The sequence below is a fragment of the uncultured Planococcus sp. genome (assembly GCF_947501725.1).
GTDB lineage: Bacteria > Bacillota > Bacilli > Bacillales_A > Planococcaceae > Planococcus > Planococcus donghaensis_C.
In genome coordinates this window covers 1-57,671 of record NZ_CANMXD010000008.1, presented here as the reverse complement: position 1 = coordinate 57,671, position 57,671 = coordinate 1, and the positions used below count along the sequence as shown (strand labels likewise).

Below are 57,671 nucleotides of genomic sequence, written 5' to 3'. Positions count from 1 at the left end.
TCGTCGATCGACATCTTTATCATTTCACATCCGGATGCAGACCACGCTGAAGGGGCGGAAGAAATTTTCCGGCTTTTTCCGGTCGATGAGCTGCATCTGACTCCGGGTTCCGCATCGAACGCATTGATGGTGCAGCTGGCACCGGATACGGCAGAAGCGGAAGTGGTGTTTCCGGGTGCGGGATCGGATTGGACAGTGGGTGAGACTCAATTCAGCTATTTATCGCCAAAGGATGCCGAGTACGAAGGCAACAACGATTCGTTGGTCTTGTTGATGAAGACCGGGGAGTACCGGGTTTTATTTACCGGAGATCTGGAAGCGGGAGGCGAGAAGGACCTATTGGAGTCTTATGGAAACGAACTCGCCGGATTGACCGTATTGAAAGTAGGCCATCACGGCAGCAAAACGTCCAGCAGCGAGGAATTTCTGGCAGCGCTCAAACCGGCACTGTCGATCTTTTCAACGGGTGCAGACAATCGCTACGGCCATCCGAGCCCCGAAGTGGTGGAACGCTTTACTGAATTGGAGCTCGATAAGCTGAACACTGCAGAAAACGGCACCATCCGAGTGCTTTACGAAAACGGGGAGCTGGAGCTGGAGATGATGCGTTAGCTAACGAAAAGCGCAGGCTGCCATGTAGCTCTGACGGGCATAAGACAGACCAACGAAGCGGCGTTCTTTGCCGCATAGTTGGGTTGGCTTATGACCCAAGGAGCTGGCAGCCGGAGTCTGGACAATGAGAAAAGCGCAGGCTGCCATGTAGCTCTGACGGGCATAAGACAGGCCAACGAAGCGGCGTTCTTTGCCGTATAGTTGGATTGGCTTATGACCCAAGGAGCTGGCCGACAAAAAAAGGTTCCGGGTCAGATGACCTGGAACCTTTTTTGATTTAATTACCGTGCTGCAAACTGTACAAGTCCAGCGATGATAAAGATAAGGGCGAAAAATCCAAAGGATACGACGAAGCCCATACCCGCGTCGATTGCATCGTTACGTTTGGACTGTACATTCTGTTCAAATTCATTCATTGAAATCCCTCCTAATTCCTTCTAATTATAAGCGAAGACAACGCAAAAATCTAGATTGAAGTGGACATAAAGAGATGAAATTGTGCGTTGACACATAACTGTCAAATACCCAAAGCGGCAAAAATCCGATATAGTAGAGAGAGGGGAGGCTGATAAGATGATTACTTCCGTGTGGAAATCCATACGCAGCGGACAAATAGACCCTGTTTATCTCATTGTAGGAACAGAAAGCTATTTTATCGAAAAAACTTTGGATTTATTAAAAGATAAATTAACGGATGGCGGCGAATTGGAGCTGACTTTTTTCGATTTGGATGAAGTGCCTGTCGAACATGTCATCGATGAGGCGGATACCATTCCTTTCTTCAGTGACCGCAAACTGATCATTGCGCGGAACGCATCGTTCCTGAAAGCGGCGGAACGCGGCAAAGAAAAAATCAATCATGACTTGAAGGCATTGGAAGCCTGGCTGGAACATCCGCCAGGCAGCTCAGTCACAATTTTTGTGGCACCTTATGAAAAACTGGATGAACGGAAAAAAGTGACCAAGCTGATGAAGCAGCACACGGTTCTGGTGGAAGCGAAGTCGCTGCAGACAAATGACCTGGAAAGTTGGCTGATGCACGAAGCGAAAAGTTTCGGCAAGGGCATCGATTTGAAGGCCGCACAAAAGCTGATGGAGATGGCCGGCACGAATCTGACGCTGCTGTCTTCGGAAATCGAAAAGATGTCACTTTACCTCGGCGCAGCTGAAGGAAATATCACAGTGGAGCTTGTGGAAGGGATGACGGCGCGGACCCTCGAACAGGATGCCTTCAAAATGCTGCAGTCCTATTTGGATGGAGACGTCAGCGGGGCGCTCAGCGTCTATTATGATTTGCTGCGGCAAAAGGAAGAGCCCGTCGCGCTGACGGCATTGCTGGCCTCGCAGATCCGATTTATGATTCAAGTCTATTATCTGCAGAAAAAGGGCTATCATGCCCAGCAGATTTCCAAGCAATTGAAAGCCCATCCTTACCGGGTCAAGCTGCTGGTGGAAAAACGCCAGCAGATTTCCGAGAAGCGCCTATTGCAGGTGCTCGGCGATTTGGCGGCGATCGACCTGCAGCTGAAAACAGTCAGCGGCAACCGTGACCGCATCCTCGAATTCTTTATCATGAAGCGTGCGGGACAGATGAAACGCTGAAAAGAATAGAAAAAAGCCGGTTCCTCTAAAGGAACCGGCTTTTTTAAGGTTTTACGCTTGTTTCATCAAGCGAGCTTTTTTACGGGATGCAGTGTTTCTGTGGATCAAGCCTTTAGAAGCAGCTTTTTCTACCTGTCTAATCGCCGCTTTAACAGAATCGCTAGCGTTATCGTCTTTGTTAGTCAAAGCAGTTTCAGCTTTCTTAACAGATGAACGCATTGCTGATTTCACATGTGAGTTTTGAGCGTTTTTAGTTTCGTTCGTGCGCACACGTTTGATTGCAGATTTAATGTTTGGCATATCTTTCACCTCCTAGACAAATAAGAAAGAGAGGAAATTATCCCAACTCTTTAATGTCTCTATACAACATGAGTTATTTTATCAAATCGACGGAAAGAATGCAATAGATACATGCAAAGAAGTTTTCCTTGACAGTGAAATGAATTCTGGGGCTTTCATTGCTCAATGGGTGCTGTACTGCTATAATTCATAGTAGTTTGTATAGGAGTGTGGACCATGAACCAAGAACAGAGATTAGCGCGTCAAAGCAAAATACGTAATTTTTCGATCATCGCCCATATCGATCACGGGAAATCTACGCTTGCCGACCGTATACTGGAAAGAACAAACGCCCTTACGTCTAGGGAAATGAAAGAGCAGCTGCTTGATTCTATGGATTTGGAACGTGAACGCGGCATCACGATCAAATTAAACGCTGTCCAATTAAATTACACAGCAAAAGACGGCGAAACGTATATCATGCATTTGATAGACACACCCGGACACGTCGATTTCACTTACGAAGTCTCACGCAGCCTTGCTGCCTGTGAAGGCGCCGTTTTGGTCGTTGATGCTGCACAGGGCATAGAAGCCCAAACATTGGCGAATGTTTATTTAGCCTTGGATAATGACCTTGAAATTTTGCCGGTCATCAATAAAATCGATTTGCCTGCTGCCGATCCTGAGCGTGTACGGCAGGAAGTGGAAGAAGTTATCGGACTGGATGCCTCTGAAGCCGTTCTTGCTTCGGCGAAAGCGGGTATTGGGATCGAAGAGATCCTTGAACAAATCGTCGAAAAAATACCAGCACCTACAGGTGACCCGAGTGCGCCGTTAAAAGCCATGATTTTCGACTCGCTTTATGATCCGTATCGTGGAATCGTTTCGTATATCCGTATTGTTGAAGGAACGGTCAAGCCTGGCGACACAATCAAAATGATGTCTAGCGATAAAGAGTTTGAAGTTATCGAAGCAGGAGTGTTCACACCGAGAGCCACGCTCCGGGAAGAATTGACGGTTGGAGATGTAGGATTCCTGACGGCTGCCATCAAAAATGTGGGTGATGCACCGGTGGGTGATACCATCACTCATGCAAGAAAACCGGCATCGGAAGCATTGCCAGGATACCGCCGTTTGAACCCGATGGTTTATTGCGGACTTTATCCAATTGATACGTCTAAATACAATGACTTGCGTGACGCACTCGAAAAACTGGAATTGAATGATGCGGCACTTCAGTTTGAACCGGAATCTTCCCAGGCACTGGGCTTCGGCTATCGCTGTGGTTTCCTTGGTTTATTGCATATGGAAATTATTCAGGAGCGGATTGAACGCGAGTTTAATATCGACCTGATCACCACTGCACCAAGTGTTATCTACAATGTCCATATGACAGATGAAGAAGTTCTTAAAATCGATAACCCGGCCATGATGCCCGATGCACAAAAAATCGATTATGTAGAAGAACCTTATGTCAAAGCAACGATCATGGTACCGAATGATTATGTCGGTGCTGTTATGGAAATATGCCAGAAAAAACGCGGAAATTTCCTGACGATGGATTATCTGGATAATTCACGTGTCAGCATCATTTATGAGTTGCCGCTGGCGGAGATTGTCTACGATTTCTTCGATCAATTAAAATCCGGCACAAAAGGATACGCCTCTTTCGATTATGAGTTGATCGGCTATAAAGAGTCAAAACTCGTGAAGATGGATATTCTGCTTAATTCGGAGCAGGTCGATGCTCTCAGTTTCATCGTTCACCGTGACTTCGCCTATGAACGCGGCAAAGTCATCGTCGATAAATTGAAGAACTTGATTCCGCGCCAGCAGTTTGAAGTACCGATCCAAGCCGCTATCGGTCAAAAGATCGTTGCGCGCCAGACCATCAGCGCCATGCGTAAAAACGTCCTGGCCAAATGTTACGGGGGAGACATTTCCCGTAAGCGGAAACTTCTTGATAAGCAAAAAGAAGGTAAGAAGCGCATGAAGCAGGTCGGATCTGTTGAAGTTCCCCAAGAAGCATTCATGGCGATCCTGAAAATGGACGACCAATCAAAATAAACGAAAAAAAGGAGGCGGGAATTTCAGCCTCCTTTTCTTATTAGAAAAGAGGAAATAAAATGGTAAAAGGATTGTATATCCATATTCCATTCTGCCACCAAATCTGTTTTTACTGCGATTTCAATAAAGTCTTTTTCAAAGACCAGCCAGTGGATGCCTACATCGATTCAGTAGGCAAAGAATTGGCTTTATGGAAACAACAGGGAGCACTCGATAAGCCGCTGGAAACGATCTTCCTTGGAGGCGGTACACCAACGTCCCTGACACCTGCCCAATTGGAGAAGCTGCTTGGCTATATCCATCGCTATGTGCCGATGGCTGCCGACCTCGAATGGACCTCAGAAGCCAATCCCGATGAACTGACCAAAGAGAAGATGCAGGTGTTGTTTGACGGAGGCGTCAATCGCTTAAGCATGGGCGTCCAATCATTCGATGAAGATCTGTTGAAACGGCTTGGCCGGACGCACAGCAATTCAGACGTCAAACGCGCGGTCGATTCAGCCCGTTTGGTCGGCTTCGAGAATTTGAGCTTTGATTTGATGTATGGCTTGCCTGGGCAGAGCATGCAGCAATGGGACGACACGCTCGAGCAGGCATTCGCTTTCGACTTGCCGCATTTTTCTGCGTATTCGTTGATTATTGAACCGAAGACGGTTTTCTATAATTTGATGACCAAAGGCAAACTCAATACCGTAACGGAAGATCTGGAAGCTGATATGTATGAAAAGCTGATGAATGAAATGGACAAACGGGGGTTGAAGCAATACGAAATCTCAAACTTTGCGCGTCCAGGGCATGAGTCGCACCATAATTTATTGTATTGGGACAATGTCGAATACATCGGCGTCGGTGCCGGTGCCCATGGCTACGTGGATGGCGTCCGTTATTCGAATGCCGGTCCGTTGAAGAAATACATGGAACCGCTGGATAGAGGCGAACGGCCGATCCTCAATACCCATGAAGTGCCGGTCCATGAAAAGATGGAAGAAGAGATGTTTTTGGGTCTCCGGAAAACGTCCGGCGTTTCCTTGCTGCATTTCCAAGAGAAATTCGAAAAACCGATACAGGACGTATATGGCGCTATATTGGAAAAAGAAATCGCCAAGAAAAATCTGGAGATTGCCGGTGACTTTATCCGTCTGACCAGAAAAGGCCGCTTCGTCGGCAACGAAGTTTTTGAACAATTTTTATTGGCATAAAGCTCTTCCGTTGACATCGCTCATTATATTTGTTAATTTAAATGTAGTATTAGCACTCGGGTACTTAGAGTGCTAACAGAGGTGATGATCATGTTAACAGAACGGCAACTGCTCATCTTAAAGGTGACAGTAGATGATTATATTCAATCAGCTCAGCCGGTGGGATCGAACCAACTCTCCAAGAAACCCGAAATCCCTTTCAGTCCGGCGACGATCCGCAATGAAATGGCGGATTTGGAAGGGATGGGCTTTTTGGAAAAAACACATACGTCTTCCGGACGCATTCCTTCCGAAAAAGGGTATCGCTATTACGTCGACCATCTGTTGACGCCAAGACCGTTGCCGCAGCAGGACATCGTGCAATTGCGCTCAATTTTCGAAGAAAAACTGACAGAGACTGAAGAAGTCATTAAACGCTCTGCAATGATCCTTTCGGAATTGACCAATTACACGTCCATTTTACTGGGTCCTGATGTGCGCAGGCACATCGTCAAGAAATTGTCGATCGTGCCATTGACGCAGGACGCGGCGGTTGCGATTATCGTAACCGATTCGGGTCATGTGGAAAATCGGGTATTTTCCATTCCGCCTGGGCTCAACCCGTCGGATATAGAAAAAATGGCGAATATCCTCAACGAACGGCTGGTCGGGGTATCGCTGAACAATCTGCATCTGCGGCTCGAACAAGAGACCTTGACGATTTTAAAGCAGCATGTAGAACGTTATGGCGAACTGTTCCATACGTTCAGACAAGCGGTTTTACTGCCGCATGATGATGAAAACATCTATTACGGCGGAAAGCTCAACATCCTGAAACAGCCGGATTTCCACGATCTTCAAAAGATCAGGGATTTGATGGATGTTATGGAAGAAGCCAAGCACATTCCGATGATCCTGCCAGTAGGAAGCCAAGGCCTCCACATTCGAATCGGCTCGGAAAACACGCTGTCGGCAATGGAAGACTGCAGTGTCATTACGGTGTCGTATGATATCGGAGAAGAACAGACGGGTTCGATCGCTATAGTCGGTCCGAAACGGATGGATTATAAACGCATCGTGTCCATATTGGATCTATTGAGCGGCGATTTGTCGAAAGAGCTGACCCGTATATTCAAAGGAACGTGAACAAAGGAGGAATAGATTTGTCTAAAAAAAAGGAACCATTAAAAACCGAAGAACAAGAAGTAGCTGAAGATATGGCTGCGAAAGAGCCTGTCACTGAAACGGTTACGGAAGAGCAAGCGGAATTCGCTGACTCGGAAACTCCGGAAATCGACCTTACTGCTGATCAGGAACAAGAAGAAACAGTTGACGAAACTGAAGAACTTCGCAAACAGCTTGAAGCAGAGCAAAACAAATATTTGCGCCTATTGGCCGATTATGATAATTTCAAACGGCGTACTCAAATAGACAAAGAAATGGCCAATAAGTTCCGCTCGCAATCCTTGCTGTCGGATATCCTGCCGGTACTGGACAATTTCGAGCGCGCATTATCGCTCCAAACCACCAGTGAAGAATCCGCTTCCCTATTGAAAGGCGTCGAGATGGTGCAAAAATCCCTGATCGAAGCAGTGAACCGGGAAGGCCTGGAAGAAATCAAAGCTGTGGGGGAACCATTCGATCCGAATTTCCACCAAGCGGTCATGCAGGAAAAAGATGATTCAGCTGAAGCAGGAACTGTTCTGCAGGAATTGCAAAAAGGCTATGTCCTGAAAGGGCGAGTACTTCGTCCGGCAATGGTGAAAGTAAACGAATAAAAATTATTGGAGGAATTCTTAATGAGCAAAATTATCGGTATTGACTTAGGTACAACAAACTCAGCAGTCGCAATTCTAGAAGGCGGCGAACCAAAAATCATTCCAAACCCAGAGGGCAACCGTACAACACCTTCTGTTGTAGCTTTCAAAAACGGTGAACGCCAAGTCGGCGAAGTGGCAAAACGCCAGTCGATCACGAACCCGAACACCATCCAGTCTGTAAAACGATTGATGGGTACACAGGAAAAAGTGACAGCTGAAGGCAAGGAATACACGCCTCAGGAAGTTTCTGCAATGATTCTTCAATACATCAAAGGGTACGCTGAAGAATATCTTGGCGAAAAAGTAACAAAAGCGGTTATCACAGTTCCTGCTTATTTCAATGACGCAGCGCGCCAGGCAACGAAAGACGCTGGACGCATCGCAGGCCTTGAAGTGGAACGGATCATCAACGAGCCGACTGCAGCAGCACTTGCATACGGCTTGGATAAAATGGACAAAGATGAAACGGTTCTTGTCTATGACCTTGGCGGCGGTACGTTCGACGTATCGATCCTTGAGCTTGGCGATGGCGTTTTCGAAGTAAAATCCACTGCCGGCGATAACCGTCTGGGCGGCGATGATTTTGATAAATTGGTCATCGATTATTTGGTGCAGGAATTCAAGAAAGAAAACGGCATCGATTTGTCGAAAGATAAAATGGCTACTCAGCGCTTGAAAGATGCTGCTGAAAAAGCGAAAAAAGACCTTTCAGGCGTTTCTTCAACTCAAATCTCATTACCGTTCATCACTGCAGGAGAAGCCGGACCGCTTCACTTGGAAGTTACAATGAGCCGTGCTAAATTCGATGAATTGACTTCTTCATTGGTTGAACGCACAATGGGGCCAACTCGCCAGGCATTAAAAGATGCAGGGGTTTCAGCTTCTGAACTTGACCGTGTCATCCTTGTCGGTGGTTCTACACGTATCCCGGCTGTACAGGAAGCGGTCAAGAAAGAGACAGGAAAAGATCCGCATAAAGGCGTTAACCCGGATGAAGTTGTAGCAATGGGTGCTGCAGTCCAGGGCGGTGTTTTGACTGGTGATGTTAAAGACGTTGTACTATTGGACGTAACACCATTATCACTTGGTATTGAAACAATGGGCGGCGTGTTCACGAAATTGATCGAGCGCAACACAACGATCCCGACTTCGAAATCACAGACATTCTCAACTGCCGCTGACAACCAGCCAGCTGTAGATATTCATGTATTGCAAGGGGAGCGCCCGATGGCAGCAGCCAACAAAACGCTTGGCCGTTTCCAATTGGCTGATATCCCGCCAGCACCGCGCGGCGTGCCACAGATCGAAGTAAGCTTCGATATCGACAAAAACGGTATCGTCAGCGTTAAAGCGAAAGATCTTGGAACACAAAAAGAGCAGACCATCACAATTCAATCCAACACTTCATTGACTGACGACGAGATCGAACGCATGATCAAGGAAGCGGAAGAAAATGCAGAAGCGGATGCGAAAGTGAAAGAAGAAGTGGAACTTCGCAACGAAGCGGACCAAGCTGTCTTCACAACTGACAAAACAATCACTGATCTTGGTGAAGTTGTTTCTGAAGAAGAGAAAAAACAGGCGGAAGATGCACGCGACGAACTGAAAGCGGCATTGGAGTCGGACAATATTGAAGATATCCGTGAGAAGAAAGACAAACTTCAGGAAATTCTTCAAGGCCTTTCGATGAAAGCTTATGAGCAGGCAGCAGCAGCTCAGCAAGCCGGACAAGAAGAAGGCGCAGCCCCAGGCAACGACGATGTAGTTGACGCTGAATTCGAAGAAGTAAACGATGATAAAAAGTAAGACCTTGAAAAGTCAAAGCAAAGCAACATGCTTTGGCTTTTTCAATGTTTTTGCAACAGTGATTTAAACCGTGTACAATTACAGTTGATTGCTAGAGGGAGAGTGACTTATGAATAAGCGAGATTATTATGAAGTACTTGGCGTATCCAAGTCCGCTTCTAAAGAAGAGATCAGAAAAGCTTACCGGACTTTATCGAAAAAATTCCATCCGGATATCAATAAAGAAGCCGATGCTTCCGAAAAATTTCAGGAAGTAAAAGAAGCCTATGAAGTATTGAGCGATGAGCAGAAACGTGCGCAGTACGATCAATATGGCCATCAGGATCCGAATCAGGGCTTTGGCGGCGGATTCAGCGGCGCCGATGGTTTCGGTTTCGACGATATCTTCAGCACCTTCTTTGGCGGCGGTTCGAGACGCCGTGACCCGAATGCTCCACGTAAAGGCGATGATCTGCAATACTCGATGACCATCGATTTCATGGATGCCGTATTCGGCAAAGAATCGGAAGTTGAAATTCCGAAAGATGAGACATGCGACACGTGTGATGGTTCTGGAGCTAAGCCTGGAACCAAGAAGAAAACATGTCCGTATTGTGAAGGCTCCGGCCAGATGAATGTTACACAGGACACGCCTTTTGGCCGTATGGTCAACCGTCGCGCCTGCCAGCATTGTGAAGGAACCGGTCAGATCATTGAAGAGAAATGTACAACTTGCCACGGCGAAGGAAAAGTGCGCAAAGTCAAAAAAATCAAAGTCACCATTCCAGCGGGTGTCGACGATGGCCAGCAATTGCGTGTTACAGGCCAAGGCGCGCCGGGTGTCAACGGGGGCCCTGCAGGAGACCTGTATGTCGTTTTCCGCGTAAGACCGCATAAACAATTCCAGCGGGAAGGCGATGACATTTACCTGGATATTTCAATCACCTATCCACAGGCTGCTTTGGGTGACGAGATTGAAGTACCGACCATTTCCGGTAAAGTGAAATTGAAGATTCCAGCTGGTACACAAAGTGGAGCGCGTTTCCGCTTAAAAGGCAAAGGCGTCAAAAATGTACATGGTTACGGAACCGGTGATCAACACGTCATTGTCCGCATCAAAACACAGACAAAACTGAGCGAAAAACAAAAGCAGCTACTGCGTGAATTCGCAGAAATCAGTGGAGATATCCCTGAAGAACACAGCAGCTCTCTTTTTGAAAAGATCAAACGCACCATTAAAGGTGAATGATTAGAGCTGTAAAGGATGAAGAGTTCATTGTTCGTGGTGAGTTAAAGCAATTCAAATTTTGCAGACAGAAGACTCTTGCGTAAAGCAGGAGTCTTACTGACTGTAGAAGCGAAAAGGAGCTGGGCAGAATTGAAATGGTCAGAACTTGCGATCCATACGACAAATGAAGCGATTGAAGCGGTTTCCAACATTATGCACGAAGCAGGAGCAAGTGGTGTAGTCATTGAGGATTCAGAAGACTTGACGAAAGAAAGAGAAGATCGCTTCGGCGAGATCTATTCGCTGGATCCGGAAGACTTTCCAGTAGATGGAGTTGTTCTGAAAGCTTATTTGCCGGTCAACAGTTTCCTGGGCGAGACGATAGAAGCCATCAAGTCGGCGATCAACAACCTGGTTGCATTCGACATCAACCTGGGCAAGAACGAAGTGACCATCAGCGAAGTGAACGAAGAGGAATGGGCAACATCCTGGAAAAAATACTACCATCCCGTGAAAATTTCCAAACGCTTCACGATTGTTCCGACGTGGGAAACGTATAATCCGGTGTCGAGTGATGAATTGATCATCGAATTGGATCCGGGAATGGCGTTCGGGACAGGAACCCATCCGACCACTGTCATGAGCCTCCAGGCGTTGGAGAAGATTGTACAGCCGCACGACCGTGTCATCGATATCGGTACGGGATCAGGTGTATTGGCAATCGGAGCGGCATTGCTGTCCGCCAAAGAAGTTTTTGCGCTGGATTTGGATGAAATTGCTGTGAAAGCAGCAGGCATCAATGTCAAGCTGAATAAAGTCCAAGACATTGTAACGGTGGAAGAAGGCAATCTGGTCGATAAAATAGATCAGCCGGGTGATGTGGTCGTCGCCAATATTCTGGCGGAAGTCATCATGTCATTTACTGATGACGCATTCGGCATCGTTAAGCCAGGTGGCCGCTACATCACTTCAGGCATCATAGCAGCGAAAAAGAATGATGTAAAAAACGCTCTTGAAGCTTCCGGGTTTGTCATTGAAGACGTCATGATGATGGAAGACTGGGTGACGATCATTTCAAAAAAACCTGAATAACGGGGTGCCACGATGCAGCGATATTTTATAGAAGGCAAGATTCCTGAAAATCGAATAGTGGCGATAACCGGCGATGATGCAAAGCACATCGCCAAAGTTATGCGCCAAACAGCCGGTGACTACTTGATTGCGGTCATGGAAGGCGATGCCTATCTTGCAAAGATAGTGGCAGCTGACTTTGATGTGGAAGTAGAGCTGGGCGAAATACTGGAAACCCAGGTGGAGCTGCCGAAAAAAGTGACGATCGCCTGTGGATTGCCGAAAGGCGACAAGCTGGATTTAATCACCCAGAAAGCGACTGAGCTCGGGATGTATGCCCTGCTGCCATTTTCGGCAGAGCGTTCCATCGTAAAATGGGATAGTTCCAAAAGTGAGAAAAAGATCGGACGGCTCCAAAAAATCGCCAAGGAAGCAGCGGAGCAGTCGCATCGGACACATGTTCCTGAAATACATGGTGTCCATAGCTTCCAGCAATTGCTGGCCAAAGCTTCTTCTTCCTATGACACAATTATCGTGGCCTATGAAGAAGAGGCGCGGGAAGGCGACAGAACGCGGTTTGCCGAAATTTTGAAATCAATGTATGATAAAGATTCAGTCCTGATCGTTTTTGGTCCGGAAGGTGGAATTTCTGAAAAGGAAGTGGCGGCACTGAAAAGCGCTGGAGCCATCTTCACTTCTCTCGGCCCCCGTATTCTGCGGACAGAAACGGCGCCTTTGTATGCATTGGCAGCCATTTCCTGCGAATTCGAATAGAGCTGAGGGTTTGTTCCGGACATCATCAAAATTATTGGGTACTGAGCTGCAGTGACATTTCCCGGTTGGGGGAGATTGCCTGATAGACAATATGACTTTTTAATAGAATGGGGATTTTAAATCATGACAAACATCGCATCATATATTGACCATACGTTATTGAAGCCCGAGTCGACAGAAATCCAGGTCGTTCAATTGTGTAAAGAAGCGGCTCAATTCAAGTTCGCGTCTGTATGTGTAAATCCGACATGGGTTGAAACAGCAGCAGCCGAGCTTGCCGGCAGCGGAGTGAAAGTATGCACCGTCATCGGATTTCCGTTAGGAGCATCAACTCCTGAAACAAAAGCATTTGAAACCACTGACGCTATTTCAAAAGGCGCCGGTGAAATTGATATGGTCCTGAACGTCGGCGCATTGAAAAGCGGCAATACCGACCATGTAAAAAAAGATATCGAAGCTGTTGTCAATGCGGCAAAAGGCAAAGCGATCGTAAAAGTGATCCTTGAAACCTGCCTGTTGACTGACGACGAAAAAGCCACTGCTTCACGCTTGTCCAAAGAAGCGGGAGCTGACTTCGTAAAAACTTCTACGGGCTTCTCAACGGGAGGAGCTACTGTAGAGGACGTTAAATTGATGCGCCGGACAGTCGGTCCTGAGTTGGGAGTTAAAGCTTCCGGCGGCGTACGCAGCCTGGAAGATGTTGAAGCGATGATCGAAGCGGGAGCTACACGCATCGGAGCAAGCTCTGGCGTGAAAATCATGCAGGGACTAACTTCAGATTCCGATTATTAACTATTGACCTTTTTTAGGGGATACGGTATAATTTCTGAGTATATAACACTTGTTGTTCTTCGCTTCAACGTGTGTTCGGAGGGAGGGAAAAAGAGATGTCAAAAACTACAGTTCGTAAAAACGAATCGATTGAAGATGCTCTTCGCCGCTTCAAACGCACTGTTTCTAAATCTGGAACAATGCAAGAGGTAAGAAAGCGCGAGTATTATGATAAGCCGAGCGTGAAACGTAAATTAAAATCAGAAGCTGCGCGTAAACGTAAATTTTAATTGACTTTAAGAAGTATAATCGACTTTTAAAAAATATGAACGACCAGCTTAAACCATCGACATGTTCAACGTGTCGATGGTTTTTCTATTTGTCACATTTGTAAGCGCATTCTTTCGTTATTCAAGATGCTTTCCTTTATAATGGAATTATATAGGGTAAGTGGAATTGGGCATGCTTTTATCAAGCTGGCACTCATTAAACCCACCATGCCTTTACTGCCATGACAGCTTTCTCCTCAAGTTGATATGCTCCATCCATCTGGAACAGAAAGTTGAAACTTTATTCCTGTTCATCCGTATATATACAAACAGTAAATTTGTAATGCGAAAGGAGAGATCCCATTGAGCAGAGTCAAAGTCTTTATTGGTTTTGGACTTTTACTGTTATCGTTTCTGCTCATGCTCCCGGCTATCCAGGCTGACACTTCGACAGTGTATGTCATACCGATCGAAGATGAAGTCGAAAGAGGACTGCAGGCTTTTATCGAACGGGGCATTGAAGAAGCGGAAGACGCTGGAGCCGAAGCCATTATATTTGAAATAGATACACCCGGTGGTTTTGTGGACGCGGCAGATGGCATTGCCCGCCTGTTAAACAAAACTTCACTGGATACATTGGCTTTCATCAACCGGGATGCCCTTTCAGCAGGTGCATTCCTGGCTTTGCACAATGATGAAATTTACATGCATCCAAACGGCCGCATTGGAGCGGCACAGGTGATCGACATGTCTGGAAATGCGGCTGCTGATAAGGCGAACAGTGCTTGGCTGGCTTCTATGAGAAGCGCAGCTGAGACAGCAGACCGTAATCCCGAGTATGCATTGGCTATGGCAGATGCCTCAATCAGCCTGCCTGAACTGGGCTTGGCTGAAGGGGAACTATTGACTCTCGGTGCAACAGAAGCCGAGCAGGTGGGCTACTCGGAAGGAACTGTAGCTTCCCTGGACGAATTGCTTGTTTTAAAGGGCTTTGAAGATGCCGCTGTAGTGACGATCAATGAGACTTTTTCGGAAAGTCTGGCCCGTTTTCTGACCAACCCGATCGTCGTGCCGATCCTCTTATCTTTTGCGGGGTTAGGTTTGCTGCTTGAACTGTTTACACCGGGTGTCGGTATTCCGGGACTCATCGGCCTGTCCTTTTTGCTGCTGTTCTTTTATGGCCATCTGGTGGCGGGCTTAGCTGGCTACGAATCCATCATTCTCTTGGTTATCGGGTTCGGGCTTTTGGTGGCGGAGTTCATCATTCCAGGCGGTGTCGCCGGATTCCTGGGAATTGCTGCCATTCTCGGCAGCATTCTTTTGGCGGGAGGAGACCTGAAGACCACCGCCATAGCAGTACTAATTGCAATGATAGTAGCAACAGTGGGGATGGTGATTGTAGTGAAATTCTTTGGTAAACGGCTTGATTTGTTCAAACGGATTATCTTGACTGATGCCACCGATACGGAGCATGGCTACGTATCGACTACAAATCGCCCGGAACTTGTCGGTAAGATTGCTCATTCAGTGACGGCACTTCGTCCATCCGGTACCATCCGGCTGGATGACGAACGCATCGACGCTGTCTCTGAAGGCAGGTTTATCGACAATGGGAAGGATGTTAAGATAATCAAGGTAGAAGGTTCACGAATTGTTGTTCGCGAACTTGAAAAACAAGAGGAGGAATAAGAGAATGGGACTTGAAACAATTGGTTTAGGTGCAGCAATAATAGGGATTATCATCATTTTGGCAATTTTCTTCACTTTTGTGCCAATCACTTTATGGATTTCAGCATTGGCGGCAGGGGTAAAAATCAGTATCTTTACACTGATCGGGATGAGATTGCGCCGGGTTATTCCATCACGGATTGTAAACCCGCTGATCAAAGCGTCAAAAGCAGGATTGACTGTAAGCATCAATCAATTGGAAAGCCATTACTTAGCCGGCGGTAACGTTGACCGCGTCGTCAATGCATTGATTGCGGCTCATCGCGCCAATATCGAATTGCCATTTGAACGTGCTGCAGCCATTGACCTTGCAGGTCGTGATGTATTGGAAGCAGTTCAAATGTCCGTTAACCCGAAAGTTATCGAAACACCATTTATTGCAGGTGTGGCGATGGACGGAATCGAAGTTAAAGCAAAAGCCAGAATTACAGTTCGTGCCAATATTGACCGTCTAGTCGGTGGTGCAGGTGAAGAAACAATCGTTGCCCGTGTGGGTGAAGGTATCGTTTCGACACTCGGTTCCAGTACGAGCCATAAAAAAGTTCTTGAAAACCCGGACTTGATTTCCCAGACAGTCCTATCGAAAGGTTTGGACTCCGGTACGGCATTTGAAATCCTATCGATTGATATCGCAGACGTTGATATCGGCAAAAACATCGGAGCGGAATTGCAGACAGAACAAGCTGAAGCAGATAAGAAAATTGCACAGGCTAAAGCTGAAGAGCGTCGCGCAATGGCCGTAGCAAGCGAACAGGAAATGAAAGCGAAAGTTGTGGAAATGAGAGCGAAAGTTGTGGAAGCGGAAGCGGAAGTGCCGCTTGCAATGTCCGAAGCGCTTCGAACAGGAAATATCGGTGTTATGGATTATGTCAATTATAAGAATGTCCAAGCGGATACAGGTATGCGAGAGTCCATTTCGAAAACTGGCATGGATAAATCTGACGATAAATAATGGGCGTGGACCATAAGGGAGGTTTGTCGTATGGAAGCTCTCATATTTGGACTGGTCATCATGGCGATAAGCACTTTTTTCAGTAAAGGGAAAAAGGGTTCAGCCGATGATGATACTCCGGCAAGGCCGGTCTCGACACCACAATCAACTGGTAGGGACAACCGTTCCGGACAAAGAACGTTCAAACGAGTAGAAGATTATGCGAAAGAAATTTATGGAGAACTGCAGAATCAAAAAAAACAACAGCCTGAACGAACAGAACAGGTCAAGAGAAAAGCTGAAGAAGCCGTAAAACGGACTCCGGTTCGGGAAGCGCGCAAGGAAGTGCAGCGTCGTGTGACTTCCCGAAATAAACAAAGTGAAATACAGGATCTTATTTCAGCATCGGAAGCGCGGGTCTTACAAAATGATTCAGCTGCTCCACGAGCAGAAAAAAGCAATGATGAACTTTTGCCATTAAGTGGTGAAGACGTCCGAAGAGGCATTATCATGGCGGAAATTTTAATGCCGCCTAAGTCTAAAAGGTAGCAGCAGTCGTCCAGTGGAAACTGGGCGACTTTTATTTATATAAATAATAATATTATGTAAACAAATAGCGTGATTTAATTTAATTATCGATGTTCAATCTTTATTCTGGGAAGCAGAGGCATGGCTGAGAAAATCTTTTGTACTGGCCATTATCAGACAAATGTTTTACAAGTGATTATCTTTAATGATAGAGTGAAAACAGTAGTAAATACTCGATTCCAAGGAGCGTCCACATGACAGAAAATAACCTACTCGAATTACATGTGAAAGACCCAAATGAAGCGGTTCAGCTGCTCGGGATATCAGACAATCATTTAACATTAATCGAAGAAGCTTTCGACATTCAAATCATCACCCGTGGTGAAGTCATCAAATTATCCGGTTCCGAAGAAGGCAGGCAGACGGGGAGATTATTAATAGAACAGTTATTGAAGGTAATTCGAAAAAACATCAATATCGATCAGCGTGATATTGTTTCCGCTATCGAAATGGCCAAAAATGGTACGATTGAATATTTTGCAGAACTCTACGACGAAGAAGTGGCGCGCAATGCCAACGGCAAATCCATCCGTGCTAAAACGATTGGCCAACGCCATTACATCCAAGCAGTGCGCAGCAAAGACCTGGTATTTGGAATTGGACCTGCCGGCACAGGAAAAACCTATCTGGCAGTTGTCATGGCCGTGCAGGCATTGAAAAACGGCCAAGTGAAGAAAATCATTTTGACACGTCCTGCCGTTGAAGCGGGAGAAAGTCTCGGCTTTTTGCCGGGTGATCTGAAGGAAAAGGTGGACCCATACCTGCGTCCTCTGTATGATTCCCTGCATGATGTATTGGGACTGGAGCAGACCAATCGCTTGATCGAGCGCGGCACCATAGAAATTGCCCCTCTCGCTTACATGAGAGGACGCACTTTAGACGAAGCATTTGTCATTCTTGATGAAGCACAGAATACCACCAAAGCGCAGATGAAAATGTTCTTGACGCGTCTTGGCTTCGGTTCGAAAATGATCATTACCGGAGATAAAACGCAGATCGATTTGCCGAAGGGAGCAGAATCTGGATTAATTGCGGCTGAGACGATTCTAAAAGGTGTCCGCAACATCCATTTCCAGTATCTTGAAAGCGGCGATGTGGTTCGTCACCCGCTAGTTGCAAAAATCATAGAAGCCTATGAAAATCAGCCTACCTAAAAAAGATGAGGAAAGATGCAGGGAGCGTTCCCTGCATCTTTTTTTTTCGTTGAATTCGGTCTTGCCTAGATTGTTTAAACCCATAAATATGGAGATAATTTCAAATTTTTAGAAATACACGGTGAAATCCATTTCTTTAGTTGTTATGATGGAAATAAGAAATGCGGGGTGTATGGCATGCGTCAACGAGCACAAAAAATCTTCGAAAAAATGGGTTACCGAAAATTGATAGCGATTGGCATCTTATTGACCGGCTTGATGCTCTATGCTTTTTTGATGGACTCCGTTCAGGGAGATACATATGATATCCGGTTATTCCAATTATCATCCGAAACCATCCGCTCTGAAAAAACAGTAGAAGATCCGATTAAAACGGAGTTGGAAAGACAACGGCTGGCGGAAGAAGTGGCACCGAGCTATCAATTCATGGATGAAATTGCCGCTAACCAATCTGCTGTAATCGAATCCCTTTTCGGCTATATACTCGATGCGAAAGCTCCAACTGAAGAAGAGCAGGAAGAACTTTCCCAAGAAGCGATGATTGCAGAGCTTAGGGAAGAATTGCGCTTGATGGAGACCAGCGAAAATGGCCTCCGTTTAACAGAAGACATGTTGAATTCTTTAGTATCACTGCCGACTGAAAGACTCGTTGAAGTCCAAGAAGAATTAGACCGGCTGCTTCAATCTTATTTAAGCGAACCGATACGCGTTGAGGAAGTCGCGCGAATCCGTACGGAAATTGAACAGGATATCCGGCGCAATGAACAGATTCCAGCTGACGTGGTCCAAGCGGCAGTGGCTGTGGGCCGTTTCGGCATCATCCCGAACGAACTGGTCAATGAGGAACTGACAGCAAGCCAGGTTGAGCAGGTGCGAAGCAGTGTAGAGCCAACGCGCATACTCCAGGGACAGGTCCTTGTCCAGGAAGGGCAGATAGTGGATAGGGAAGTCTATCGACAACTGGAACTGGCTGGAATGACAGAAGAGCAGTTGAACTATAAACCGTTGCTCGGGCTATTGATTTTTGTTTTGATCGCTATGGGACTCTTGCTGACGGTGATCTCCCGTTCACAGAAGGATGACAGAAATAAAACGACTGAACTGCTGGTCATGATTGTAGCAATCGCCATTTCGCTTTCGCTTATGAAGTTATTGTATGCGGTCAGTGGAAATTTTGATCTTGTTATTGCCTTTCTTTTCCCAACGGCGCTTGCAGGTATGCTTGTCCGTCTGCTGGTCAATGAGCGGGCAGCTGTCTTTGTGACAATCCTGCTCAGTGCAGCAGCTGGAATCATGCTGCAAAGCGGCTATTCGGCTTCTTTGCAGGTGGATGTCGCCCTTTATATCCTGTTCGGTGGATTGACCGCTATTTACTTGATTGATCGGGATGGCGGCCGAGGACGTCTGCTGCAGATCAGCTTGGCGGTGGCAGGGGCCAACGTACTGTTTGTCGCTTTTTACCTGCTGATCGGACAGGCGCAATACAGCTGGTCGGAAATCGGCTTTTATTTTACAGCTGCTGTTGTATCGGGATTATTGTCCGGTGCATTGGCAATTGGTTTGCTGCCGTTTTTCGAGTCGGCATTCGGGATGCTGTCGGCCATGCGGCTGATCGAGCTGTCCAATCCGAATCATCCATTATTGAAAAAAATCTTGATGGAAACGCCGGGCACCTATCACCATAGCCTGATGGTCGCCAATTTGGCGGACGCTTCCTGTGAAGCGATTGGTGCCAACGGCCTGCTGGCCAGAGTCGGCTGCTATTACCACGATATCGGCAAAACCAAACAGCCGCAGTTCTTCATTGAAAATCAAGTGAATATCGAAAATCCGCATGACCGTCTGCCGCCGGAAAAAAGCCGGGACATCATCCTCGCGCACGGTGTGCAAGGAGCCCGGATGCTTAAAAAATACAAGATGCCCAAGGAAATTGTGGATGTGGCGGCGCAGCACCACGGCACCAGCTTATTGAAGTTCTTCTATTACAAAGCGAAAGAAACGGATCCAGATACCAAAGAGGAGTCCTACCGCTACGTAGGGCCAAAGCCGCAAACCAAGGAAATCGCCATCATCTGCATTGCGGACAGCCTGGAAGCAGCTGTGCGTTCGATGAAGGAACCAACATCAGAAAAGATAAAAAAATTGGTGGAATCGATTGTAGAAGATAAACTGAAGGATGGGCAATTCGAGGAATGTGATATATCCTTGAAAGAGCTGAAGAAAGTAAAAGCGGTTATGTGCGAAACCTTGAATGGCATCTTCCATTCCCGCATCGAATATCCGAAAGAAACCAATTGACAGGAGGAACTGCTATGATTGCAATCGATTTTATGGATGAAACGGAAAGCCTGAAACAGCAGGAACTGGATTTTGTGCAAAAAATACTGGAGCACGCAGCAAAAGAAGAGGGATTGGGTCAGTCAGAAGTATCAGTGACTTTCGTCACCAATGAAATGATCCGTGACATCAACCGCGAATACCGCGGCAAAGACCAGCCGACAGATGTCATTTCGTTTGCTATGGAAGAATTAGGCGAAGGGGAAACGGCCATCATCGGTTCACCCGAGCCGAGGATGCTAGGCGATATCATCATTTCGCTGGACCGTACAAAAGAGCAGGCCGCCGATTACGGCCATTCGTTCGAGCGTGAACTGGGCTTTCTGGCTGTCCACGGCTTTTTGCATCTGCTGGGGTATGACCATATGACAGAGGAAGAAGAAAAGAAAATGTTTTCCCGTCAAGAGGAGATCCTGGTTTCACTCGGCATCACGCGTGATAAGCATGACGGCGCGTAGATTTTTCCGCTCTTTCCAATTTGCAGCTCAAGGCATCGGGAACGCCTTAAAGCGTGAACAAAACATTCGCTTTCATTTTCTGGCTGCTGTAATTGTCGTGCTGGCCGGTTGGTTGACAGGGCTGTCCTACTTGGAATGGCTGATGGTCATCCTGTTGATCGGCGGCATGATCGCGCTGGAGATGGTCAACTCGGCCATCGAACGGGTTGTCGACCTGGCGACAGCTGAGCTGCATCCACTTGCCAAACAGGCCAAGGATATGGCGGCAGGTGCCGTTTTGGTATTTGCGGCAGCAAGTGCTATAATTGGATTACTGATATTTCTACCCAAATGGTTTTAAATTCGCAGAGGTGATAAACATGGAAAAAGAACAATTGATGAAGCAAGCGATAGCGGCACGCAGCAATGCATATGTGCCTTATTCGAAATTTCCTGTCGGTGCAGCCTTGCTGACAGCTGACGGCAAGGTGTACATGGGCTGCAATATTGAAAACGCCGGCTATTCCATGACGAATTGTGCAGAGCGCACAGCGGTGTTCAAAGCTGTTTCTGAAGGCGATAAGACGTTTGTGGCACTTGCTGTGTCTGCGGACACTCCGGGGCCTGTATCGCCTTGTGGCGCATGCAGACAGGTATTGGCCGAGTTTTGTTCGCCGGACATGCCGGTTTACTTAACAAATTTAAAAGGTGACGTCCAGGAAACAACTATCAGTGAATTGCTTCCCGGCGCATTTTCAACGGAGGATTTAAAATATGCAGCCAGAGAATAACGGATTCAAATCAGGGTTCATTTCAATCATCGGTCGTCCGAATGTCGGCAAATCGACATTCCTGAACCGAGTAGTGGGCCAGAAGATTGCCATTATGAGTGACAAGCCCCAAACCACACGCAACAAAGTACAAGGCGTCGTGACCACCAATGAAAGCCAAATGATTTTCATTGACACGCCTGGCATCAACGAACCCCGCCATAAATTGGGTGACTTTATGCTGAAGGTTGCGAAAAACACGTTCCGTGAAGTGGATGTGCTGTTGTTTGTCGCAAGCGGCGTCGACCGTGTCGGCAAAGAAGACCGCTATGTGCTGGATATGCTGAAAGGCATCGATGTGCCGGTATTTCTGGTCATCAACAAGATCGACCAAGTGCATCCGGATAATTTGCCGAAAATCATCGAATCGTACCGCAAGGAATTCGATTTTGCAGAAGCGATCCCGATTTCAGCATTGCAAGGAAATAACGTCGAGAACCTATTGGCCAAAATCAGCGAGCGCCTTCCAGAAGGCCCGCAATACTACCCAGCTGACCAAATCACCGACCACCCGGAACGCTTCATCATTTCCGAGTTGATCCGTGAAAAGGCCCTGCATTTGACGCGCGAAGAAATTCCGCATTCCATTGCGGTGGTTATCGAAAAAATCGCGCCGGATTCCGAAAACAAGGACATGATCCGTGTCCAAGCGACCATCATGGTCGAGCGCGACTCCCAAAAGGGCATCGTCATCGGCAAAAAAGGGGCGCTCCTTAAGGAGATTGGAACCCGTGCACGCCAAGACATCGAGAACCTGCTTGGCTCGAAAGTGTATTTGGAACTTTGGGTCAAAGTGCAAAAGGACTGGCGCAATAAAGCGATGCATCTGCGCGATTTCGGCTTCAGAGACGACGAATACTAAGGAGTCCTTCCCATGCAAAGTCAAGTAGAGGGAATTGTCATTCGTACGATGCCTTACGGCGAAACGAATAAGATCGTCACCCTGTTTACGAAAGAAGCGGGGAAGATCACCTGCATGGCGAGAGGGGCGAAAAAGCCCGCGAGCCGATTGGCTGCCATCACCCAGGTTTTTACCCATGGAACGTTTTCCATCTACAAAGGAAGAGGCATGGGAACCTTGCAGGCAGGTGACCCGTTGGAGTCATTGCGGCACATTCGGGAAGACATCATGTCGACCGCCTATGCCAGTTATGTCACCGAACTGATTGACCGGCTGACCGAGCAGGATGAACCGCAACCCGTCATTTTTGACATGCTGTATCAGGCACTCCATGCTATTGACGAAGGCTATGATCCGGAAGCGATCACTTTGTTTGTGGAGTGGAAGATGCTTCAGGCGGCAGGCCTTGCGCCTACGCTGCATCAATGCGCAAACTGTGGAGCGACGGAAGGGGAATTCGCCTTTTCGTTTCAGGAATTGGGTTTTCTCTGCCACCGCTGCTTCCATATCGACCGTTACATCATCCGCTTGAGCCCGGCTCTAGTGAAACTGATCCGCACCTTCTATTTTGTGCCGATTGAGCGGGTAGGTTCCTTGACTTTGAAAAAAGAATCCAAGAGCCTGCTCAAACAAATCGTCCGCACAATTTACGAAGAAAAAGCAGGAATCCGCCTGAAGTCCAGGAAGTTCCTTGAGCAATTGGAGCGGACGCCGGAATTTTTACCGAAAAAAGAAGAGTTGCCGAAAGACGAATAGTCTTTCGGCAACTCTTTTTGTTTTGTTATTAGTTGATAAAGGAGTTAGGAATCTTTCCAGATGGACGAAGCAGTTCGTGAGCATGTCTTTGCCCTTCCTTGCTCTTCACTTTTTCTATACAGAATCATGAAGGTTATCAAATTAAAAATTTTTTCGATAGCCAATGATTTACTGGATAGGCCAACTACATTTAATGATATGGAGCAAAACAACGGAGACTCCCGCGGGAACAGCGCAGCGACCTAAGAGAAATCCACTCGGGCAATGGCCCGAGTTAGTTCAGCGCAAGCCCTTGGCAGCTCGCACCGCGACGTCCTGTCGCGCCAGCTGCATGACCCGCATCCTGCAGGCCCGAAAGCGGAGTTGTTTTGCGGAATATCATGTTGAAAGATTAAAATTTGATATGCTTTTCGATATAAGCCTGTACTTCAGCGATCGGCATGCGTGTCTGCTCCATGGAATCACGGTGGCGCACGGTTACCTGGCCGTCTTCGACAGAATCAAAGTCGTAGGTGATGCAGAACGGTGTACCGATTTCATCCTGGCGGCGGTAGCGTTTGCCGATGGATTGGGATTCGTCATACTCCACCATGAAATGTTTGGCAAGGTCTGAGAAGACTTCTGTCGCACCTTCAGCCAATTTCTTAGACAATGGCAAAACAGCAGCTTTATAAGGAGCCAATGCCGGGTGGAAGCGTAAAACAGTGCGTTTTTCGTCATTTTCAAGTTCTTCTTCGCTGAATGCATCTACGAGGAATGCCAATGTAACACGGTCAGCACCCAGGGAAGGTTCGATACAATACGGCACGTAACGTTCGTTTGTTGCTGGATCGATGTAATTGAAATCCTCGCCGGAATGCTCCATATGGCGTTTCAGGTCAAAGTCGGTGCGGTCAGCAATGCCCCAAAGCTCGCCCCAGCCGAATGGGAATTTGTATTCGATATCCACAGTGGCATTCGAGTAATGCGAAAGTTCATCTTCTTCATGCTCGCGCAGGCGGATATTGTCTTCGGTAATGTTCAAATCCAATAACCATTTTTTGCAGAAATCGCGCCAGTAAGCATACCATTCCAAGTCTTCACCAGGCTTGCAGAAGAACTCAAGTTCCATTTGTTCGAATTCGCGCGTCCGGAAAGTGAAGTTGCCAGGTGTGATTTCATTGCGGAAACTTTTGCCGATCTGGGCAATCCCGAATGGCATTTTCTTGCGCATTGAACGCTGTACGTTCTTATAATTGACGAAAATTCCCTGAGCCGTTTCGGGACGCAGGAAGATTTCATTGGTTGAAGCTTCAGTAACGCCTTGGAACGTCTTGAACATCAAGTTGAACTGGCGAACTTCTGTGAAGTCCTGTTTGCCGCATGTCGGGCATTTCACTTCGTGTTCCTGGATCAGTTCCGCCATCCGATCAAAAGACAAGCCGTCGACAATCATTTCGATGCCTTTGGCGTCTAATGCATCTTCAATCAATTTATCCGCGCGGTGGCGGGTTTTACAGCTCTTACAGTCGATCATCGGGTCGTTGAAGTTGCCGACATGTCCTGAAGCGACCCAAGTTTTAGGGTTCATCAGGATAGCTGCGTCCAACCCCACATTATAAGGAGATTCCTGGACGAATTTTTTCCACCATGCTTTTTTGATATTGTTTTTCAATTCAACGCCAAGTGGGCCGTAATCCCACGTATTCGCCAATCCTCCATAAATTTCAGAGCCGGGGAATACAAATCCTCTGTGTTTCGCTAATGCTACTACATCTTCCATTGACATAAAATTACCTCCATAAAATAAAAAAATCGTACCCATCCACGGACATGTCATCATGTCCGAGGACGAGTACGTTAAGACCCGCGGTTCCACCTCGATTGACTGCAAAATGCAGCCCGCTTAAAATAAAAAATGGCTCTGGATCACCTTTTCCTGTAGTTGCAGGCTTTCACCATCCCTGCTCGCTTCTGTTACAGTACTTATCTATCCGTCATTGCCTCTGTTAAGTTCCTTCATATTGTACCATGGTGAAGTTTTCTTCGCAATATCGTGTTAATTAGTATATAATAATTGGTATTGAGTATAACATATATATATTTTGAGGCGGTGAGTCCAATCGAACTCAATAAACGGCAAGAAGAAATATTACAGATCGTTAAAGGCAATGGTCCGATTACTGGCGAACAGATTGCGGATCGACTAAACTTAACAAGATCAACGCTACGACCTGACTTAGCCATCCTGACAATGGCAGGCTTTTTAGATGCCCGTCCGCGTGTTGGCTATTTTTATTCGGGCAAAAAACCGGGTCAGGATGTTACAGATACCATGAATAACATGAAGGTCAAAGACTTTCAGTCGATTCCGGTCGTCGTCAGGGAAGATGTCAGTGTATACGACGCTATCAGCCAGATGTTTTTGGACGATGTCGGCACGCTATTTGTCGTGGACAAAAAATCGCATCTGACTGGGGTGCTTTCAAGAAAAGACTTGCTTCGTGCTAGTCTGGGCAGCCAGAACCTGACAGGCATTCCTGTACATATCATTATGACGCGCATGCCGAACATCACGTACTGCGCCAAAAACGAATCCCTGATACAGGCAGCGCATCGCCTGATCAATCAGCAAATCGATGCCTTGCCAGTGGTGGAAGAACAGCCGGATGGCTTCAAAGTCGTCGGCAGATTAACAAAAACGAATATTACTCGTGCGTTTTTATCGCTATCGGAAAACCACGATTTGTGAGGTGCCAACTATGAATTCACTCCGTTTGTTCATTGTCTCCGATTCGGTCGGAGAGACAGGGGAACTGGTCGCAAAGGCGGCCATCAGCCAATATCTTAATAATGATCAAAATGCTATACTGAAACGCTTTCCTTATATCGATTCCATCGACCATCTGCAGGAGATCATTAAATTGGCTGTTGCTCAAAAAGCCTTCATCGTCTATACGCTGGTCTCCCAGGAGCTGCGTAATTATATGGAGGCTGAAACCGCTAAGTTTTCCGTGGCTGCTGTGGATCTGATGGGCCCTCTTTTGGACGCGTTGGAAAAAGAACTCGATGCACCTCCGCTGCAGGAAGCAGGCCTTGTCCGTAAATTGGATGATGACTATTTCAAAAAAGTGGAAGCCATCGAATTTGCCGTCAAATACGACGACGGACGGGATCCACGCGGCATACTGATGGCCGATATCGTCTTGGTCGGAATTTCAAGAACATCCAAGACGCCTTTATCCCAGTACTTGGCACATAAGCGCTTGAAGGTCGCGAACGTTCCGCTGGTGCCGGAAGTTGATCCGCCGGATGAGCTATACCATGTAGATCCAAAAAAATGCTTTGGATTGGTGATTTCGCCGGACAAGCTCAACAGCATCCGCAAAGAGCGGTTGATCGCCCTCGGATTGAACGATGATGCCAATTATGCGAAGTTGGACCGCATCCACGAAGAAATCGGCCATTTCCATAAAGTGGTGGATCGTATCGGTTGCGAAATCCTTGATGTGACAAATCGCGCTGTAGAAGAAACCGCCAACCTGATATTAAGCAAACTTCAAAAGTGATTTCGGGAAAACCACCTGTACTGGCGGTTTTTCTTTCTTTTTGGTGGATTTTTTCATAAAAACGTTTTATAATGAAGAATTGTGGCTAAAGCTTATTATATAAGTTAAATTGAGTAGTATTTGAAGAGGAATATTCCGATATGGGTATGTTAGATCCAACTCCGCTTTCTCACCTATCTTCATGGGCGAGAAGCAGGCGAGGCCTCCCGTCATGCCTGCTTTCAAGGCTTGTGCCGAACTGACTCAGGCTCGATGTCCGAGTAGATATCGGCATTTTGTTGTGTAGTGAGAAGCGGCGGTATGGAGCAATTTCTTCAACTCCTTTCCTCTTACTTATTTTGGAATACGTATTCATTTTTTAGCTTAGAATGTGTCAGAAATAGTTTGCTTATCTTTTTGTCGAAAAATGAAGGATTTTGTCTTTGTATCACGAATTAAATAAGTTAAGCAAACAAAGATGGTGAAAATAATGTCCAATCGAGTTCCAGAAGAAGTGATCGAGAAAATCCGTTCCAGCACAGATATTGTGGATGTCGTGGGTGAGTATGTTCAGTTAACAAAAAGGGGCCGCAATTGGTTCGGCCTTTGCCCTTTTCATGGAGAAAGCACACCGTCTTTTTCGGTCACTGCCGATAAGCAGATTTTTCATTGCTTTGGCTGTGGAGCTGGTGGCAATGTCATCACTTTTCTGATGGATATTGAAAACATAACATTTCAGGATGCTTTATCGAGACTCGGAAGCCGTTCAGGCATAGATGTCGATATACAGGCCCCTGCCGATTCCGGTCCGGTGCAATCAAAAAGTGATCATCAACTGATTTTGATGCACGAGTTTGCTGCGGACATGTACCACCATATTCTATTGAATACGGAAGAAGGCCAAGTGGCATTGGACTATTTGGAAAATAGGGGCTTTACCCGGGAAATCATCGAAAAAAATAAAATCGGGTGGTCGCTTCCGGAATGGAATTATATGGCGTCTGCGCTGAAGCGAAAAGGCTTTAGCGAAGAAGAACTCGAAACAAGCGGTTTAGCGATTGCCCGAGAGCAGTCAAGCGGCTATTTTGATCGATTTCGTGGGAGGATCATGTTTCCGATCATGAATGAAAACGGCAAAGTCATCGCCTTTTCAGGAAGGGTCCTAGAACAGACTAAACAGGAAGCCAAATATATGAACAGCCCGGAATCTCCGATTTTCCAAAAAAGCCAAGTGCTCTATAATGTACATCATGCCAGAAGCGCTATACGAAAAAATCGGAAAATCATTTTGTTTGAAGGGTTTATGGATGTCATTGCAGCGGGTAAAGCAGGAGTTGACAATGCTTTAGCGACGATGGGCACATCACTAACTGCTCAGCATATCCGCCAAATGAAGCGTTTCGCCCAGGAAGTCGTCATCTGCTTCGATGGCGATGATGCAGGTTGGGAAGCCGCTAGACGTGCTGCAATCGCCCTCAATGAAGATAATTTCAAAGTGGAAGTGGCAGTCCTGCCAGGCAAGATGGACCCGGATGACTTTGTCCGCGAAAAAGGGGCGGAAGCCTTTAAGGAACAGATCATCGGCAAACCGCATGCATTTATTGCATTCGCCATGATGCACGCCCGCAGGAACAAGAATTTCCAGTATGAGAATGACCTGCTGCAATATATTCAGGAAGTGCTGCAACTTCTGGCCGGTAGATCCTCGCCTCTAGAGCGGGATTTATATATAAAGCAATTATCAGAGGAAACCGGATTATCTCAAGAAGCGATCCTACAGCATTATCGGAAATTGGAAAACAAGACGATCGAACGGAACCGTCCTGAATCACAAACTCCTGCAGCGAAGATGGCAAAAAAAGAGCCGAAACGGGTCACTTCACTGCATAGGGCGGAACGGATACTCCTATCGCATGCCCTGGCAGATCCGTCAGTTATGGATAAATTAGCGGTTGAAGACAATGGCATACCCTTTGTCAGTGAGGAATTCCAGGCGCTGTACGTTCAATTGCTCGGTTTCTATGAAGAATGGGATAAAGCTGATTTCCATAAATTCCTGGAGACTTTGCAGGATGCAGAACTCCGCAAGCTTGTCATGGAAACTGCATTATCCGAACGCGATCCGGAACATGCGGATGAAGAAATTTCCGATTGTTTGAAGCATCTGCAAAAACATCGGGTCGAACAGCAAATCAATCTAAAAATCCAGCAATCAAAAGAAGCGGAAAAACAGCATGACCTTAAGCGCGCTTTACTTCTTGCACAAGAAGTGATTGCTTTACGGAAATCATTGTAAGTTAATTCCGGTTTTTTTAAAGGAGGAAGTCACATGGCTGAGAAATCTGAACGCCAAACTGAAGTTGAAGCTAGCAATGTACCATTGACTACTGAAGGTCCGGAAGCAACTGTCGAAGAAGCGAAAAAACAGCTCATCGAAACAGGTAAAAAAACCGGAGAGCTCAATTACGAACAAATTGCCGATAAATTAGCGGTTTTCGAAATGGAATCCGATGCAGTGGAAGAGTTTATCGATCAACTGGAAGGCCACGGCATCGAATTGGAGCGGAAATCCGATGATGAAGAACATTTGGATCGCTTGATGAAACCGACTGAAGATAAATTCGACTTGAATGATTTAAGTGTACCGCCTGGCGTCAAAATTAATGACCCTGTCCGGATGTACCTGAAAGAAATCGGCCGTGTCGATTTGCTTAAAGCGGAAGAAGAAGTCCGCCTCGCTAAATTGATCGAACAAGGTGATGAAGAGGCAAAAAAACGTCTTGCCGAAGCCAACCTGCGTTTGGTCGTCAGTATCGCTAAGCGATATGTCGGCCGCGGTATGCTGTTCCTGGATTTGATCCAGGAAGGGAATATGGGCTTGATCAAAGCCGTCGAGAAGTTCGACTACTCAAAAGGATTCAAGTTCAGTACCTATGCAACGTGGTGGATTCGTCAGGCGATTACACGCGCCATCGCCGACCAGGCGCGGACAATTCGTATCCCTGTCCATATGGTTGAAACCATCAATAAGCTGATCCGTGTACAGCGCCAGCTGCTTCAGGATCTTGGCCGAGAGCCTTCTCCGGAAGAAATCGGGGAAGAGATGGACCTGTTGCCTGAAAAAGTGCGGGAAATCCTGAAAATCGCTCAAGAGCCTGTTTCATTGGAAACGCCGATCGGTGAAGAAGATGATTCGCATTTGGGTGACTTTATCGAGGATTCGGATGCGCAATCGCCATCTGATCACGCTGCTTATGAATTGTTGAAAGAGCAATTGGAAGATGTGCTGGACACTTTGACCGACCGTGAAGAAAACGTCCTGCGCCTCCGTTTCGGCTTGGACGATGGCCGTACGCGGACATTGGAAGAAGTGGGCAAAGTGTTTGGTGTTACGCGCGAGCGGATTCGCCAGATTGAAGCGAAAGCTTTGCGAAAACTGCGCCATCCTTCCCGCAGCAAACGCCTGAAAGATTTCCTTGAATAGAAAAAAGACTTTAGCCGCTGCCGGATTTTCCGGAAAGCGGCTCTTTTTATGAATCAGATAAAAAGGAATTCCAGTTAAAGCTTGAGTTTGTCTTAATTTTCCCTATATAATGAAAGTTGTAAGCGTATTCACAATAAAGGGGATGTACACAAATGGATTTCGATTTGACACAAGAACAACAGATGATCAAAAAGACCATCAAGGAATTTGCCGATAAGGTGGTGGCACCAGGTGCCATTGACCGCGACCGTTCCAAAGCATTTCCGACTGAAATCTTTAAACAGCTGTCCAACATGGGGATGATGGGCTTGCCGTTTGATGAAAAGTATGGCGGAGCCGGATCGGACACCACCAGTTTTGCTATTGTGACAGAAGAATTGAGCCGTGCCTGCGCATCTACAGGCATCACTTATTCTGCGCATATTTCGCTTGGCGGGGCACCGCTGAATTTATTCGGGACTGAAGAACAAAAAGAAAAATACCTGGCGCCGATCTGTAGCGGCGAATCATTCGGTGCTTTCGGATTGACGGAACCCAATGCCGGATCGGATGCTGGAGGAACTGAAACCCGCGCAGTGGAAGATGGCGACGATTGGGTCATCAATGGTTCGAAGGTCTACATCACGAATGCCAGCCATGCCAAACATTTGGCGATTACCGCGATTACCGGTATGAACGATGGCAAGAAGGAAATCAGCGCCATCATCGTAGCGACGGATGCTGAAGGCTTTACCATCATCGACAATTACGAAAAAATGGGCCTGCATTCTTCCAATACGACAGAACTGGTGTTGGACAATGTCCGTGTGCCGAAAGAAAACCTGTTAGGCAAACGTGGTGACGGCTTTAAGCAGTTCCTGGTGACGCTTGACGGCGGGCGTATCGGCATTGCCGCTATGGCTGTAGGCATCGCCCAGGCGGCGTTTAACAAAGCGCTGGCTTATTCAAAAGAACGCAAGCAGTTCGGCAAGCCTCTATCCGAGTTCCAGGTGACTCAATTCAAGCTGGCGGATATGGCCATGAAGATTGAATTGGCACGCAATATGGTCTATAAAGCCGCTTGGCTGAAAGATCAGGGACGTCCGTTCACGAAAGAGGCTTCAATGGCGAAGCTTTATGCTTCTGAAATCTCCATGGAAGTGGCCGACGAAGCCATTCAAATCCACGGAGGCTACGGCTATATGAAGGAATATGAAGTAGAGCGCTATATGCGTGATGCAAAATTATTGGAAATCGGTGAGGGCACTTCTGAAATTCAGCGTATGGTCATCGCACGCCAGATCGGCTGCTGAGAATTTTAAAAGCCCCGCATGCAGCGGGGCTTTTATCGTTGCAGAAATTTTTGTTGGATATTTCTTTTATCAGGAAAGTATCGTGGAAAAGCTATGCCAGCCTGTGACGAATAAAAATTAAATTACCGTTTTTGTCACAAAGAAGGAAAAGTTGCCTGATAAGACTTTTCGTTTCATGGATAATACAGTACAATAATGAATGATACGAATAATATCATAAAGCAGAACTTAGTAGAGGGAGGGGTAACGGATGCAAAAAAATGCAATTGTACCTTATATCTTAATCATGGCGTTCGGTATTGGTTTAATTTTCTTCTTATCAATAGAAGGAGTTAACAACGAAGCTGAAATCGCAGAAGAACATGCAACAGAAGAAGGCGGCGGAGAAGCTGCTGAAGGTGAAGAAGGCGGAGAAACAGCTGAAGGGGATTTCGATCCTGAAGCACACGCACAGGCAAACTGTATTTCTTGTCACGGTTCAAGCTATGAAGGCGGAGTAGGTCCATCATTAGTTGGCACTGAACTTCCACAAGAAGATATCGAAGAAATTTTGATCAACGGTAAAGGCACGATGCCAGGCGGGCTTGTTCCAGAAGAGAACGTAGCAGCAATGGCTGAGTGGGTATTATCACTCGAATAGCATCTAAAAACCCTTAGTTCTTCTGGAGCTAAGGGTTTTTCTGTCAAATTAGGAGGATTTCAATGAATGCTCAACAATTATCACACCGGTTGACAAGAGTGGCCTATCACGTGCCTAAAGGCGCGGTGGTCGCAGATATCGGCAGCGATCACGCTTATCTGCCCTGTTACCTGGTATTGAACGGAGTAGCGGACAAGGCAGTTGCTGGAGAAGTTGTCAAAGGCCCTTTTGAATCGGCCCGGAAACAAGTACAGCAGGAAGGCCTTACCGGACAGATTGATGTCCGGCTGGCAAGCGGACTTGATGCCATCCAGCCTGAAGACGGCATTAATGCTGTCACCATTGCAGGTATGGGCGGTCCGTTGATCTGCTCGATTTTGGAACAGGGGAAAGAACGGCTTGATGGGGTGGAACGGTTGATTCTGCAGCCGAATGTCCATGCCAAATCCATCCGTGATTGGGCAGCTGCGAACGACTGGGTTATTACAGAAGAAGAAATATTAAAGGAAAATGAAAAGATTTATGAAATTCTGGTGCTTGAAAAAACGTTGTCACCTGTTTTATTGACTCAACAGCAATTATTGATGGGGCCGGAACTGATGAAGCAAAAGACGGAGATTTTCCGTGAAAAATGGATCCGTGAAAGCGAACAATGGAAAAATATTGTCGCTTCAATGGAAGCGACAGCTCAGACGATGGAAATCATCGGGAAAAAACAGGAATTGATCGAAAAAATTCAATTGGTGGAAGAGGTGCTGCAGCGTGAAAATTCCTAATGGCCAGCAAATCATTGAAGAATTCGAGAAATGGTCGCCCAAGTATCTGGCAATGGAAGGCGATCCAATCGGTTTGCATGTAGGATCGTTGAATAAGAAAATCGAACGGGTCCTGGTGACACTGGATGTCAATGAAGAAGTCGTGGATGAAGCGATTGCCAAAGGCGCGGGATTGATCATTGCGCATCATCCTCCGATTTTTCGTCCGTTAAAAAACCTGCAGACCGATTTTCCACAAGGACGTCTGATGGAAAAAATCATCAAATCCGATATTGCCGTCTATGCCGCACACACGAACCTGGATGTAGCAACTGGCGGAGTCAATGATTTGTTGGCGGATGCCCTGGGATTGAAAAACACCAGCGTTCTGGTTCCGACCTATGAAGCGGAATTGGTGAAAATTGCGGTCTTCGTTCCGGAAAGCCATGAAGAGGCCGTTCGTGATGCCTTCGGCAAAGCAGGAGCCGGAGCGATCGGCGATTATGAATACTGCAGCTATACCTTATCCGGTACCGGCCGTTTCCGCCCGACTTTTGAAGCAGATCCCTATATCGGAGAAGCCGGGAAAATGGAAGTGACGGCTGAATCGAAAGTGGAAGTCGTCGTCCGCAAGAACGAAAAAGATCGCGTCATCAAAGCGATGATCGCGGCGCATCCCTACGAAGAAGTGGCATATGATGTCTTTACTTTGGAAAACAAAGAAATTGCGATGGGGCTGGGACGCGTCGGAACATTGGAGACCCCGATGGCATTGAGCGAATTTGCCGATTGGGCAAAACAGCAATTGGATGTTCCGTCACTACGCATGGTAGGTGATCCGAATGCCACCATCAAAAAAGTGGCCGTGCTCGGAGGCGATGGCAATAAATACATCCAACAGGCCAAGCGCGCAGGAGCAGACGTTTATGTTACAGGCGATCTGTATTTCCATGTCGCACAGGACGCAGAGGCGATGGGGCTGCATGTCATCGATCCAGGGCATCATGTAGAAAAAGTGATGATCCAGGGCGTTGTGGACCATATGTCCAAGCAGCAGCCGACTTGGCAATGCGAATTCCTGCCGTCACAGACGAATACGGAACCTTTCCGGTTCATTTAAAAAGAAGAGGCTGCGGCCTCTTTTTTTTGCATTCATATGTTGATTGACTAGCTCATTTTACAGGTTGTCTGTTAAGCTGATTGGGTTTTTTTATGGTATAATAAGGTAGAAATTAAAACAAAGTTGCGTACCCACAAACGAGTAACATCCTCATTTCAAAAATCACCGAACAAAATCGTTCTTATAGAACTATTCGAGTTATCTTTATCAAACAAATGCAGATGCCAGGAAGAAAGGTGAATTTTGAAAATCCTTTATGGAAGCGCTTCCATAAAGGATTTTCGGCGGGGGAAAGGGTTTCATCGAAAGATTTTGCTTTTATTAAAAGGAGAATAAACAAGAGATGGAATTACAACGAGAGAAAAAATACATCCGACTCGATCAGGTGAGCCAACAAGAGATAGACATGCTGATTTTAAGGGTCAACGGCTGCTCGTGGCGACAAACGTTCCATATTCAACCAGTTTCAGGGCTTCTCAATGATCCGAACGGTTTCTGTTATTACAACGGGGAATACCATCTGTTTTATCAATGGCATCCGTTAGGTCCTTTTCATGGGTTGAAATATTGGTACCATACCAAATCCACAGATCTTGTAAACTGGAAGAATGTCGGAATAGCCATCAAACCAGACGATTATTTTGACAGCCATGGAGCATATTCCGGAAGTGCCATTGAGCATAACGGAAATATCTATTTATTGTATACAGGCAATACGCGGGATGAGAATTTTGAGAGACATCCACATCAATGCATAGCAATTATGGATGCACAAGAAAACATCATCAAATTGGAAAAATCAGTTCTCGATAAAGTTCCGGTGGGATATACAGAGCATTTCCGTGATCCGAAATTATGGAAAGAAGGAGAAAGGTTTTATGCGGTGATTGGAGCGCAGAGAACTGATAAAATAGGATGTGTCTGTCTATTAAGTTCATCGGACTTACTGGAATGGAATTTTGAAGGAGAACTTGCTACCACATTGCATTTATTCGGTTTTATGTGGGAATGTCCGGATTATTTTGAGATAGAAAATCAAGGTGTCCTGATTTTCTCTCCGCAAGGGCTGGAACCTGAAGGGGATCTGTATCAAAATATTTACCAGGCGGGTTATGTGCTGGGTAAGAAGATAGATCTGCAACTACAGGAATTGGCTCATGGGAACTTTGTAGAACTCGACAGAGGTTTTGATTTTTATGCGCCTCATACCATGGAAGATCCAAATGGCAGACGTCTTTTGGTCGCCTGGATGGGGTTGCCTGAAATCGAGTATCCCAGCGATATAAATGGATGGGCACACTGTTTGACCCTCCCGAGAGAATTAATGGTTCAAGACGGAAAGATCATACAAAAACCTGTCCAGGAACTTCAGTCGCTGCGTAAAACAAAAGTCGAAACAGCGGACAGAATTTCACATGAAAAGAAAGTTTATGATGGATTTTCTGGCGTCATATATGAACTTATATGCGAGTTCGAACAAGGGGATGCTTTAGAATACGGAATAGAATTCCGTGCGGGGGAAGATGAAAAAACGGTGATCAAATATGACGCGGAACAAGGGAAAGTTATACTGGACCGTACGCTGTCAGGCAAAGTAATCGGCAGCACGTTTGGAACTGAAAGGAAATGCGGAATAACTGAAAAAGTATACAAGTTCCATTTGTTCGTTGATGCTTCATCTGTGGAAATTTTTGTGAACGATGGAGCAGAAGTATTCACTTCCCGTATTTTCCCGGATAGAAAAAGCAAGGAAATTCGTTTTTTTGCAACGGGTGGAACCGCAGCGTTTAAAGCAGTGAAATGGGACTATAAATAGCGTGGCGTTAAAAGAGGGAGAGGTGCTGATTGGGAAAAATATTTTCGATTGGTGAAATATTAATCGACTTTATCCCCCACCAAAAAGGATCCGCTTTAAAAGACGTCGTTTCTTTTACGCGGGTTCCTGGTGGTGCCCCGGCAAATGTAGCTGTTGCGGTAGCAAAGTTTGGCGGAACTGCTTCACTGATCACCAAATTAAGGGAGGCGAATACCGGCCTTGCCTTTGTGTCATTGCGCGAAAATGGAGAGCGAGACTTTTCGTTTTATAGAATTCCTTCGGCAGATCCGTTTCTCGAAGATTCGGAAATAGAGGCCGACTGGTTAAAGGAATAAAAAAATTCATATCATTTCGATCATACAAACCCAAAGAAAAGGCTGCCCACAAAAGTCAGGAAACTAACTTTTGGGGCAGCCTTATTTTTTATTCGCCTACCGGATACGGCTCGATGCGATCCGATGGTTTCGGGTGCTTGATTTTCGGAAGGATTTTATTGAGCGGCACAGACCGTGTCAGTGCATGGGTGCTCGGGTCAGCCGGGTCATAAAGATCTAGGAACTTCATCACTTCTTTGACGATCGGTGTCGGCGTAGAAGCGCCTGCTGTAATGCCTACGGTTTCAACACCTTCCAACCATTCCAATTTCAATTCGGAAAGATCCGAAATGCGGTAGGCAGGAGTTCCGGCGATGTCCTGAGATACTTGTGCCAACCGGTTTGAGTTATTGCTCATCGGATCACCGATGACGATCAATAGATCCGCTTCGCCGGCCTGCTGTGCAACAGCTTCCTGGCGCACCTGGGTAGCCAGGCAAATTTCCTTATGGACTTCGGAATGCGGGAATTTCTCCTTCAGGCGTTTCATCATGTCGACAACGTCCCACTGGCTCATTGTCGTTTGGTTGGTGACGATGATTTTTTCAGCATCGATTTCCAGACGGTTAACGTCTTCTACAGATTCCACTAAATGAACCATATCCGGCGCGACGCCGATTGCGCCTTCCGGCTCCGGATGTCCACTTTTTCCGATGTAGACGATCTGATAGCCATCAGCTGTCTTTTCGCGGATCAAGTCGTGCGTCACGGTGACGTCAGGGCAGGTGGCATCAATTGATACCAGGCCTTTGCGCCGTGCCAGTTCTCGGACTTGCGGAGAGACACCGTGAGCTGTGAAAATCACGGTGCCGGTTTCCACTTTCTCCAGAATTTCCAAGCGGTTTGTGCCATCCAATGTGATGATGCCGTCTTCTTCGAACGCATCTGTCACATGCTTATTGTGGACAATCATTCCTAGTATATAAATGGGGCGTGGCAAAGTTTCGTCCATCGCAGCATTCTTTGCGATGACCATTGCATCGACCACTCCGTAGCAATATCCTCTTGGCGATATTTTCATAACCTTCATCAAGTACCGCGCTCCTTTCAAAATCATACTTTCATTATAACGGAGACGGCAGAGCTTTACAAAAGTTGCATCGCGTAATGGCCCTATTTTATGCTATAATGTCTAGAGCGTAAGGAGGGAATTTAATCCCATGACAAAATTCAACGAATATCCATTCAAACCATTCCTATTGGAAGCGGTAGAAAAACTCGGGTTTACAGAACCGACACCAATCCAAAAGGAAATGATGCCCCATATATTGAAAGGCTCAAGTGCAATTGGCCAATCCCATACAGGGACTGGAAAAACGCATAGTTTCATCATTCCGATCGTAGAACGCATCGACGTCAGCAAACAGGAAGTGCAGGCGGTAATCGCAGCACCGACACGTGAACTTGGAACGCAGATCTTCAACGAGTTGCAGAAACTGGTTGTCGGATCCGGCATTGAAGTGAAATCGTTTATCGGTGGAACAGACAAGCAACGTTCAATCAATAAATTGAAAACACAGCCTCATATCGTTATCGGAACACCCGGACGCCTGAGAGACCTCGTTAAAGAAAATGCTCTTTTGGTGCACACTGGCAAAATTCTTGTAGTGGATGAAGCGGACCTTGCTTTCGACCTTGGTTTTATCGAAGAAATCGATCAAGTAGCAGGTAAAATGCAGGAAAAATTGGAGATGTACGTTTTTTCAGCGACTATTCCGGAAAAATTGAAACCTTTCCTGAAAAAATACATGGAGTCGCCGATCCATGTGAAAATCGGCGATAAGCGTCCGACTGCAGACGGACTGGACTTTTATTTGGTTCCTGTCCGCAGCAAAAAGAAAATGGAGCGCTTGCAGGATGTGATGAAAGTCATCAATCCTTATTTGGCCATCATTTTCGTCAATACCCGCACGAATGCGGATTATGTTGCAGACCAATTGGCGAAAGAAGGCATCCGTGTCGGCCGTGTCCATGGCGACTTGGCACCACGTGAACGCGTTAAGATGATGCGCCAGATCCGTGATCTTGAATATCAATACATCGTTGCGACAGACCTTGCAGCTCGCGGAATTGATATCCAGGGCGTCAGCCATGTCATCAACTATGAGTTGCCGGAAGACCTGGAGTTCTTTATCCACCGTGTTGGCCGTACGGCTCGCGCAGGGATGAAGGGGGTAGCCATAACATTATTCAAACCAGAAGACGACGACGCAATCGTCCGGATTGAAAAAATGGGCATTCCTTTCCAGCAAAAAGATATCGTCAAAGGCGAATTCGTCGATTTGAAAGAGCGCCATAGCCGTACGACCCGTACAAGAACAACGAATGAAGCGGACGCGAAAGCGAAAACGATGGTGCATAAACCAAAATCGGTGAAACCGATGTACAAGAAGAAAATGAAGTGGAAAATGGACGAAATCAAAAAGATGGAACGACGCAAAAATCGCAAAAAGTAAGGAGATAGTTTCATGCTATTAGGATCTCACGTATCAATGAGCGGCAAAGGGATGCTGCTTGCAGCAAGCGAAGAAGCCGCTTCCTACGGAGCGTCGACTTTCATGATCTATACCGGTGCACCTCAAAACACGCGCCGCAAACCGATTGAAGAATTGAATATCGATGCAGGGCGTGCCCATATGGCCGCCAATAATTTAACGGATATTGTCGTCCATGCGCCGTACATCATCAATTTAGGCAATACACAAAAACCTGAAACCTTCGCTCATGGTGTAGAATTTCTTCAAAAGGAAATCGAGCGGACAGCGGCTCTCGGAGCAAAACAAATCGTTCTGCATCCAGGCGCCCATGTCGGAGCTGGAGCAGATGCGGGAATCGCAAAAATCATAGAGGGTTTGAACGAAGTGCTGACGCAGGATTATCCCGTCAACATCGCACTTGAAACTATGGCTGGAAAAGGCACGGAATGTGGCCGCAGTTTTGAGGAAATCGCAGCCATCATCAATGGTGTGACGCATAACGAGCGCTTATCCGTGTGCTTTGACACCTGCCATACGCATGATGCCGGCTATAACATCAAAGAAGATTTCAATGGCGTACTGGAAGAGTTCGACCGAATTGTCGGTATCGAGCGGCTTCAGGTACTTCACATCAACGACAGCAAAAATGTTCGCGGAGCGGGCAAGGACCGCCACGAAAATATCGGCTTTGGTGAAATCGGCTTTGATGCCTTGAATGGAATTGTCCATCATCCGGATCTTATGCATGTACCGAAAATCCTCGAGACGCCTTATGTCGGACTGGATGCCAAAAATAAGAAACCGCCGTATGCATTCGAAATCGAAATGTTCAAAGCGGGCATCTTTTCACCAGGCGCCATCGAAGAGTTAAAATCCCCACTATAGGATATAAGATGTTGAAGCTGGAGACAGACCCGATTTCAAGGGACTGCCTTCAGCTTCTTATTTTATGGGTTGAAGAAAAGAGATCACCAGCTGCGAAGTTATTTAAGCTCAATCTGTTTACAATACCGATAAACTCTACTATACTTTCTTAAGGTAAATCGTAATCATTATTAATTAGAAAAGAGGCGACACAATGGTCGCGCCATTGATTGACATTAAAGACATCAGCTTTGAATATGAACAAACAAAAGCACTTGATAACATTTCCATGAAAGTGGAGGAAGGCGATTTTCTGGCAATTTTGGGTCCGAACGGCTCCGGGAAATCGACTTTGCTGAAAATTATGCTGGGGCTCATGAAACCGAGCAAAGGGAAAATTGAGCTTTTCGGCGTAGACGCGAAAAATTTCAAGAACCGCGAATGGATCGGCTATGTCTCCCAAAAATCCAATTCGTTCAACTCAGGATTTCCGGCGACTGTTGAAGAAGTTGTAGCAGGCGGTCTTGCTAAGAAAACCGGATTGTTCCATCGTTTGCCGAAATCTGCCCGTCAAGAGGTGGCAGAAGCGTTGGAAGCGGTCGGCATGAAGGACTTTATGGGCCGGAGCGTCAGTGAGCTGTCAGGGGGCCAACAGCAACGGATTTTCATCGCCCGCGCATTGGTGGCTAAACCGAAGATCCTGATTCTTGATGAACCGACTGTCGGTGTCGACCATCAGAATGTCCAGGCATTCTATGACATGCTGGCTTCACTGAATCGTGATAAGAATATCACGCTGGTATTGGTGACGCACGATGTCGATACAGTGACAGACCGGATCACGCATGTGGCCTGTTTAAACCAGACCATCCATTTCCACGGATTCAAAGAACAGCTTCACACGATGAGCGATGAACAGCGTGAAGCGTGGTACGGCCATTCTGTCCGTAAAATTCACCATATCGGAGGAAGCCACGCATGATCGAAGCTATATTATCCTATGAATTTTTACAGAACGCCTTTGCAGCCGGATTGATCATCGGGGTCATTGCGCCGCTTCTCGGCGTCTTTATCGTTGTCCGCAGGCTTTCGTTGATTGCGGACGCTTTAAGCCATGTAACGCTTGCAGGGATAGCAGGAAGCCTCTATTTAAGCCAGAGCATTGCTTCATTGGCATTATTGAACCCGCTGTTTCTTGGGATTGCAGCGTCAGTAGCCGGTTCGGTGCTGATTGAGCGATTGAGAAGCCTGTACAAGCATTACGAAGAGCTGGCGATTCCGATCATTTTATCAGCCGGCATCGGCTTCGGGGCAATCTTCATTTCCCTTGCGCAAGGTTTTTCGAATGACTTGTTCGGATATTTGTTCGGTTCGGTTTCAGCCGTCAGCAGGGAAGACTTGTTGATTGTTGCGGCGATAGCAGTAGTAGTATTGGCATTCATCTATTTCTTTTTCAAAGAATTATTTGTGTTGTCTTTTGATGACGAATACGCGAGAGCATCCGGCTTGCCTGCAAAATGGATTCACTTTATCTTCATGATCGTTACGGCACTGGTCATTGCCGGGTCTATGCGCATTGTCGGTATTCTTTTGGTGTCTTCGTTAATGACAATTCCAGTGGCAACTGCCATGCGGGTGACAAAAAGCTTTAAACAGACGATTATCCTGTCTATCGTCTTCGGTGAGATTTCGGTCATCACTGGGCTTGTCACTGCCTTTTATTTTGATTTGGCACCGGGCGGCACGATTGTCGTCACTTCTATATTCCTGTTGCTTTCGGTCATTGTCTATAAAAAGATCATGGTTTCACTTAAAAAAGGAGCGATCGCATGAATTTAACCAATGCATGGAATATCCTGAAAGAAAACGGCTTTAAGGAAACATCAAAACGCAATCAGATTCTGGAGTTGTTCGCCAATGATGAACGTTATTTAACGGCGAGAGATTTGCTGGATGTCATGCAAAAGGATTATCCAAGCATGAGCTATGACACGGTGTACCGTAATTTGGCGACTTTTGTATCGCTTGGCATATTGGAAGAAACGGAATTGTCAGGTGAGCGCCATTTCCGCATGCAATGTGAAAGTGATCATCATCATCACCATTTCATCTGCATGGATTGCGGCAAGATAAAAGAAATTCCGGTATGTCCGATGGATATGCTCGGAGCCGCCTTGCCGGCATACGAAATCGCCAACCATAAGTTTGAAATATACGGAAAATGTCCGGAATGCAAATAAAAGCGAGAGTGGAAAAAATCCACTCTCGCTTTTTATTGGTTTCAACTATTATTTACCTGTCAATGTCTTCTGGATGCTGAATTCATTTTTGACCCATTCATTTGCTTCAAGCCAATCATAAACGCGTATGACGTTGTCAGGAACCGGCTGCCGATTATAAGGGGTGTCGAACAGGACTACTGGGATATCCAGCTCTTCAGCGATCTCTACGGCATTATCATGTTTGTCCTCGAAGAACAAATGGACATTGTGGCGCTTCGCTGTTTCGATTTTCTTATGGGAGCCGATCAACTCGATATGGTCATAGGCGATGGCATGTTCTGCAAACCAATCGAAAGTGACGTCGCGGACATTGTCGCCTCTGGCTGAAATGTAATACAGTTCGTATTGGTCTTTCCAGTTGTTCAGGATTTTCTTGGCATTTTCCGAAACCGGTGAAGCCGCGTAGATCTGCGGCTCGGAATCCCGGAACCAGGAATAGAATTCACCTTGTGCCAGATGGGGAAGGGCGGCGGTCAAATCATATTCCTTGATATCATCCAATGTCAATTCACTCTTGAACTTTTCATTTATGTGAGGGATGAGTGACGTTGGTGAAGTCACTGTCCCATCAATATCAATTCCAAAACGATATCTCAATGTGCTCACAACCTTATGCTTGTTGTTGTTCCATTTCTTTTTCTTTTTTCTCTGCAGCTTGCTTGGCGAAATACTCTTCCGCCAATTTATCGATTTCGATCTTCAGTTCGTCGACCATGGTTTCTTCCGGTACTTTCCGGACAGTTTTTCCGTGCATGAACAGCAAGCCTTCGCCGCGTGCACCGGCGATGCCGATATCCGCTTCACGCGCTTCACCCGGTCCGTTGACTGCACAGCCCAAAACAGCGACTTTCAATGGCGCTTTGATGTGGGAGATGTATTCTTCCACTTCGTTGGCGATTGCAATCAAGTCGATTTCGATGCGTCCGCAAGTCGGGCATGAAATCAGGGTTGCCGCGTTAGAGGAAAGGCCGAAAATTTTCAACATTTCACGCGCCACTTTAACTTCCTCGACTGGATCAGCACTCAATGAAACTCGGAGCGTGTTGCCAATTCCTTTGGCGAATAACGCTCCAAGGCCGGCTGCGCTTTTCACTGTACCTGAAAACAAAGTACCGGATTCCGTGATTCCGAGATGCAAGGGATAATCGAACGCTTTTGAAGCCAATTCATAGGCTTCGACAGCCAGGCTGACATCCGATGCTTTCAATGAAACGATGATGTCATGGAAATCGAGGTCTTCCAGGATCTTAATGTGGTGAAGAGCACTTTCGACCATGCCTTCAGCTGTTGGATAGCCATATTTCTCAAGAATTTTGCGTTCCAATGAACCAGCGTTGACACCGATACGGATCGGAATGCCTTTTGCTTTTGCGGCATTGACAACAGCTTCCACTTTTTCACGGCGTCCGATGTTGCCTGGGTTGATGCGGATTTTGTCTGCACCTTGTTCAATGGCGATCAAAGCCAATTTATAATCAAAGTGAATATCCACTACTAATGGAATATTAATGCGTTCTTTGATGGCACCGATTGAATACGCAGCTCGCTCATCCGGGCATGCTACACGGACAATCTGGCATCCTGCTTCTTCCAGACGCAGAATTTCAGCCACAGTCGCTTCTACATCGTGTGTTTTGGTGGTTGCCATACTTTGTATAAATAATTCATTGCTGCCGCCGATCGTCAGATCTCCGACTTTAACGGGGCGTGTCTTTGAACGGTGTGTCATTTCGCTCATGAAAAAATCTCTCCTTTTTGATGGTGGCCTGTTCTATCGGCTCACATATCTTTGTCCAGCAACTGTCGGATTTCCCAAAAGTTGTCGGCTCTATTCCGTTACCTATAGCCATTTTAGCAGTGTAGCGCTCAAAAAGACAAGAAAGACGGCTGATTATCACCGTTCTTTACACTAATTTAATGTACTGTTTATGTCTTTTGCATCCGTGGTTTTTTCGGATAATAACCGACAGCCAAATACAAATACAGGATGGTCAGCAGGCTGGTGGCAAGTGAAACACCCAAGCCGAAATCAAAGAAGCTTAAAATAAATGCCAGCAATGTCGGAACTGTGACACTTAGAGCAGTGGTTCTCCACAAGTGGCGGTATTCACCGCGGCGTTTTCTGGCGTTCAATATCCACAGGCCAATCAGCGCGAACAAACTGATTTTGATGAAGTGATAAAGTGTAGTGGAAACAAATAAGAATATCAAAGCAAAGGGATAAAGCAGCCATTCAATTTCCTCCACAAATTCAATGAGGCCGTCTATACTACTTGTCGTATTACTTAAACCGAGGGTCCATTCAACAAAAGAGGCGACTGTCAAAAGAGCCACAAAAACAAAAATAAACTGCATGATTTTGCCGATGGTCATAATACGGACGGCTGCCTGTCTTTTAGGTTCCATCAAACTCGCTTTGAATAATTGATATATATTCACGATCATCTTCCTTTCATCTATATAATAATCGTAACATGTCGGAAGAAGAAAAAAATCCTGCTTTGTTACGGGAATGTAAATTTTAAATAAAGGTGTTTACAAATTCTAAGTAAACTATTCATAATAGGTTAGGTGTGAATATGAAATTTAGGAGTTGAATAAGTATCGTGGAAATGAACTGGCAAGAAATCCTCTTTTCCTTTTTTGGCGGATTAGGGATTTTCCTATTTTCGATTAAGTTTATGGGTGATGCTTTGCAGAAAGCAGCAGGCGATAAACTTCGCGACATCCTGGACCGCTTTACGACAAATCCATTCATGGGTGTCCTGGTCGGGATAATCGTAACCATCTTAATTCAATCAAGTTCAGGTACTACCGTAATCGTTGTTGGATTGGTCAGTGCCGGGTTTATGACATTGAGACAGGCAATTGGTGTCATCATGGGTGCGAATATCGGTACTACTGTCACGGCCTTCATCATTGGGCTGGATGTCGGGGCTTACGCTTTACCGATCATGGCAGTTGGAGCCGCAATGATTTTCTTCTTAAAGAAAAATCAGATTCAGAACATCGGACAGGTCATTTTCGGTTTTGGTGGACTTTTCTACGGGATGGAATTAATGAGTGGGGGCATGAAGCCGCTGCGTGAACTGCCGGCCTTCATCGACATGACAATCAGTTTAAGTGAGTTTCCGATACTTGGCGTTGTCGTCGGTACAGTATTTACATTAATTGTGCAGAGTTCCAGTGGTACAGTCGCAATTCTGCAAGGGCTATACGATGAGAACATCCTGACACTTGCAGCTTCCTTGCCGGTTCTGTTCGGAGATAATATCGGAACGACCATTACAGCCGTCCTTGCAGCTTTAGGGACATCAATCGCGGCGCGCCGTGCTGCAGCAGTGCACGTGCTGTTCAACATCGTCGGTTCGGTCATTTTCTTGATTTTACTGATTCCATTTACTGCTTACGTAGAATGGATATCCGGAGTACTGGCATTAGAACCGAAAATGCAGATTGCCTTTGCCCACGGATCCTTTAACGTAGCGAATACAATTATTCAATTTCCATTAATAGGTGCCTGGGCATATTTGGTCACAAAAGCCATCCCAGGTGAAGAGGTATTGGTTGAATTTAAACCAAAACATCTTGATATCCATTTCATCGAACAATCACCATCAATTGCACTTGGACAGGCAAAAGAAGAAATCCTGCGCATGGGTGAGTATTCAGTCCAAGGATTGCAGGAAACTTATTCCTATTTGATGACCAAAAGCAAAAAGAACGCGGAAATGGGTTATCAGCTGGAGGATGCCATCAATAATCTCGACAGCAAAATCACGGATTACCTGGTGCTCATTTCAGCTGAATCCATTTCAGCAGCTGATTCCACTCGCCATACGATGTTGATGGAAACCGTCCGGGACATTGAACGGATCGGAGACCATTTTGAAAACATCATTGAGTTGGTCGATTATCAGGAAAACAACAAAGTGAAAATCACCGAAGATGCAATGGAAGATTTAACGGAAATGTTTACATTGACTATTGCAACGGTCCAAAAAGCATTGAACGCATTAAATACGACCAGCCATGAGTTGGCTCGTGAAGTAGCCGAACAGGAAGACCTGATCGACAAAATGGAACGTAAATTCCGTAAGAAGCACATCCTGCGCTTGAACGAAGGCGCATGTACAGGACAAGCCGGAATCGTCTTTGTCGACATCGTCAGCAACCTGGAACGCATCGGAGACCATGCAGTAAATATCGCAGAAGCGATACTGGGTAACCGGGCTTAATGAGAAAAGCGGAAGCGCCCGTGTAGCTCTGCCGGGCATAAGACGATCTGGCGAAGCGGCGTTCTTTGCTGCATAGCCAGAGTGGCTTATGACCCAAAGAGCTGGGCGCTGCAGCTGGACAAAGAAAAGCGGAAACGTCCGTGTAGCTCTTCAAGCGCAAAGCGAAAGCAAAAATAAAAAACACAAAAAGCTCTTTTTCATCACGCTTTACATTTTAAAAAATGTAGGGCACGATGGAAGAGAGCTTTTTTTATAGGGAGGAATACAAGATGGAGGTAATCGGCTGGATTGTCATCCTGCTTTGTTTTTTAATCGGTTTTATCGGTTTGGTTTACCCGATCATACCGGCAGTGCTGTTCATTTTCGGCGGCTTTGTCATGTATGGGCTGTTTTTCAGCTTCAGCGATCTGCCCTGGTGGTTCTGGGCGATCCAAAGCCTGTTTGTCATTCTGCTGTTCGGAGCGGATGCCATCGCCAATGCCTTTGGCGTCAAAAAGTTCGGCGGTTCGAGAGCCGGCCTTTGGGGCAGTACAATCGGCTTGATCATCGGACCTTTTGTCATCCCCATCATCGGTATCCTGATCGGGCCATTTGTCGGTGCCATCATTGCAGAAATCCTGTTCAATAAATCTTCATTGAAAAAGTCGTTTCTTTCCGGAATCGGCTCTGTCGTCGGATTCATCACGTCCGTCTTCACCAAAGGAATCATTCAGGTAGTCATGGTCGTTATTTTCTTTTTCACTATTTGAACCGGTACGATTCCACAGACTGCTAAATCAGGTTAAATCAGTCAAAGGTCTGAATAAAAGGATTTGGCGTGCATTATGTTTGTGTAGGTCAGAAAATTTTGATAGGCTAAGAGAGTAGACCAATAGACTCAAGGAGGAATTTTATCATGGCATATGAATTACCGGAATTACCTTACGCGTACGACGCACTTGAACCGCACATCGACAAAGAAACAATGAACATTCACCACACAAAACACCATAACACGTACATTACGAACGTAAATGCGGCTTTAGAAGGCCACGAAGATCTTGCTTCTAAATCTGTGGAAGAATTGATTTCTGATTTGAACGCAGTACCTGAATCAATCCGCACTGCAGTTCGCAACAACGGCGGCGGACATGCCAACCACTCGCTATTCTGGAAGCTATTGTCTCCAAACGGCGGCGGCAACCCGACTGGCGCTCTTGGCGAAGCAATCAACAGCAAATTCGGAAGCTTTGACGAATTCAAAGAAAAATTCGCAGCTGCCGGCAAAACTCGCTTCGGTTCAGGCTGGGCTTGGCTTGTTCTTTCAAACGGCGAATTGGAAGTAACGTCAACTCCTAACCAGGATTCACCATTGATGGAAGGCAAAACTCCATTGCTTGGCCTTGATGTTTGGGAGCATGCTTACTACTTGAAGTACCAAAACAAACGTCCGGATTACATCAATGCATTCTGGAACGTAGTGAATTGGGAAGAAGTATCCAACCGTTACGAAACATCGAAATAATTGTCACTAATTGAAACTTTGCACACACTTTTTCGTCTGAAAAAGTGTGTGTTTTTTTTGTGTGATGATATACTGAGAAGTGGATATTTTTGCGAAAGGAGCAAACGCCTCATGAAACCGCCTCAAAAAAGACGCGTATCCCTTGCGAGAGTGAAACTGCAGTCCAATACCGTCTTTCGGATGAATATCCTCTTTTTCACTATCTTCTTGTTGTTTTCTGTACTGATCCTTCGTTTAGGGTTTCTCCAGATTGTTAAAGGAGAAGACTACGCGCGTGCCATCGCAAGGACTGAAGAAGTCCCTGTTAACACCAGTGTGCCAAGAGGCCGTATCTTTGACAGTGAAGGACGGATCCAAGTCGACAATACGCCGGTCAATGCGATCACTTATACAGCGATGCAGACGACCAAAAGAGAAGAAATGCTGATTGTGGCAAAAGAATTGGCGAAATTGATCGAAAAAGACGATGACAAAGTGACACTCCGGGATAAACAGGATTTTTATATACAATTGAATGCCGAAAGTGCCAACAAAAAAGTGACGGATGAAGAAAAAGCGGCAATCGCCGCTGAAGACATCACCGAAAAGGAAAAGCAGCGTAAGCTGGATTCCTTAGTCAGAGACAAGATCACTGATGAAGAACTGGCGAGTTTAACTGCTGAAGACTTGGAGATTCTTGCCATCTATCGGGAAATGACTTCCGGCTATGCACTGGCTCCACAAATGATCAAAAATGAGGGCGTCACAGATGAAGAGTTTGCGCGTGTCTCAGAACGGCTGACAGACCCAAAACTCAAGGGCGTCAATACCGTCACGGATTGGAAACGCGTCAAATCAACTGATTTGACGATACTGGGGAGCACGACGACGCCAGAAACCGGGATTCCCGCCAATAAACTGGATTATTATCTGGCACGCGATTACTCGCGCAATGACCGAGTCGGCATCAGCTTTTTGGAACAGCAGTATGAAGACGTGCTGCAAGGGCAAAAGTCGGTCGTCAAAAATATCACAGATGGTCGAGGAAGTGTCATCGAAACGCTCCCTGTAGATGAAGGGGAAGCGGGTAAAGACCTCGTTCTTTCTATCGACAGTGAATTGCAGAGCGAACTTGAAAAAATTGTCGAAGATAAATTGCTCCAGTTGAAAGCAGGTCCGAGTTCTAAATTGGTGAAAGATGCTTACTTGGTGATGATGAATCCGCAGACTGGAGAAGTCCTTTCAATGGTAGGAAAGCGCCTCGGAAAAGATGAAAACGGCAAGCAGGTCATCAACGATTACGCGTTCGGCAGTTTTACAGCCGCTCATGAAATGGGATCGACCGTTAAAGGTGCGACGCTATTGACCGGTTATTCACAAGATGTAGTCGACTTGAATGAAGTTCAGATAGATGAACCGCTGAAATTTGCGAGTACACCTCAAAAGAACTCCATTTTCAATACGCAGTTGTTCAACCGCATTCCCATGACGGATCTGATGGCCATCGAGCGTTCTTCCAACGTCTATATGTTTAAAATTGCGCTGAAGATTGCAGAAGCCGAATATCAATATAACCGAGGTTTGTATGTAGATCCAAAAAGCTTCGAAGTCATGCGGAATTCATTCGCACAATTCGGTCTTGGCGTAAAAACTGGCATAGATCTGCCGAATGAAGCGCCAGGTTTTATAGGTGGAACCTCCCCAGGGCCTAAACTTCTCGATTTAGCCATCGGGCAGTTCGACACGTATACGCCGCTGCAATTGGCGCAGTATATTTCGACAATCGCCAATGATGGATTCCGGATGGAACCGCATGTTGTCAAGGAAATCCGTAAAGCTTCCAGAGACGGTGAAACACTGGGGCCGATCGAAACCATTATTGAACCTAAAATCTTGAATCGCATCAATAATACGCAGGAAGAAATCGATCAGGTCCAAACCGGTATGCGCAATGTGTATATCGGGAGTTCGGGTTCAGCTCGTGCCCAATTCAGTGACGCACCTTACACCGCTGCCGGGAAAACCGGAACGGCCGAAGTTTGGTTCTATGAAAAAGATCATGAAATGACCGGAACATATGCCATCAATATTGCGCATGTCGGATACGCACCATTTGAAAATCCGGAAATCGCCTATGCAGTGGTGATTCCGTATGTCACGACTGATCCGAACAATGTGCCAAAAGCCAACAACGAAATCGCACGTGCAGCAGCTGATAAATACTTTGAGTTGAAAAATAAAGAATCAGGATCCGCCTCCAATTTAATAAAACCGCCTTACAGCAGTTCAGTAGTTGTAGAAGGCGAGTAAAAACAAGCTCCAGGGAAGTTCTCATCATGAGAAACTTTTCCTGGGGCTTTTTTGTAGAAGAACAGTAGATTTACAATTTCTTAACATTGCCTTTATATGCCCTCAACAAACTCTGTTTATAGTAAGAAAGGTAAACAAACATAAACTCTAGGGGGAAACAACGCAATGAGAAACTGGAAATTCGCAATGGCTTCAACAATTCTTGGTTCGGCTTTAATTCTTGGTGCATGTGGCAGCACAGAAGAGACTGCAGATACCGGTACAGACACAGAAGAAACTAGTTCAGACACAGCTGGAGAAGAAGCAGCTGTTGAAGGCACAGTTTCAGGTGACGGATCTTCTACGGTAGCACCGATCATGGAAGGCATCGTGGAAGAATATGCGGGCGCGCAACCCGATGTCCAAGTGACAGTAGGTGTTTCAGGTACAGGCGGAGGATTTGAAAAATTCATCCAAGGCGAAACTGATTTCTCTAATGCTTCCCGACCGATAAAAGAAGAAGAAGCTGCGAGCCTTGAAGAAGCGGGTGTCGAGTATACTGAATTCCAATTGGCGTTCGACGGTTTGTCAGTGGTCGTCAGCCAGGAAAATGACTGGGTGGAAGACTTGACAGTTGAAGACCTGAAAAAACTTTGGGTAGAAGATGGCACAACGAAAAAATGGTCGGATATTAATCCGGAATGGCCTGATGAAGAAGTGGTCTTCTATGCACCGGGAACAGATTCAGGGACGTTCGATTACTTTAACGAAGTCATTCTTGAAGAAGAGGATCTTGTCAGCTCAGCAACACTTTCTGAAGATGACAATACATTGGTTCAAGGAATTCAATCTGATCCAAATGCCATTGGATTCTTCGGCTATGCGTATTACGTTGCCAATCAGGATACGTTGAAAGTCGTGACAATTGATGGCGTTGAACCCACCAATGAAACGATTGAATCAGGAGAGTATTCACCACTGTCACGCCCGTTGTTCACTTATGCAAGCAACAAAGCATTGGCTGAAAACGAAGCGGCCTACGATTTCATGAAGTACACGCTTGAAAATGCAGGAGCCATGGCAGAAGCTGTCGGTTATGTTGCTTTGCCACAGGAAAAGTATGACGAAGGTCTAGCTGCTTTAGAAGCTTTGAAATAAAAACACGTACCAGTCTAGTTTAGTCTGAGGGTGAGCAGCCACTGCTCACCTTTTGCGGTTGAAAGGGGATTCTATATGCGACCATCTGTGCAGGAAATGATCGCGCAGTCGAACGGTAAGAAAAACAAAAAAATAATTGAAAAGGTCATTCCAATCATTCTGTTCCTGATTGCTTCGGTCTCGGTTTTGACATCCATCGGAATCGTTTTGACCTTAATTGTTGAAACCATAACATTCTTCAGACGTGTGCCATTCTTTGATTTTATTTTCGGCACCACTTGGCTGCCATTTTCAAATAAAGAAGCTCAATTCGGTATTCTGCCTCTAATTGTCGGAACACTTAAAGTCACCTTGATTGCGGTTATCGTAGCGGTGCCGATAGGCATTTCAGCAGCTATCTACTTGAGTGAATATGCCAGTGAAAATGTCCGTCGCGTACTGAAGCCTGTTCTTGAGGTTTTGGCAGGTGTTCCAACGATTGTCTATGGATTCTTCGCATTGACATTCGTGACACCTGTACTTCAGGCGGTATTTCCGGAAATCAAAATTTTCAATGCAATTTCACCGGGAATTGTTGTCGGCATCATGATCATTCCGATGATTGCTTCTTTATCGGAAGACGCTATGTCTTCTGTGCCGAAAAGCATTAGGGAAGGCGCACTGGCGATGGGCTCCACTAAATTTGAAGTGGCCTGGAAAATCACCGTCCCTGCTGCGCTTTCCGGAATTATCGCATCTGTGGTCCTGGCAGTGTCCAGAGCGATCGGTGAAACCATGATCGTTTCACTCGCTGCCGGTTCAACGCCGCGATTCGACGGTGACTTTACCGGCTCGATCCAGACCATGACAGCCTATATCGTTCAGGTATCCAAAGGGGATGCCGGCTACGGAACGACCATCTACTATTCCATTTACGCTGTAGGATTCACGCTGTTCGTCTTTACGATGGTGATGAATATCCTTGCCGGCTACGTCTCGAAACGTTTCAGGGAGGAATACTGATATGAGATACATTGAACAACAAACAGTCGTCAAACGGATGAATGGCAGGTTGATCGCCAACAGCATCTTCAAATACATCTTTCTGGCCGCGACATTACTCGCTTTATTGGCTTTGGTGATTCTGCTTTACCGGATCGTAACGCAAGGGGCAGGACATCTCTCCATCGACTTCCTGACCAACTTCGCTTCCCGTTTCCCGGAACAGGCAGGTATCAAGGCGGCACTTATCGGTTCTTTATGGCTGATGATCGTCGTTGCGCCGACTTCTATCATTCTTGGTGTCGGTTCAGCCATTTATTTGGAAGAATACGCAAAACAAAACCGCATCACCAACTTTATCCGCATGAATATTTCCAATCTCGCAGGGGTTCCATCCGTGGTATTCGGTTTGCTTGGTTTGACGATTTTCGTCCGTGCCATGGCTTTGGGCAACAGCATATTAGCAGCCGGGTTTACAATGAGCCTGCTGATACTGCCGGTGATCGTGGTCGCTTCCCAGGAAGCCATCCGTTCAGTTCCAGGGGAATTGCGTGACGCATCTTATGGGATGGGCGCGACCAAATGGCAGACCATCGTCAAAATCATCCTGCCGGCCGCTATTCCAGGAATCCTCACAGGAAGTATCCTGGCACTGTCGCGCGCCATCGGAGAAACAGCACCGTTAATTGTCATCGGTGTGCCGGTCATCATCCAGTTTTTACCGGCTGGTGTCATGGATACCTTCACAGCGCTGCCAATGCAGATCTATGATTGGTCAAGCCGTCCTCAACAGGAATTCCAGACGGTGGCAGCAGCCGGAATCATCGTTTTGATGGCTGTATTGCTGTTCATGAATTCCATTGCCGTTATCATCCGCAACAAGTTCGATAAACGTTACTAATGCTAATTATGTGGAAGGGGTTCTGCAAATGACCACCATCATTACGAAGAAACCAGCAACGGAAACAGTATCAGCCCAGCCTTCAAAAAAGGCTGTTTATGAAACCAAACAGCTCAATCTTTGGTATGGCAACAATCATGCTTTAAAGAATATCGATCTTGAAATTATGGAAAATGAAGTCACCGCTATCATCGGACCTTCAGGATGTGGGAAATCGACTTACATCAAGACTTTGAACCGAATGGTTGAATTGGTGCCTTCGGTGAAGACCTCAGGAGAAATCCTTTACCGGGGACGTAATATCTTCAACCATGATTACGGCGTGGAAGAGCTGCGGACCCGAGTGGGTATGGTTTTCCAAAAACCGAATCCATTTCCGAAATCGATCTACGATAATATCGCCTACGGTCCTCGGATCCATGGCATCAAGAATAAAAAAATCCTTGACGAAATCGTCGAAAAAAGTTTGCGCGGAGCTGCCATTTGGGATGAAGTGAAAGATCGTCTGAACGAAAATGCCTACAGCATTTCCGGCGGACAGCAGCAGCGGATCTGTATCGCCCGTGCCTTAGCGATCGAACCGGATGTCATTTTGATGGACGAGCCGACTTCGGCGCTCGACCCCATCTCAACCTTGAAAGTGGAAGAATTGGTTCAGGAGTTGAAAAAGGATTACAGCATCATTATCGTGACGCATAATATGCAGCAGGCTGCGCGCATTTCAGATAAGACCGCATTCTTTTTAAATGGGGAAGTCGTGGAGTTTGACCATACAGATACAATTTTTTCAAATCCATCCGATAAGCGGACGGAAGACTATATTTCAGGCCGATTCGGCTAAGGAAGGAGGCGGAGTTTTTGTCAGTGCGTGAAAAATTCGACTTTGAATTGAATTCTGCTCAGGAGGAATTGATTTCACTGAGCACCATGGCGGTCAACGCCTTGAATAAATCAATGGAGGCATTGATTTCGCAGGATGTGGATGCAGCGCTTGAAGTGATTGAGGACGATAAGGATATCAATCAGCTGGAAGAGTATATCAATGACCGGGTCATTTTATTGATCGCCAAGCAATCCCCAGTGGCGACTGACTTAAGGCGTTTGATCGTCACGATAAAAGTAGCGTCGGATATGGAGCGTGTCGGAGATTACGCGGTCAATATCGCAAAAGAGACTATACGCATCGGCAATCAGGAACTATTGCCGCAGATCGGACAGATCCAGCAAATGCAGAAACTTGCTGTCGCTATGCTTCGCCAGGTAATCGACGCATTTGTCGAAGAGGATGTCGTGAAAGCAAAGGAAATTGCCGAACTGGATGACCAGGTAGACGAGCTGTATGGGGACGTCATCCGCAAACTGATGCGTGCGGGCGGAGAAAATCCGGACAGGCTCAGCCAAATCACCCAATTGGCATTCATCAGCCGTTATATGGAACGCTCAGCCGACCATGCGACCAACATCGCTGAACAATTGTTTTACATGGTCCGCGGACAGCATTATGATCTGAACAAATAAAAAAGAGCAAGGCCATGTTTTTGCCTTCTGGATTGTCGGAACGTCATCGGCAATTAATGTCAGGATAAATGATTACCGGGAGCGAAAAAGCTGCCGGTCTTCTTTTTATTTTGAAAGGTTCAAATTAATGGGTTTTTACAGTAGACTTTATTCCGGAATATGCTATAATAATTAAGTCGTATAGATCACGCTTATTTACAAATGATCTTTGAAAGAATTAGGAGGGATACCGATGCGTGTTAACATCACTTTAGCTTGTACAGAATGTAGCGAACGTAACTACAGCACTGTTAAAAATAAGCGCAACAACCCTGAGCGTCTTGAAATGAAAAAATATTGCTCACGTGAAAAGAAAATGACAGTACACCGTGAAACGAAGTAATTCATTGATTGCCAAAACCTTTTAGGGTTTTGGCTTTTTTCTTTGTAAAGGAGCGGGTGTTGATATGGATAAAAGTGCACAGCGAAAAAAAGTGCTGGCTTTACTCAATAAGTTGACGTTAGAAGAATATAAAAAGAAATCGGCACAAGTGATCAGCCATTTGATGGAAGACCCTGCCTTTGTGGCTGCGAAAACCATCGGCATGACCATTTCCGCATTTCCCGAAGTGGATACTTTTGACTTGATGGAGAGATGTTGGGCTGCGGGCAAAAAAGTAGCGGCACCGAAATGCCTGCCGGCAAGCCGGGGCATGGATTTCCGGATGATTGAACACAGGGACCAATTGGAAGTGGTCTATATGAAATTGCAGGAACCGATTGTTGCGAAAACTTTATACATAAAACCGGAAGACATCGATCTATTGATTGTTCCGGGCGTGGTTTTTTCCAAGCAGGGCTATCGAATCGGCTTTGGCGGTGGCTATTACGACCGGTTTTTAGTGGGTTATCAGGGTGTGACACGTTCTTTGGCTTTCGATTGCCAAATAGCAGAGTCGATTCCAGTGGAAGTCCATGATCTGCCAGTACAAGGGATCTATACGGAAAGCGGCTTTATCAATGCTGAGGCGGTGAATGAATGAAGAACCTATTCGATGTCATGCAATTACTGAAAAGCTATGGCACAATCATCTATACTGCTGATTACAAGGCCGATCTTGAATTGATGGAAGATGAGGTCAAGGAGCTGTATCGCCTGCAATTTATTTCTGCAAAAGAATACGCTTCAGCAATCCTTATTCTCCGCCAAAAGAAATTGGAATATGACAAGAAATAAATTCGTCCTACGAAACTTTCTCCGATTTCCTTCGTCTAGAATAAGGCTAATTACTTCATTTGACTGCAAGTTTCTTCTATACTGTACTATTATGATGTAATCGTTAAAAGAATTCGAACGAATTAGGAGGATGTACGCGGATGTTGAAAAAAGAATGGCCGAAACATTCCATACTGGCAATCGCCATCATCACGACATGGCTAAAAACATATATTGTTTATAAGACCAGTTTTTCAATCACAATTGAAAATTTATTGCAGGAATTCATATTATTCATTAACCCATTAAGCATGCTGTTATTCATTTACGGAATATCACTGTTCTTCAAGAGCGAGAAAGCCAAGAACCGATATATGGTATCGATTGCCGTCATTACTTCGATTGTCCTATACGGAAACGTCGCCTTCTATCGCTTTTTCAGTGATTTCATCACGTTGCCAGTCCTGTTCCAGACCGAGAACTTCGGCGATCTGGGATCAAGTGCGGCAGCCAGTGTCTTCTGGACGGATCTTTTCTACTTTTCAGATGTACTGGTTATTCTGCTGGCAATCAAATTCATCAATGTAAAACAGAATAAAGTGGTTTCATCTTCCGTGCAGCGCAAAGCCTATTACGTTTTGGCGCTTGCGGTCCTATTCTTCAATCTGGGACTTGCTGAAGCAGAGCGTCCACAATTGCTGACCCGCAGTTTTGACCGCGAGATGCTGGTGAAAAACTTGGGCATGTACAATTATCATCTATATGATATCTATGTCCAATCCAAATCACAGGCACAGCGTGCTTTGGCTGATGGCTCCGAGCTTGTTGAAGCCAACAACTATGTGCGGGCCAACCAAATAGAACCTTCGGAAGATATGAAAGGAATAGCGGAAGGTCGAAACTTGATCGTCGTCACCTTGGAATCACTGCAAAGTTTCGCAATCAACAGTGAAATGAACGGACAGACGATTACGCCGTTCCTGAATTCTTTGACGGAAGACGAAGATACGATCTATTTCGAGAATTTCTATCATCAGACAGGCTTGGGCAAAACATCGGATTCGGAGTTTTTGCTCGAGAATTCACTTTATCCGTTAAGCGGTGGAGCGGTGTTCTTTACTCATAGTGGAAATACTTATAATTCCATGGCTGAGAGCCTCGGCGAAAACGGCTACTCGACAAATGTCCAGCACGCCAACACAAAGAGCTTCTGGAACCGCGATATCATGTACGAATCGATGAACATCGATGAATTCTATGATATTGAAAGCTTTGAAGTCGGTGAAGGCGAAGCCGTCAACTGGGGGATGAAGGATATTCCTTTCCACGAGCAATCAGTCGAACATATGACTGAGATGCAGCAGCCGTTCTACAGCCGTTTGTTGACATTGACCAACCATCATCCATTTACTTTGGATGAACAAGATAAATTGATTGATGAATACGATTCGAATTCAGGAACATTGAATCGTTATTTCCAGACTTCGCGTTATCTGGACGAGTCGATAGAAGTTCTTTTTGATGAGCTGAAAGAAAAAGGCTTATATGAAAATTCGATCATCGTCATGTATGGAGATCATTACGGAATTTCCGATAATCATAACGAAGCCATGACACAGTACCTGGGGGAAGAAGTGACGGATTTCACTTCTGCTGAATTACAGAAAGTACCTTTCTTTGTTCATATTCCGGGATACGGGAAAGGCTACGTCGATGATGAAGTGGGCGGGCAAATTGACATGCGTCCGACCATCATGAACATGATGGGGATCGATACGTCAAAAGATATTCAGTTTGGCGGGGATCTTTTCTCGGAAGAGCATGAGGAATTCGTTGTCTTCCGGGATGGACGTTTCGTCACAGATGAAGTGGTTTATGCGGGGAATGTCTGTTATGATAAAGAAACCGGTGAACCGACAGAACAGGAACTGTGTGCGCCGTATATAGAGCAGGCATTTACAGAACTAGAATATTCCGAGTCGATCATCAATGGGGACCTACTGCGTTTCTACGATGAGGAAGATGGCCAGTTGACCACGATTCCAGATGTGGAACTGGAACGATAAAAAGAGAGCGCACACTTGAACCGCACCCCAAATGGTAGACACTTTAAAAAAGTGACCCATTTGGGGTTTTTTCTGTTTTCTGACCCCGGTATA

57 protein-coding genes and 1 pseudogene (1 of these 58 running past the window's edge) are annotated in these 57,671 nt (G+C 46.1%); 51 read left to right on the top strand and 7 right to left on the bottom strand.

The window, feature by feature from the left end; all coding sequences use genetic code 11:
* On the top strand, nucleotides 1-612 hold the 3' end of the coding sequence (locus Q0785_RS12695; RefSeq protein WP_298830306.1) for a DNA internalization-related competence protein ComEC/Rec2. Its footprint begins 1,557 nt before the window's first position; only the last 612 of its 2,169 coding nucleotides appear in the window; its start codon lies off the left edge, out of view; it ends in the stop codon at nucleotides 610-612.
* A 281-nt stretch (nucleotides 613-893) separates the two neighbouring features.
* Here Q0785_RS12695 and Q0785_RS12690 read toward each other — a convergent pair whose 3' ends face one another.
* Nucleotides 894-1,028, bottom strand: a complete 135-nt coding sequence (locus Q0785_RS12690) for a YqzM family protein (RefSeq protein WP_008431587.1) — start codon at nucleotides 1,026-1,028, stop codon at nucleotides 894-896.
* A gap of 157 nt (nucleotides 1,029-1,185) precedes the next feature.
* On the opposite strand from Q0785_RS12690, the gene holA reads away from it, so the two are divergent.
* The gene (gene holA / locus Q0785_RS12685) at nucleotides 1,186-2,214 is read left to right on the top strand and encodes a DNA polymerase III subunit delta (protein WP_298830301.1); all 1,029 of its coding nucleotides are present in this window, start codon (nucleotides 1,186-1,188) and stop codon (nucleotides 2,212-2,214) included.
* A 51-nt stretch (nucleotides 2,215-2,265) separates the two neighbouring features.
* Here the strand turns inward: holA and rpsT are convergent, their stop codons facing one another.
* On the bottom strand, nucleotides 2,266-2,514 hold the full coding sequence (rpsT, locus tag Q0785_RS12680; RefSeq protein WP_223638044.1) for a 30S ribosomal protein S20: 249 nt from the start codon (nucleotides 2,512-2,514) through the stop codon (nucleotides 2,266-2,268).
* A gap of 216 nt (nucleotides 2,515-2,730) precedes the next feature.
* Here rpsT and lepA point away from each other — a divergent pair, with 216 nt between their 5' ends.
* The 21 genes from lepA to Q0785_RS12575 all read left to right on the top strand — a co-directional run bounded on the left by lepA (nucleotide 2,731) and on the right by Q0785_RS12575 (nucleotide 23,364).
* Nucleotides 2,731-4,560, top strand: coding sequence for a translation elongation factor 4 (gene lepA / locus Q0785_RS12675; RefSeq protein ID WP_223638042.1), 1,830 nt, complete (start codon nucleotides 2,731-2,733; stop codon nucleotides 4,558-4,560).
* Between the two features lie 59 nt (nucleotides 4,561-4,619).
* A complete protein-coding gene (hemW, locus tag Q0785_RS12670; RefSeq protein WP_298830297.1) occupies nucleotides 4,620-5,759 on the top strand; it encodes a radical SAM family heme chaperone HemW in 1,140 nt (379 codons plus the stop codon).
* A gap of 90 nt (nucleotides 5,760-5,849) precedes the next feature.
* Nucleotides 5,850-6,884: a heat-inducible transcriptional repressor HrcA gene (hrcA, locus tag Q0785_RS12665; protein ID WP_223638037.1), complete on the top strand. Its 1,035-nt coding sequence runs from the start codon at nucleotides 5,850-5,852 to the stop codon at nucleotides 6,882-6,884.
* 17 nt (nucleotides 6,885-6,901) lie between these two features.
* Nucleotides 6,902-7,516, top strand: coding sequence for a nucleotide exchange factor GrpE (gene grpE / locus Q0785_RS12660; protein ID WP_298830295.1), 615 nt, complete (start codon nucleotides 6,902-6,904; stop codon nucleotides 7,514-7,516).
* Between the two features lie 21 nt (nucleotides 7,517-7,537).
* Nucleotides 7,538-9,364, top strand: a complete 1,827-nt coding sequence (dnaK, locus tag Q0785_RS12655) for a molecular chaperone DnaK (protein ID WP_298830294.1) — start codon at nucleotides 7,538-7,540, stop codon at nucleotides 9,362-9,364.
* A 109-nt stretch (nucleotides 9,365-9,473) separates the two neighbouring features.
* On the top strand, nucleotides 9,474-10,592 hold the full coding sequence (gene dnaJ, locus Q0785_RS12650; RefSeq protein ID WP_298830292.1) for a molecular chaperone DnaJ: 1,119 nt from the start codon (nucleotides 9,474-9,476) through the stop codon (nucleotides 10,590-10,592).
* 129 nt (nucleotides 10,593-10,721) lie between these two features.
* Nucleotides 10,722-11,663, top strand: coding sequence for a 50S ribosomal protein L11 methyltransferase (gene prmA, locus Q0785_RS12645; RefSeq protein WP_298830290.1), 942 nt, complete (start codon nucleotides 10,722-10,724; stop codon nucleotides 11,661-11,663).
* A gap of 12 nt (nucleotides 11,664-11,675) precedes the next feature.
* Entirely contained in the window at nucleotides 11,676-12,416 is a 741-nt protein-coding gene (locus tag Q0785_RS12640) for a 16S rRNA (uracil(1498)-N(3))-methyltransferase (RefSeq protein ID WP_298830288.1), read from the top strand.
* 123 nt (nucleotides 12,417-12,539) lie between these two features.
* Complete coding sequence (gene deoC / locus Q0785_RS12635; protein WP_298830286.1) at nucleotides 12,540-13,208, top strand: deoxyribose-phosphate aldolase; 669 nt, start codon at nucleotides 12,540-12,542, stop codon at nucleotides 13,206-13,208.
* Nucleotides 13,209-13,303: 95 nt separating this feature from the next.
* On the top strand, nucleotides 13,304-13,477 hold the full coding sequence (gene rpsU, locus Q0785_RS12630) for a 30S ribosomal protein S21 (RefSeq protein ID WP_006828698.1): 174 nt from the start codon (nucleotides 13,304-13,306) through the stop codon (nucleotides 13,475-13,477).
* A 342-nt stretch (nucleotides 13,478-13,819) separates the two neighbouring features.
* On the top strand, nucleotides 13,820-15,145 hold the full coding sequence (locus Q0785_RS12625; protein ID WP_298830264.1) for a nodulation protein NfeD: 1,326 nt from the start codon (nucleotides 13,820-13,822) through the stop codon (nucleotides 15,143-15,145).
* 4 nt (nucleotides 15,146-15,149) lie between these two features.
* On the top strand, nucleotides 15,150-16,136 hold the full coding sequence (floA, locus tag Q0785_RS12620) for a flotillin-like protein FloA (RefSeq protein WP_223638019.1): 987 nt from the start codon (nucleotides 15,150-15,152) through the stop codon (nucleotides 16,134-16,136).
* 30 nt (nucleotides 16,137-16,166) lie between these two features.
* Entirely contained in the window at nucleotides 16,167-16,664 is a 498-nt protein-coding gene (locus tag Q0785_RS12615; RefSeq protein ID WP_298830261.1) for a hypothetical protein, read from the top strand.
* 233 nt (nucleotides 16,665-16,897) lie between these two features.
* Nucleotides 16,898-17,857 (top strand): PhoH family protein, encoded by a 960-nt coding sequence (locus tag Q0785_RS12610; RefSeq protein ID WP_298830260.1) that lies wholly within the window; start codon nucleotides 16,898-16,900, stop codon nucleotides 17,855-17,857.
* Nucleotides 17,858-18,034: 177 nt separating this feature from the next.
* On the top strand, nucleotides 18,035-20,155 hold the full coding sequence (locus tag Q0785_RS12605) for an HDIG domain-containing metalloprotein (protein WP_298830258.1): 2,121 nt from the start codon (nucleotides 18,035-18,037) through the stop codon (nucleotides 20,153-20,155).
* Nucleotides 20,156-20,169: 14 nt separating this feature from the next.
* Entirely contained in the window at nucleotides 20,170-20,652 is a 483-nt protein-coding gene (ybeY, locus tag Q0785_RS12600) for an rRNA maturation RNase YbeY (protein ID WP_298830256.1), read from the top strand.
* Nucleotides 20,639-20,992, top strand: a complete 354-nt coding sequence (locus tag Q0785_RS12595) for a diacylglycerol kinase family protein (RefSeq protein ID WP_298830254.1) — start codon at nucleotides 20,639-20,641, stop codon at nucleotides 20,990-20,992. Before ybeY ends, Q0785_RS12595 begins: the two co-directional genes overlap by 14 nt.
* A gap of 19 nt (nucleotides 20,993-21,011) precedes the next feature.
* On the top strand, nucleotides 21,012-21,422 hold the full coding sequence (locus tag Q0785_RS12590) for a cytidine deaminase (protein WP_223637990.1): 411 nt from the start codon (nucleotides 21,012-21,014) through the stop codon (nucleotides 21,420-21,422).
* A complete protein-coding gene (gene era, locus Q0785_RS12585) occupies nucleotides 21,406-22,323 on the top strand; it encodes a GTPase Era (protein ID WP_223637988.1) in 918 nt (305 codons plus the stop codon). Before Q0785_RS12590 ends, era begins: the two co-directional genes overlap by 17 nt.
* Before the next feature lie 12 nt (nucleotides 22,324-22,335).
* Nucleotides 22,336-23,118, top strand: coding sequence for a DNA repair protein RecO (gene recO, locus Q0785_RS12580; RefSeq protein ID WP_298830249.1), 783 nt, complete (start codon nucleotides 22,336-22,338; stop codon nucleotides 23,116-23,118).
* A gap of 60 nt (nucleotides 23,119-23,178) precedes the next feature.
* Nucleotides 23,179-23,364, top strand: coding sequence for a hypothetical protein (locus tag Q0785_RS12575; RefSeq protein WP_298830247.1), 186 nt, complete (start codon nucleotides 23,179-23,181; stop codon nucleotides 23,362-23,364).
* A 145-nt stretch (nucleotides 23,365-23,509) separates the two neighbouring features.
* Here the strand turns inward: Q0785_RS12575 and Q0785_RS12570 are convergent, their stop codons facing one another.
* A complete protein-coding gene (locus Q0785_RS12570; protein WP_298830246.1) occupies nucleotides 23,510-24,886 on the bottom strand; it encodes a glycine--tRNA ligase in 1,377 nt (458 codons plus the stop codon).
* A 324-nt stretch (nucleotides 24,887-25,210) separates the two neighbouring features.
* Between Q0785_RS12570 and Q0785_RS12565 the strand changes: the two genes are divergently transcribed.
* The 10 genes and pseudogenes from Q0785_RS12565 to Q0785_RS12520 form a co-directional block, all read left to right on the top strand.
* Nucleotides 25,211-25,849: a helix-turn-helix transcriptional regulator gene (locus tag Q0785_RS12565; RefSeq protein ID WP_223637982.1), complete on the top strand. Its 639-nt coding sequence runs from the start codon at nucleotides 25,211-25,213 to the stop codon at nucleotides 25,847-25,849.
* A 10-nt stretch (nucleotides 25,850-25,859) separates the two neighbouring features.
* The gene (locus tag Q0785_RS12560) at nucleotides 25,860-26,666 is read left to right on the top strand and encodes a pyruvate, water dikinase regulatory protein (protein WP_223637980.1); all 807 of its coding nucleotides are present in this window, start codon (nucleotides 25,860-25,862) and stop codon (nucleotides 26,664-26,666) included.
* A 469-nt stretch (nucleotides 26,667-27,135) separates the two neighbouring features.
* Nucleotides 27,136-28,941, top strand: a complete 1,806-nt coding sequence (dnaG, locus tag Q0785_RS12555; RefSeq protein ID WP_298830241.1) for a DNA primase — start codon at nucleotides 27,136-27,138, stop codon at nucleotides 28,939-28,941.
* Between the two features lie 33 nt (nucleotides 28,942-28,974).
* The gene (rpoD, locus tag Q0785_RS12550; protein WP_142827801.1) at nucleotides 28,975-30,129 is read left to right on the top strand and encodes an RNA polymerase sigma factor RpoD; all 1,155 of its coding nucleotides are present in this window, start codon (nucleotides 28,975-28,977) and stop codon (nucleotides 30,127-30,129) included.
* Nucleotides 30,130-30,281: 152 nt separating this feature from the next.
* Nucleotides 30,282-31,421: an acyl-CoA dehydrogenase gene (locus Q0785_RS12545; RefSeq protein WP_298830239.1), complete on the top strand. Its 1,140-nt coding sequence runs from the start codon at nucleotides 30,282-30,284 to the stop codon at nucleotides 31,419-31,421.
* Between the two features lie 250 nt (nucleotides 31,422-31,671).
* Nucleotides 31,672-32,061, top strand: coding sequence for a cytochrome c550 (cccA, locus tag Q0785_RS12540; RefSeq protein ID WP_223637971.1), 390 nt, complete (start codon nucleotides 31,672-31,674; stop codon nucleotides 32,059-32,061).
* Nucleotides 32,062-32,123: 62 nt separating this feature from the next.
* On the top strand, nucleotides 32,124-32,837 hold the full coding sequence (locus Q0785_RS12535; protein WP_298830237.1) for a tRNA (adenine(22)-N(1))-methyltransferase TrmK: 714 nt from the start codon (nucleotides 32,124-32,126) through the stop codon (nucleotides 32,835-32,837).
* Nucleotides 32,824-33,936 (top strand): Nif3-like dinuclear metal center hexameric protein, encoded by a 1,113-nt coding sequence (locus tag Q0785_RS12530; RefSeq protein ID WP_223637965.1) that lies wholly within the window; start codon nucleotides 32,824-32,826, stop codon nucleotides 33,934-33,936. Before Q0785_RS12535 ends, Q0785_RS12530 begins: the two co-directional genes overlap by 14 nt.
* 343 nt (nucleotides 33,937-34,279) lie before the next feature.
* Nucleotides 34,280-35,752, top strand: a complete 1,473-nt coding sequence (locus Q0785_RS12525) for a sucrose-6-phosphate hydrolase (protein WP_298830234.1) — start codon at nucleotides 34,280-34,282, stop codon at nucleotides 35,750-35,752.
* 29 nt (nucleotides 35,753-35,781) lie between these two features.
* A pseudogene (locus Q0785_RS12520) lies at nucleotides 35,782-36,075 on the top strand (PfkB family carbohydrate kinase); the annotation flags it as partial.
* 100 nt (nucleotides 36,076-36,175) lie between these two features.
* Here Q0785_RS12520 and Q0785_RS12515 read toward each other — a convergent pair.
* On the bottom strand, nucleotides 36,176-37,156 hold the full coding sequence (locus Q0785_RS12515) for a 4-hydroxy-3-methylbut-2-enyl diphosphate reductase (RefSeq protein WP_298830233.1): 981 nt from the start codon (nucleotides 37,154-37,156) through the stop codon (nucleotides 36,176-36,178).
* A 130-nt stretch (nucleotides 37,157-37,286) separates the two neighbouring features.
* On the opposite strand from Q0785_RS12515, the gene Q0785_RS12510 reads away from it, so the two are divergent.
* The 5 genes from Q0785_RS12510 to Q0785_RS12490 all read left to right on the top strand — a co-directional run bounded on the left by Q0785_RS12510 (nucleotide 37,287) and on the right by Q0785_RS12490 (nucleotide 41,707).
* Complete coding sequence (locus Q0785_RS12510) at nucleotides 37,287-38,582, top strand: DEAD/DEAH box helicase (protein WP_298830231.1); 1,296 nt, start codon at nucleotides 37,287-37,289, stop codon at nucleotides 38,580-38,582.
* Nucleotides 38,583-38,594: 12 nt separating this feature from the next.
* Nucleotides 38,595-39,488, top strand: coding sequence for a deoxyribonuclease IV (locus Q0785_RS12505; RefSeq protein ID WP_298830229.1), 894 nt, complete (start codon nucleotides 38,595-38,597; stop codon nucleotides 39,486-39,488).
* Nucleotides 39,489-39,681: 193 nt separating this feature from the next.
* A complete protein-coding gene (locus tag Q0785_RS12500) occupies nucleotides 39,682-40,449 on the top strand; it encodes a metal ABC transporter ATP-binding protein (protein ID WP_298830227.1) in 768 nt (255 codons plus the stop codon).
* The gene (locus tag Q0785_RS12495; RefSeq protein WP_298830225.1) at nucleotides 40,446-41,300 is read left to right on the top strand and encodes a metal ABC transporter permease; all 855 of its coding nucleotides are present in this window, start codon (nucleotides 40,446-40,448) and stop codon (nucleotides 41,298-41,300) included. Before Q0785_RS12500 ends, Q0785_RS12495 begins: the two co-directional genes overlap by 4 nt.
* The gene (locus tag Q0785_RS12490; RefSeq protein WP_223637927.1) at nucleotides 41,297-41,707 is read left to right on the top strand and encodes a Fur family transcriptional regulator; all 411 of its coding nucleotides are present in this window, start codon (nucleotides 41,297-41,299) and stop codon (nucleotides 41,705-41,707) included. The genes Q0785_RS12495 and Q0785_RS12490 overlap by 4 nt, the downstream gene beginning before the upstream one ends.
* A gap of 48 nt (nucleotides 41,708-41,755) precedes the next feature.
* On the opposite strand, the gene Q0785_RS12485 is transcribed toward Q0785_RS12490, so the two are convergent.
* The 3 genes from Q0785_RS12485 to Q0785_RS12475 form a co-directional block, all read right to left on the bottom strand.
* Nucleotides 41,756-42,346, bottom strand: a complete 591-nt coding sequence (locus tag Q0785_RS12485) for a hypothetical protein (protein WP_298830223.1) — start codon at nucleotides 42,344-42,346, stop codon at nucleotides 41,756-41,758.
* Nucleotides 42,347-42,359: 13 nt separating this feature from the next.
* On the bottom strand, nucleotides 42,360-43,487 hold the full coding sequence (ispG, locus tag Q0785_RS12480) for a flavodoxin-dependent (E)-4-hydroxy-3-methylbut-2-enyl-diphosphate synthase (RefSeq protein ID WP_290185049.1): 1,128 nt from the start codon (nucleotides 43,485-43,487) through the stop codon (nucleotides 42,360-42,362).
* A 188-nt stretch (nucleotides 43,488-43,675) separates the two neighbouring features.
* Nucleotides 43,676-44,188 carry a DUF1189 family protein gene (locus tag Q0785_RS12475; protein ID WP_298830217.1) on the bottom strand — a complete coding sequence of 171 codons (513 nt, stop codon included), beginning with the start codon at nucleotides 44,186-44,188 and terminating at the stop codon, nucleotides 43,676-43,678.
* Nucleotides 44,189-44,355: 167 nt separating this feature from the next.
* Between Q0785_RS12475 and Q0785_RS12470 the strand changes: the two genes are divergently transcribed.
* The 13 genes from Q0785_RS12470 (at nucleotide 44,356) to Q0785_RS12410 (ending at nucleotide 57,578) form a co-directional block, all read left to right on the top strand.
* Entirely contained in the window at nucleotides 44,356-45,987 is a 1,632-nt protein-coding gene (locus Q0785_RS12470) for a Na/Pi cotransporter family protein (RefSeq protein WP_298830215.1), read from the top strand.
* Between the two features lie 269 nt (nucleotides 45,988-46,256).
* Nucleotides 46,257-46,736, top strand: a complete 480-nt coding sequence (locus Q0785_RS12465) for a DUF456 family protein (protein WP_298830213.1) — start codon at nucleotides 46,257-46,259, stop codon at nucleotides 46,734-46,736.
* 146 nt (nucleotides 46,737-46,882) lie between these two features.
* Nucleotides 46,883-47,491 carry a superoxide dismutase gene (locus tag Q0785_RS12460; protein WP_223637910.1) on the top strand — a complete coding sequence of 203 codons (609 nt, stop codon included), beginning with the start codon at nucleotides 46,883-46,885 and terminating at the stop codon, nucleotides 47,489-47,491.
* Nucleotides 47,492-47,602: 111 nt separating this feature from the next.
* Entirely contained in the window at nucleotides 47,603-49,780 is a 2,178-nt protein-coding gene (locus tag Q0785_RS12455) for a penicillin-binding protein 2 (RefSeq protein ID WP_298830208.1), read from the top strand.
* A gap of 165 nt (nucleotides 49,781-49,945) precedes the next feature.
* Complete coding sequence (locus Q0785_RS12450; protein ID WP_298830206.1) at nucleotides 49,946-50,917, top strand: PstS family phosphate ABC transporter substrate-binding protein; 972 nt, start codon at nucleotides 49,946-49,948, stop codon at nucleotides 50,915-50,917.
* Nucleotides 50,918-50,992: 75 nt separating this feature from the next.
* The gene (gene pstC, locus Q0785_RS12445) at nucleotides 50,993-51,919 is read left to right on the top strand and encodes a phosphate ABC transporter permease subunit PstC (RefSeq protein ID WP_298830204.1); all 927 of its coding nucleotides are present in this window, start codon (nucleotides 50,993-50,995) and stop codon (nucleotides 51,917-51,919) included.
* A 1-nt stretch (nucleotide 51,920) separates the two neighbouring features.
* On the top strand, nucleotides 51,921-52,799 hold the full coding sequence (gene pstA / locus Q0785_RS12440) for a phosphate ABC transporter permease PstA (protein WP_298830202.1): 879 nt from the start codon (nucleotides 51,921-51,923) through the stop codon (nucleotides 52,797-52,799).
* 28 nt (nucleotides 52,800-52,827) lie between these two features.
* Entirely contained in the window at nucleotides 52,828-53,640 is an 813-nt protein-coding gene (pstB, locus tag Q0785_RS12435) for a phosphate ABC transporter ATP-binding protein PstB (RefSeq protein WP_298830200.1), read from the top strand.
* 17 nt (nucleotides 53,641-53,657) lie between these two features.
* Nucleotides 53,658-54,317, top strand: coding sequence for a phosphate signaling complex protein PhoU (gene phoU, locus Q0785_RS12430; protein ID WP_223637893.1), 660 nt, complete (start codon nucleotides 53,658-53,660; stop codon nucleotides 54,315-54,317).
* A gap of 232 nt (nucleotides 54,318-54,549) precedes the next feature.
* Nucleotides 54,550-54,699, top strand: coding sequence for a 50S ribosomal protein L33 (rpmG, locus tag Q0785_RS12425; RefSeq protein ID WP_006830468.1), 150 nt, complete (start codon nucleotides 54,550-54,552; stop codon nucleotides 54,697-54,699).
* A 64-nt stretch (nucleotides 54,700-54,763) separates the two neighbouring features.
* On the top strand, nucleotides 54,764-55,339 hold the full coding sequence (locus Q0785_RS12420; RefSeq protein ID WP_298830191.1) for a 5-formyltetrahydrofolate cyclo-ligase: 576 nt from the start codon (nucleotides 54,764-54,766) through the stop codon (nucleotides 55,337-55,339).
* Nucleotides 55,336-55,533: a YqgQ family protein gene (locus Q0785_RS12415; RefSeq protein WP_298830189.1), complete on the top strand. Its 198-nt coding sequence runs from the start codon at nucleotides 55,336-55,338 to the stop codon at nucleotides 55,531-55,533. Before Q0785_RS12420 ends, Q0785_RS12415 begins: the two co-directional genes overlap by 4 nt.
* Before the next feature lie 140 nt (nucleotides 55,534-55,673).
* The gene (locus Q0785_RS12410; RefSeq protein ID WP_298830187.1) at nucleotides 55,674-57,578 is read left to right on the top strand and encodes an LTA synthase family protein; all 1,905 of its coding nucleotides are present in this window, start codon (nucleotides 55,674-55,676) and stop codon (nucleotides 57,576-57,578) included.
* Nucleotides 57,579-57,671: the final 93 nt, after the last annotated feature.

What these genes read in the sequence shown, in the direction of transcription:
- Q0785_RS12615 (WP_298830261.1), top strand. Translation starts at nt 16,167, where the DNA reads ATGGAAGCTCTCATATTTGGACTGGTCATCATGGCGATAAGCACTTTT.
- Q0785_RS12500 (WP_298830227.1), top strand. Translation starts at nt 39,682, where the DNA reads ATGGTCGCGCCATTGATTGACATTAAAGACATCAGCTTTGAATATGAA.
- lepA (WP_223638042.1), top strand. Translation starts at nt 2,731, where the DNA reads ATGAACCAAGAACAGAGATTAGCGCGTCAAAGCAAAATACGTAATTTT.
- pstA (WP_298830202.1), top strand. Translation starts at nt 51,921, where the DNA reads ATGAGATACATTGAACAACAAACAGTCGTCAAACGGATGAATGGCAGG.
- floA (WP_223638019.1), top strand. Translation starts at nt 15,150, where the DNA reads ATGGGACTTGAAACAATTGGTTTAGGTGCAGCAATAATAGGGATTATC.
- Q0785_RS12420 (WP_298830191.1), top strand. Translation starts at nt 54,764, where the DNA reads ATGGATAAAAGTGCACAGCGAAAAAAAGTGCTGGCTTTACTCAATAAG.
- Q0785_RS12605 (WP_298830258.1), top strand. Translation starts at nt 18,035, where the DNA reads ATGCGTCAACGAGCACAAAAAATCTTCGAAAAAATGGGTTACCGAAAA.
- era (WP_223637988.1), top strand. Translation starts at nt 21,406, where the DNA reads ATGCAGCCAGAGAATAACGGATTCAAATCAGGGTTCATTTCAATCATC.
- rpsU (WP_006828698.1), top strand. Translation starts at nt 13,304, where the DNA reads ATGTCAAAAACTACAGTTCGTAAAAACGAATCGATTGAAGATGCTCTT.
- cccA (WP_223637971.1), top strand. Translation starts at nt 31,672, where the DNA reads ATGCAAAAAAATGCAATTGTACCTTATATCTTAATCATGGCGTTCGGT.
- Q0785_RS12460 (WP_223637910.1), top strand. Translation starts at nt 46,883, where the DNA reads ATGGCATATGAATTACCGGAATTACCTTACGCGTACGACGCACTTGAA.
- Q0785_RS12640 (WP_298830288.1), top strand. Translation starts at nt 11,676, where the DNA reads ATGCAGCGATATTTTATAGAAGGCAAGATTCCTGAAAATCGAATAGTG.
- Q0785_RS12410 (WP_298830187.1), top strand. Translation starts at nt 55,674, where the DNA reads ATGTTGAAAAAAGAATGGCCGAAACATTCCATACTGGCAATCGCCATC.
- pstC (WP_298830204.1), top strand. Translation starts at nt 50,993, where the DNA reads ATGCGACCATCTGTGCAGGAAATGATCGCGCAGTCGAACGGTAAGAAA.
- Q0785_RS12595 (WP_298830254.1), top strand. Translation starts at nt 20,639, where the DNA reads ATGACGGCGCGTAGATTTTTCCGCTCTTTCCAATTTGCAGCTCAAGGC.
- Q0785_RS12415 (WP_298830189.1), top strand. Translation starts at nt 55,336, where the DNA reads ATGAAGAACCTATTCGATGTCATGCAATTACTGAAAAGCTATGGCACA.
- dnaK (WP_298830294.1), top strand. Translation starts at nt 7,538, where the DNA reads ATGAGCAAAATTATCGGTATTGACTTAGGTACAACAAACTCAGCAGTC.
- holA (WP_298830301.1), top strand. Translation starts at nt 1,186, where the DNA reads ATGATTACTTCCGTGTGGAAATCCATACGCAGCGGACAAATAGACCCT.
- recO (WP_298830249.1), top strand. Translation starts at nt 22,336, where the DNA reads ATGCAAAGTCAAGTAGAGGGAATTGTCATTCGTACGATGCCTTACGGC.
- rpoD (WP_142827801.1), top strand. Translation starts at nt 28,975, where the DNA reads ATGGCTGAGAAATCTGAACGCCAAACTGAAGTTGAAGCTAGCAATGTA.
- Q0785_RS12590 (WP_223637990.1), top strand. Translation starts at nt 21,012, where the DNA reads ATGGAAAAAGAACAATTGATGAAGCAAGCGATAGCGGCACGCAGCAAT.
- ybeY (WP_298830256.1), top strand. Translation starts at nt 20,170, where the DNA reads ATGATTGCAATCGATTTTATGGATGAAACGGAAAGCCTGAAACAGCAG.
- dnaG (WP_298830241.1), top strand. Translation starts at nt 27,136, where the DNA reads ATGTCCAATCGAGTTCCAGAAGAAGTGATCGAGAAAATCCGTTCCAGC.
- pstB (WP_298830200.1), top strand. Translation starts at nt 52,828, where the DNA reads ATGACCACCATCATTACGAAGAAACCAGCAACGGAAACAGTATCAGCC.
- hemW (WP_298830297.1), top strand. Translation starts at nt 4,620, where the DNA reads ATGGTAAAAGGATTGTATATCCATATTCCATTCTGCCACCAAATCTGT.
- Q0785_RS12495 (WP_298830225.1), top strand. Translation starts at nt 40,446, where the DNA reads ATGATCGAAGCTATATTATCCTATGAATTTTTACAGAACGCCTTTGCA.
- Q0785_RS12690 (WP_008431587.1), bottom strand. Translation starts at nt 1,028, where the DNA reads ATGAATGAATTTGAACAGAATGTACAGTCCAAACGTAACGATGCAATC.
- Q0785_RS12455 (WP_298830208.1), top strand. Translation starts at nt 47,603, where the DNA reads ATGAAACCGCCTCAAAAAAGACGCGTATCCCTTGCGAGAGTGAAACTG.
- Q0785_RS12610 (WP_298830260.1), top strand. Translation starts at nt 16,898, where the DNA reads ATGACAGAAAATAACCTACTCGAATTACATGTGAAAGACCCAAATGAA.
- deoC (WP_298830286.1), top strand. Translation starts at nt 12,540, where the DNA reads ATGACAAACATCGCATCATATATTGACCATACGTTATTGAAGCCCGAG.
- Q0785_RS12490 (WP_223637927.1), top strand. Translation starts at nt 41,297, where the DNA reads ATGAATTTAACCAATGCATGGAATATCCTGAAAGAAAACGGCTTTAAG.
- Q0785_RS12570 (WP_298830246.1), bottom strand. Translation starts at nt 24,886, where the DNA reads ATGTCAATGGAAGATGTAGTAGCATTAGCGAAACACAGAGGATTTGTA.
- Q0785_RS12515 (WP_298830233.1), bottom strand. Translation starts at nt 37,156, where the DNA reads ATGAAGGTTATGAAAATATCGCCAAGAGGATATTGCTACGGAGTGGTC.
- Q0785_RS12560 (WP_223637980.1), top strand. Translation starts at nt 25,860, where the DNA reads ATGAATTCACTCCGTTTGTTCATTGTCTCCGATTCGGTCGGAGAGACA.
- rpsT (WP_223638044.1), bottom strand. Translation starts at nt 2,514, where the DNA reads ATGCCAAACATTAAATCTGCAATCAAACGTGTGCGCACGAACGAAACT.
- Q0785_RS12465 (WP_298830213.1), top strand. Translation starts at nt 46,257, where the DNA reads ATGGAGGTAATCGGCTGGATTGTCATCCTGCTTTGTTTTTTAATCGGT.
- Q0785_RS12575 (WP_298830247.1), top strand. Translation starts at nt 23,179, where the DNA reads ATGGACGAAGCAGTTCGTGAGCATGTCTTTGCCCTTCCTTGCTCTTCA.
- Q0785_RS12535 (WP_298830237.1), top strand. Translation starts at nt 32,124, where the DNA reads ATGAATGCTCAACAATTATCACACCGGTTGACAAGAGTGGCCTATCAC.
- dnaJ (WP_298830292.1), top strand. Translation starts at nt 9,474, where the DNA reads ATGAATAAGCGAGATTATTATGAAGTACTTGGCGTATCCAAGTCCGCT.
- Q0785_RS12545 (WP_298830239.1), top strand. Translation starts at nt 30,282, where the DNA reads ATGGATTTCGATTTGACACAAGAACAACAGATGATCAAAAAGACCATC.
- Q0785_RS12510 (WP_298830231.1), top strand. Translation starts at nt 37,287, where the DNA reads ATGACAAAATTCAACGAATATCCATTCAAACCATTCCTATTGGAAGCG.
- ispG (WP_290185049.1), bottom strand. Translation starts at nt 43,487, where the DNA reads ATGAGCGAAATGACACACCGTTCAAAGACACGCCCCGTTAAAGTCGGA.
- hrcA (WP_223638037.1), top strand. Translation starts at nt 5,850, where the DNA reads ATGTTAACAGAACGGCAACTGCTCATCTTAAAGGTGACAGTAGATGAT.
- rpmG (WP_006830468.1), top strand. Translation starts at nt 54,550, where the DNA reads ATGCGTGTTAACATCACTTTAGCTTGTACAGAATGTAGCGAACGTAAC.
- Q0785_RS12505 (WP_298830229.1), top strand. Translation starts at nt 38,595, where the DNA reads ATGCTATTAGGATCTCACGTATCAATGAGCGGCAAAGGGATGCTGCTT.
- Q0785_RS12450 (WP_298830206.1), top strand. Translation starts at nt 49,946, where the DNA reads ATGAGAAACTGGAAATTCGCAATGGCTTCAACAATTCTTGGTTCGGCT.
- Q0785_RS12525 (WP_298830234.1), top strand. Translation starts at nt 34,280, where the DNA reads ATGGAATTACAACGAGAGAAAAAATACATCCGACTCGATCAGGTGAGC.